At 65.3% G+C, this 55,086-nt stretch carries 63 protein-coding genes (2 of these 63 only partly in view); 32 read left to right on the top strand and 31 right to left on the bottom strand.

The window, feature by feature from the left end:
* Positions 1–1,067, bottom strand: partial view of a flavin-containing monooxygenase gene (locus ACOQPH_RS12795; RefSeq protein ID WP_420621768.1) — the 5' portion only. It extends 649 nt beyond the left edge of the window; the window shows 1,067 of its 1,716 coding nt (coding positions 1–1,067); it begins with the start codon at positions 1,065–1,067; its stop codon lies off the left edge, out of view.
* Between the two features lie 192 nt (positions 1,068–1,259).
* Between ACOQPH_RS12795 and ACOQPH_RS12790 the strand changes: the two genes are divergently transcribed.
* Positions 1,260–2,288 carry an LLM class flavin-dependent oxidoreductase gene (locus tag ACOQPH_RS12790; protein ID WP_420621767.1) on the top strand — a complete coding sequence of 343 codons (1,029 nt, stop codon included), beginning with the start codon at positions 1,260–1,262 and terminating at the stop codon, positions 2,286–2,288.
* Here the strand turns inward: ACOQPH_RS12790 and ACOQPH_RS12785 are convergent.
* Entirely contained in the window at positions 2,245–3,831 is a 1,587-nt protein-coding gene (locus ACOQPH_RS12785) for an acyltransferase family protein (RefSeq protein WP_420621766.1), read from the bottom strand. The genes ACOQPH_RS12790 and ACOQPH_RS12785 overlap by 44 nt on opposite strands.
* A 16-nt stretch (positions 3,832–3,847) precedes the next feature.
* Positions 3,848–4,615, bottom strand: a complete 768-nt coding sequence (locus ACOQPH_RS12780; protein ID WP_420621765.1) for a gamma-glutamyl-gamma-aminobutyrate hydrolase family protein — start codon at positions 4,613–4,615, stop codon at positions 3,848–3,850.
* 143 nt (positions 4,616–4,758) lie between these two features.
* Here ACOQPH_RS12780 and ACOQPH_RS12775 point away from each other — a divergent pair, with 143 nt between their 5' ends.
* Entirely contained in the window at positions 4,759–6,486 is a 1,728-nt protein-coding gene (locus ACOQPH_RS12775) for a hypothetical protein (protein ID WP_420621764.1), read from the top strand.
* Between the two features lie 32 nt (positions 6,487–6,518).
* Here ACOQPH_RS12775 and ACOQPH_RS12770 read toward each other — a convergent pair whose 3' ends face one another.
* Positions 6,519–7,064, bottom strand: coding sequence for a DUF488 family protein (locus ACOQPH_RS12770; RefSeq protein WP_420621763.1), 546 nt, complete (start codon positions 7,062–7,064; stop codon positions 6,519–6,521).
* A gap of 104 nt (positions 7,065–7,168) precedes the next feature.
* On the opposite strand from ACOQPH_RS12770, the gene ACOQPH_RS12765 reads away from it, so the two are divergent.
* Together ACOQPH_RS12765 and ACOQPH_RS12760 are read left to right on the top strand one after the other, a co-directional pair.
* Positions 7,169–7,426, top strand: a complete 258-nt coding sequence (locus ACOQPH_RS12765; RefSeq protein ID WP_420621762.1) for a hypothetical protein — start codon at positions 7,169–7,171, stop codon at positions 7,424–7,426.
* Between the two features lie 3 nt (positions 7,427–7,429).
* Complete coding sequence (locus tag ACOQPH_RS12760; RefSeq protein ID WP_420621761.1) at positions 7,430–7,675, top strand: helix-turn-helix transcriptional regulator; 246 nt, start codon at positions 7,430–7,432, stop codon at positions 7,673–7,675.
* 96 nt (positions 7,676–7,771) lie between these two features.
* Here ACOQPH_RS12760 and ACOQPH_RS12755 read toward each other — a convergent pair whose 3' ends face one another.
* Both ACOQPH_RS12755 and ACOQPH_RS12750 read right to left on the bottom strand, forming a co-directional pair.
* Positions 7,772–8,191 (bottom strand): putative toxin-antitoxin system toxin component, PIN family, encoded by a 420-nt coding sequence (locus ACOQPH_RS12755; protein WP_420621760.1) that lies wholly within the window; start codon positions 8,189–8,191, stop codon positions 7,772–7,774.
* Positions 8,192–8,206: 15 nt separating this feature from the next.
* The gene (locus ACOQPH_RS12750) at positions 8,207–8,521 is read right to left on the bottom strand and encodes a hypothetical protein (protein ID WP_420621759.1); all 315 of its coding nucleotides are present in this window, start codon (positions 8,519–8,521) and stop codon (positions 8,207–8,209) included.
* 294 nt (positions 8,522–8,815) lie between these two features.
* On the opposite strand from ACOQPH_RS12750, the gene ACOQPH_RS12745 reads away from it, so the two are divergent.
* The 3 genes from ACOQPH_RS12745 (at position 8,816) to ACOQPH_RS12735 (ending at position 10,098) form a co-directional block, all read left to right on the top strand.
* A complete protein-coding gene (locus ACOQPH_RS12745) occupies positions 8,816–9,100 on the top strand; it encodes a type II toxin-antitoxin system Phd/YefM family antitoxin (RefSeq protein ID WP_420621758.1) in 285 nt (94 codons plus the stop codon).
* Positions 9,097–9,522: a type II toxin-antitoxin system VapC family toxin gene (locus ACOQPH_RS12740; RefSeq protein WP_420621757.1), complete on the top strand. Its 426-nt coding sequence runs from the start codon at positions 9,097–9,099 to the stop codon at positions 9,520–9,522. Before ACOQPH_RS12745 ends, ACOQPH_RS12740 begins: the two co-directional genes overlap by 4 nt.
* A 138-nt stretch (positions 9,523–9,660) precedes the next feature.
* Positions 9,661–10,098 (top strand): GFA family protein, encoded by a 438-nt coding sequence (locus ACOQPH_RS12735; RefSeq protein WP_420621756.1) that lies wholly within the window; start codon positions 9,661–9,663, stop codon positions 10,096–10,098.
* Positions 10,099–10,120: 22 nt separating this feature from the next.
* Here ACOQPH_RS12735 and ACOQPH_RS12730 read toward each other — a convergent pair whose 3' ends face one another.
* From ACOQPH_RS12730 to ACOQPH_RS12700, 7 genes are all read right to left on the bottom strand, one after another.
* Positions 10,121–10,531, bottom strand: a complete 411-nt coding sequence (locus ACOQPH_RS12730; RefSeq protein WP_420621755.1) for a type II toxin-antitoxin system VapC family toxin — start codon at positions 10,529–10,531, stop codon at positions 10,121–10,123.
* Positions 10,528–10,758, bottom strand: coding sequence for a CopG family transcriptional regulator (locus ACOQPH_RS12725; protein ID WP_420621754.1), 231 nt, complete (start codon positions 10,756–10,758; stop codon positions 10,528–10,530). Before ACOQPH_RS12725 ends, ACOQPH_RS12730 begins: the two co-directional genes overlap by 4 nt.
* Before the next feature lie 64 nt (positions 10,759–10,822).
* Positions 10,823–11,197, bottom strand: a complete 375-nt coding sequence (locus tag ACOQPH_RS12720) for a hypothetical protein (RefSeq protein ID WP_420621753.1) — start codon at positions 11,195–11,197, stop codon at positions 10,823–10,825.
* A complete protein-coding gene (locus ACOQPH_RS12715) occupies positions 11,187–11,405 on the bottom strand; it encodes a FitA-like ribbon-helix-helix domain-containing protein (RefSeq protein WP_420621752.1) in 219 nt (72 codons plus the stop codon). The genes ACOQPH_RS12720 and ACOQPH_RS12715 overlap by 11 nt, the downstream gene beginning before the upstream one ends.
* A 67-nt stretch (positions 11,406–11,472) precedes the next feature.
* Entirely contained in the window at positions 11,473–12,159 is a 687-nt protein-coding gene (locus ACOQPH_RS12710; protein WP_420621751.1) for a pyridoxamine 5'-phosphate oxidase family protein, read from the bottom strand.
* Between the two features lie 178 nt (positions 12,160–12,337).
* Complete coding sequence (locus ACOQPH_RS12705) at positions 12,338–13,255, bottom strand: HalD/BesD family halogenase (RefSeq protein ID WP_420621750.1); 918 nt, start codon at positions 13,253–13,255, stop codon at positions 12,338–12,340.
* Between the two features lie 3 nt (positions 13,256–13,258).
* A complete protein-coding gene (locus tag ACOQPH_RS12700; RefSeq protein WP_420621749.1) occupies positions 13,259–14,206 on the bottom strand; it encodes an NAD(P)-dependent oxidoreductase in 948 nt (315 codons plus the stop codon).
* Positions 14,207–14,312: 106 nt separating this feature from the next.
* Between ACOQPH_RS12700 and ACOQPH_RS12695 the strand changes: the two genes are divergently transcribed.
* From ACOQPH_RS12695 to ACOQPH_RS12665, 7 genes are all read left to right on the top strand, one after another.
* On the top strand, positions 14,313–15,548 hold the full coding sequence (locus ACOQPH_RS12695) for an LLM class flavin-dependent oxidoreductase (RefSeq protein ID WP_420621748.1): 1,236 nt from the start codon (positions 14,313–14,315) through the stop codon (positions 15,546–15,548).
* A 161-nt stretch (positions 15,549–15,709) separates the two neighbouring features.
* Positions 15,710–15,832 (top strand): hypothetical protein, encoded by a 123-nt coding sequence (locus ACOQPH_RS12690; protein ID WP_420621747.1) that lies wholly within the window; start codon positions 15,710–15,712, stop codon positions 15,830–15,832.
* 139 nt (positions 15,833–15,971) lie between these two features.
* On the top strand, positions 15,972–18,233 hold the full coding sequence (locus ACOQPH_RS12685) for a 3'-5' exonuclease (protein ID WP_420621746.1): 2,262 nt from the start codon (positions 15,972–15,974) through the stop codon (positions 18,231–18,233).
* A 144-nt stretch (positions 18,234–18,377) separates the two neighbouring features.
* Positions 18,378–18,605 carry a PolC-type DNA polymerase III gene (locus tag ACOQPH_RS12680; RefSeq protein ID WP_420621745.1) on the top strand — a complete coding sequence of 76 codons (228 nt, stop codon included), beginning with the start codon at positions 18,378–18,380 and terminating at the stop codon, positions 18,603–18,605.
* Between the two features lie 85 nt (positions 18,606–18,690).
* Entirely contained in the window at positions 18,691–19,038 is a 348-nt protein-coding gene (locus ACOQPH_RS12675) for a hypothetical protein (protein WP_420621744.1), read from the top strand.
* Between the two features lie 150 nt (positions 19,039–19,188).
* Positions 19,189–20,235: a hypothetical protein gene (locus tag ACOQPH_RS12670; protein WP_420621743.1), complete on the top strand. Its 1,047-nt coding sequence runs from the start codon at positions 19,189–19,191 to the stop codon at positions 20,233–20,235.
* 88 nt (positions 20,236–20,323) lie between these two features.
* Positions 20,324–20,992: a hypothetical protein gene (locus ACOQPH_RS12665; protein WP_420621742.1), complete on the top strand. Its 669-nt coding sequence runs from the start codon at positions 20,324–20,326 to the stop codon at positions 20,990–20,992.
* Between the two features lie 81 nt (positions 20,993–21,073).
* Here the strand turns inward: ACOQPH_RS12665 and ACOQPH_RS12660 are convergent, their stop codons facing one another.
* Together ACOQPH_RS12660 and ACOQPH_RS12655 are read right to left on the bottom strand one after the other, a co-directional pair.
* A complete protein-coding gene (locus ACOQPH_RS12660) occupies positions 21,074–21,952 on the bottom strand; it encodes a haloalkane dehalogenase (protein ID WP_420621741.1) in 879 nt (292 codons plus the stop codon).
* 102 nt (positions 21,953–22,054) lie between these two features.
* Positions 22,055–22,939 (bottom strand): YceI family protein, encoded by an 885-nt coding sequence (locus ACOQPH_RS12655; protein WP_420621740.1) that lies wholly within the window; start codon positions 22,937–22,939, stop codon positions 22,055–22,057.
* A 28-nt stretch (positions 22,940–22,967) separates the two neighbouring features.
* Between ACOQPH_RS12655 and guaB the strand changes: the two genes are divergently transcribed.
* From guaB to ACOQPH_RS12640, 3 genes are read left to right on the top strand one after another with little or no spacing between them, the layout of a single operon-like run.
* The gene (gene guaB / locus ACOQPH_RS12650; RefSeq protein ID WP_420621739.1) at positions 22,968–24,047 is read left to right on the top strand and encodes an IMP dehydrogenase; all 1,080 of its coding nucleotides are present in this window, start codon (positions 22,968–22,970) and stop codon (positions 24,045–24,047) included.
* 35 nt (positions 24,048–24,082) lie between these two features.
* The gene (gene queF, locus ACOQPH_RS12645) at positions 24,083–24,451 is read left to right on the top strand and encodes a preQ(1) synthase (protein ID WP_419554409.1); all 369 of its coding nucleotides are present in this window, start codon (positions 24,083–24,085) and stop codon (positions 24,449–24,451) included.
* A gap of 52 nt (positions 24,452–24,503) precedes the next feature.
* A complete protein-coding gene (locus ACOQPH_RS12640; protein WP_420621738.1) occupies positions 24,504–26,495 on the top strand; it encodes a putative glycoside hydrolase in 1,992 nt (663 codons plus the stop codon).
* Positions 26,496–26,522: 27 nt separating this feature from the next.
* Here the strand turns inward: ACOQPH_RS12640 and ACOQPH_RS12635 are convergent, their stop codons facing one another.
* Both ACOQPH_RS12635 and ACOQPH_RS12630 read right to left on the bottom strand, forming a co-directional pair.
* Positions 26,523–28,205 (bottom strand): AMP-binding protein, encoded by a 1,683-nt coding sequence (locus ACOQPH_RS12635; RefSeq protein ID WP_420621737.1) that lies wholly within the window; start codon positions 28,203–28,205, stop codon positions 26,523–26,525.
* A 33-nt stretch (positions 28,206–28,238) separates the two neighbouring features.
* Positions 28,239–29,171 carry an LLM class flavin-dependent oxidoreductase gene (locus ACOQPH_RS12630; protein ID WP_420621736.1) on the bottom strand — a complete coding sequence of 311 codons (933 nt, stop codon included), beginning with the start codon at positions 29,169–29,171 and terminating at the stop codon, positions 28,239–28,241.
* A gap of 99 nt (positions 29,172–29,270) precedes the next feature.
* Between ACOQPH_RS12630 and ACOQPH_RS12625 the strand changes: the two genes are divergently transcribed.
* The gene (locus tag ACOQPH_RS12625) at positions 29,271–30,410 is read left to right on the top strand and encodes a serine hydrolase domain-containing protein (protein ID WP_420621735.1); all 1,140 of its coding nucleotides are present in this window, start codon (positions 29,271–29,273) and stop codon (positions 30,408–30,410) included.
* Positions 30,411–30,465: 55 nt separating this feature from the next.
* Positions 30,466–31,191, top strand: coding sequence for a type 1 glutamine amidotransferase (locus tag ACOQPH_RS12620; RefSeq protein ID WP_420621734.1), 726 nt, complete (start codon positions 30,466–30,468; stop codon positions 31,189–31,191).
* A 67-nt stretch (positions 31,192–31,258) separates the two neighbouring features.
* On the opposite strand, the gene ACOQPH_RS12615 is transcribed toward ACOQPH_RS12620, so the two are convergent.
* Together ACOQPH_RS12615 and ACOQPH_RS12610 are read right to left on the bottom strand one after the other, a co-directional pair.
* Positions 31,259–31,891, bottom strand: a complete 633-nt coding sequence (locus tag ACOQPH_RS12615; RefSeq protein WP_420621733.1) for an alpha-ketoglutarate-dependent dioxygenase AlkB — start codon at positions 31,889–31,891, stop codon at positions 31,259–31,261.
* The gene (locus tag ACOQPH_RS12610) at positions 31,888–32,679 is read right to left on the bottom strand and encodes a hypothetical protein (protein WP_420621732.1); all 792 of its coding nucleotides are present in this window, start codon (positions 32,677–32,679) and stop codon (positions 31,888–31,890) included. Before ACOQPH_RS12610 ends, ACOQPH_RS12615 begins: the two co-directional genes overlap by 4 nt.
* A gap of 232 nt (positions 32,680–32,911) precedes the next feature.
* On the opposite strand from ACOQPH_RS12610, the gene ACOQPH_RS12605 reads away from it, so the two are divergent.
* Positions 32,912–35,413 carry a CoA transferase gene (locus tag ACOQPH_RS12605; RefSeq protein WP_420621731.1) on the top strand — a complete coding sequence of 834 codons (2,502 nt, stop codon included), beginning with the start codon at positions 32,912–32,914 and terminating at the stop codon, positions 35,411–35,413.
* Between the two features lie 28 nt (positions 35,414–35,441).
* Here the strand turns inward: ACOQPH_RS12605 and ACOQPH_RS12600 are convergent, their stop codons facing one another.
* Both ACOQPH_RS12600 and ACOQPH_RS12595 read right to left on the bottom strand, forming a co-directional pair.
* Positions 35,442–35,942, bottom strand: a complete 501-nt coding sequence (locus ACOQPH_RS12600) for a hypothetical protein (protein WP_420621730.1) — start codon at positions 35,940–35,942, stop codon at positions 35,442–35,444.
* Positions 35,939–36,550, bottom strand: a complete 612-nt coding sequence (locus ACOQPH_RS12595) for an NAD(P)-dependent oxidoreductase (protein WP_420621729.1) — start codon at positions 36,548–36,550, stop codon at positions 35,939–35,941. Before ACOQPH_RS12595 ends, ACOQPH_RS12600 begins: the two co-directional genes overlap by 4 nt.
* 242 nt (positions 36,551–36,792) lie before the next feature.
* Between ACOQPH_RS12595 and ACOQPH_RS12590 the strand changes: the two genes are divergently transcribed.
* Together ACOQPH_RS12590 and ACOQPH_RS12585 are read left to right on the top strand one after the other, a co-directional pair.
* Positions 36,793–38,448, top strand: coding sequence for an Eco57I restriction-modification methylase domain-containing protein (locus ACOQPH_RS12590; protein WP_420621728.1), 1,656 nt, complete (start codon positions 36,793–36,795; stop codon positions 38,446–38,448).
* Entirely contained in the window at positions 38,436–39,356 is a 921-nt protein-coding gene (locus ACOQPH_RS12585) for a XamI family restriction endonuclease (RefSeq protein ID WP_420621727.1), read from the top strand. The genes ACOQPH_RS12590 and ACOQPH_RS12585 overlap by 13 nt, the downstream gene beginning before the upstream one ends.
* 182 nt (positions 39,357–39,538) lie before the next feature.
* Here ACOQPH_RS12585 and ACOQPH_RS12580 read toward each other — a convergent pair whose 3' ends face one another.
* Entirely contained in the window at positions 39,539–40,597 is a 1,059-nt protein-coding gene (locus ACOQPH_RS12580) for a transposase (RefSeq protein WP_420621726.1), read from the bottom strand.
* A 39-nt stretch (positions 40,598–40,636) separates the two neighbouring features.
* A complete protein-coding gene (locus ACOQPH_RS12575) occupies positions 40,637–40,765 on the bottom strand; it encodes a hypothetical protein (RefSeq protein ID WP_420621725.1) in 129 nt (42 codons plus the stop codon).
* A 272-nt stretch (positions 40,766–41,037) separates the two neighbouring features.
* Between ACOQPH_RS12575 and ACOQPH_RS12570 the strand changes: the two genes are divergently transcribed.
* Complete coding sequence (locus ACOQPH_RS12570) at positions 41,038–41,394, top strand: hypothetical protein (RefSeq protein ID WP_420621724.1); 357 nt, start codon at positions 41,038–41,040, stop codon at positions 41,392–41,394.
* A 154-nt stretch (positions 41,395–41,548) separates the two neighbouring features.
* Here the strand turns inward: ACOQPH_RS12570 and ACOQPH_RS12565 are convergent, their stop codons facing one another.
* Positions 41,549–41,953 carry an HNH endonuclease gene (locus ACOQPH_RS12565; protein WP_420621723.1) on the bottom strand — a complete coding sequence of 135 codons (405 nt, stop codon included), beginning with the start codon at positions 41,951–41,953 and terminating at the stop codon, positions 41,549–41,551.
* A 144-nt stretch (positions 41,954–42,097) separates the two neighbouring features.
* Positions 42,098–44,557, bottom strand: coding sequence for a CoA transferase (locus ACOQPH_RS12560; RefSeq protein ID WP_420621722.1), 2,460 nt, complete (start codon positions 44,555–44,557; stop codon positions 42,098–42,100).
* Positions 44,558–44,653: 96 nt separating this feature from the next.
* On the opposite strand from ACOQPH_RS12560, the gene ACOQPH_RS12555 reads away from it, so the two are divergent.
* Both ACOQPH_RS12555 and ACOQPH_RS12550 read left to right on the top strand, forming a co-directional pair.
* Positions 44,654–45,820: a thiolase domain-containing protein gene (locus ACOQPH_RS12555; RefSeq protein ID WP_420621721.1), complete on the top strand. Its 1,167-nt coding sequence runs from the start codon at positions 44,654–44,656 to the stop codon at positions 45,818–45,820.
* Positions 45,821–45,860: 40 nt separating this feature from the next.
* The gene (locus ACOQPH_RS12550) at positions 45,861–46,280 is read left to right on the top strand and encodes a Zn-ribbon domain-containing OB-fold protein (protein ID WP_420621720.1); all 420 of its coding nucleotides are present in this window, start codon (positions 45,861–45,863) and stop codon (positions 46,278–46,280) included.
* A gap of 18 nt (positions 46,281–46,298) precedes the next feature.
* Here the strand turns inward: ACOQPH_RS12550 and ACOQPH_RS12545 are convergent, their stop codons facing one another.
* The gene (locus ACOQPH_RS12545; RefSeq protein ID WP_420621719.1) at positions 46,299–47,354 is read right to left on the bottom strand and encodes a hypothetical protein; all 1,056 of its coding nucleotides are present in this window, start codon (positions 47,352–47,354) and stop codon (positions 46,299–46,301) included.
* Positions 47,351–47,656 carry a hypothetical protein gene (locus ACOQPH_RS12540; RefSeq protein ID WP_420621718.1) on the bottom strand — a complete coding sequence of 102 codons (306 nt, stop codon included), beginning with the start codon at positions 47,654–47,656 and terminating at the stop codon, positions 47,351–47,353. The genes ACOQPH_RS12545 and ACOQPH_RS12540 overlap by 4 nt, the downstream gene beginning before the upstream one ends.
* Before the next feature lie 370 nt (positions 47,657–48,026).
* Here ACOQPH_RS12540 and ACOQPH_RS12535 point away from each other — a divergent pair, with 370 nt between their 5' ends.
* Complete coding sequence (locus ACOQPH_RS12535; protein WP_420621717.1) at positions 48,027–48,224, top strand: hypothetical protein; 198 nt, start codon at positions 48,027–48,029, stop codon at positions 48,222–48,224.
* A gap of 337 nt (positions 48,225–48,561) precedes the next feature.
* On the opposite strand, the gene dtd is transcribed toward ACOQPH_RS12535, so the two are convergent.
* Positions 48,562–48,999 (bottom strand): D-aminoacyl-tRNA deacylase, encoded by a 438-nt coding sequence (gene dtd, locus ACOQPH_RS12530; protein ID WP_420621716.1) that lies wholly within the window; start codon positions 48,997–48,999, stop codon positions 48,562–48,564.
* Between the two features lie 231 nt (positions 49,000–49,230).
* On the opposite strand from dtd, the gene ACOQPH_RS12525 reads away from it, so the two are divergent.
* Entirely contained in the window at positions 49,231–49,680 is a 450-nt protein-coding gene (locus ACOQPH_RS12525; protein WP_420621714.1) for a VOC family protein, read from the top strand.
* Between the two features lie 54 nt (positions 49,681–49,734).
* Here the strand turns inward: ACOQPH_RS12525 and ACOQPH_RS12520 are convergent, their stop codons facing one another.
* Positions 49,735–50,145 carry a RidA family protein gene (locus ACOQPH_RS12520; protein WP_420621713.1) on the bottom strand — a complete coding sequence of 137 codons (411 nt, stop codon included), beginning with the start codon at positions 50,143–50,145 and terminating at the stop codon, positions 49,735–49,737.
* 41 nt (positions 50,146–50,186) lie between these two features.
* Positions 50,187–52,688, bottom strand: a complete 2,502-nt coding sequence (locus ACOQPH_RS12515) for a CoA transferase (RefSeq protein ID WP_420621712.1) — start codon at positions 52,686–52,688, stop codon at positions 50,187–50,189.
* A gap of 493 nt (positions 52,689–53,181) precedes the next feature.
* On the opposite strand from ACOQPH_RS12515, the gene ACOQPH_RS12510 reads away from it, so the two are divergent.
* The 5 genes from ACOQPH_RS12510 (at position 53,182) to ACOQPH_RS12490 (ending at position 54,588) form a co-directional block, all read left to right on the top strand.
* Positions 53,182–53,703 (top strand): ABC transporter substrate-binding protein, encoded by a 522-nt coding sequence (locus tag ACOQPH_RS12510; RefSeq protein WP_420621711.1) that lies wholly within the window; start codon positions 53,182–53,184, stop codon positions 53,701–53,703.
* Positions 53,603–53,890: an ABC transporter permease subunit gene (locus ACOQPH_RS12505; protein ID WP_420621710.1), complete on the top strand. Its 288-nt coding sequence runs from the start codon at positions 53,603–53,605 to the stop codon at positions 53,888–53,890. Before ACOQPH_RS12510 ends, ACOQPH_RS12505 begins: the two co-directional genes overlap by 101 nt.
* Positions 53,809–54,048: an ABC transporter permease subunit gene (locus tag ACOQPH_RS12500; protein WP_420621709.1), complete on the top strand. Its 240-nt coding sequence runs from the start codon at positions 53,809–53,811 to the stop codon at positions 54,046–54,048. The genes ACOQPH_RS12505 and ACOQPH_RS12500 overlap by 82 nt, the downstream gene beginning before the upstream one ends.
* Positions 54,048–54,197 (top strand): hypothetical protein, encoded by a 150-nt coding sequence (locus ACOQPH_RS12495; RefSeq protein ID WP_420621707.1) that lies wholly within the window; start codon positions 54,048–54,050, stop codon positions 54,195–54,197. Before ACOQPH_RS12500 ends, ACOQPH_RS12495 begins: the two co-directional genes overlap by 1 nt.
* Before the next feature lie 109 nt (positions 54,198–54,306).
* Entirely contained in the window at positions 54,307–54,588 is a 282-nt protein-coding gene (locus tag ACOQPH_RS12490; protein WP_420621706.1) for an HU family DNA-binding protein, read from the top strand.
* Positions 54,589–54,596: 8 nt separating this feature from the next.
* Here the strand turns inward: ACOQPH_RS12490 and ACOQPH_RS12485 are convergent, their stop codons facing one another.
* Positions 54,597–55,086: the final stretch of an MFS transporter gene (locus ACOQPH_RS12485; RefSeq protein ID WP_420621705.1), read on the bottom strand. Its footprint extends 824 nt past the window's final position; 490 of the gene's 1,314 nt are visible here — the last part of the coding sequence; its start codon lies beyond the right edge, outside the window; its stop codon occupies positions 54,597–54,599.

Here is a 55,086-nt window from a genome sequence, read left to right as displayed (position 1 = left end):
TCGAGCGGGACCCGCTGCACGCCGAAGCCGTGGTCGGAGGGGACGAGCTTCTCGGCGATGACCGGATCGTCGACCCGCTCGCGGATCTTGTCGCCAATGAACGCCGATAGCTCCGCGTTGGCCTTTTCGTCAAAGAAGATCTCGCGGAAGTTGGCCATCCAGATGCCGAATCCCGGCTCCCCGTACAGCTTCTCCCACATCGCCCGGCGCTCTTCGGGCGGCACGTTCCAGAAGCCGCGGCGGTCTGGCTCATGTTCGAAACCGCCCGGGGTGCGGGCGCACTTGTCGAAGATCTCGTCGTAGCGGGCTCGGATGCCTGCCATCTCCTCCTCGGAGATCTCGCTGTTGTGCAGCGGTGCACACCAGTTCGGACGCCGCTGGAAGACCGTCAGGTGCTCGGCCTGCTCGCCGATGGCGGCGATGGCCTGCACACCGGTGGCGCCGGTGCCGATCACGGCGACCCGCTTGCCCTCGATCTCGACCGGTTCGGCCGGCCAGTGGTAGGTGTGGAACGACGGGCCACGGAACACATCAGTGCCGTCGGCGTCGACGCCCTCGATGCGTGGATAGGTGGGTGCCGACAGCAGGCCCAGTGCGGTGAGCAGGAAGCGGGAGGACAGGTCGCGACCGTCGGCAAGGTGCAGCCGCCACATGTTGTGGGTGTCGTCGAAGTGCGCCCATTCCACAGTGCAGTCGAACTGCATGTACTTGCGCAGGTCGAACTTGTCGGCGACGTAGTTCAGGTAGCGGAGGTTCTCGGACTGGCCCGAGAAGCGCTCTTGCCAGTGCCATTCGTCGAGCAGCTCGTCGGAGAACGAGTAGCCGTAGGTGTAGCTCTCGGAGTCGAACCGGCAGCCGGGGTAGCGGTTCCAGAACCACGTGCCGCCCAGGTCGCTGCCCATCTCGAGCACGGTCGCATGGACGCCGCGCTCGGCCAGTCGGTACATCTGGTAGATGCCGGCGACGCCGGCGCCGATGATGATGACCTCGTAGTCGGGCATGCCATCGGAGGGCGAGGACGAGACCTGCGAACCGTTGGTGGTGCCGTTCGTCGTTCCCTGCGCCATGAGCTGTTCCCCTTCGCGATCGTGATCGGGTCGCCACGCCCGGCTGCGCCCTGCCGAGCGGGCCGTGGCCAGTCGTTGCGCGTTCGGGGTGACCCCGCCTTTCCACGGTAGTCGAATCGCCTCCCAACAGCCCTGGGACGGTGCGGTGCGTTACCTCTGCCCGGGTGATCGGCTCGGTCGTAGTCTCCGGGGATGCCTCCACCCCTGCGATTCGGTGTCGTCCACGATCTGCGCAGCCCACCGGGCAGCGAGGTGCCGCTGCGTGAGATGTACGCCCAGGCACTCGACCAGATCGAGATGGCCGACGAGCTCGGCTTCGATCTGGCGTGGTTCACCGAGCATCACTTCCTCGATGACGGCCATCTCCCCAACTTCGTACCGGTAGCGGGGGCTGTTGCCGCTCGCACGTCGAACATCCGCATGTCGACCGACATCCTGCTGGCGCCGTTCGCCCATCCGATCCGGCTGGCCGAAGACCTGGCGATTCTCGACAACATCTCCAACGGGCGCATCGAGCTGGGCATCGGGATGGGATATGCGGCCCACGAGTTCCGAGGCTTCGGGATCCCGCAGTCTCGCCGGGTGTCGCTGACTGAGGAGCTGGTGCAGATCCTGCGTTTGGCGTGGAAGGGCGAGCCGTTCAGCTTCCACGGCAAGCGCTACCAGTTCGACGATCTGCTGGTGACGCCTGCGCCGGTGCAGCCCGGCGGACCGCCGCTGTGGATCGCGGGCATGAGTACCAAAGCGGCTGTGCGGGCTGCCCGGTTCGACACGCACCTGTTGCCCCAGGGTGCCCCCGATGTGGTGATGGAGCCGTGGAAGGCGGAGCTGCGGGCGACCGGACGTAACCCTGACGACTACCGCGTGGGCATCATCCGCTCGGTCTTCGTGACCGACGACGCCGAGCGTGAGTGGAACCCGATCAAGCCAGCGGAGCGTTACCGGCTCGGGGTGTACGCCAAGTTCTTCGCCGAGACGCCCGACACGTTCACTGCGTTTGATCTGACGAAGGGTGCGATTCCTCAGAATTGGATAGTCGGCGACGAGGACCATTGCGTCGCCGAACTGGTCGACTTCATCACGCGCTACGGACTTACCGACGTGTGCACCTGGGGTGCCTCGCCCGGCATGGCCCCGTCGCTGTTCAACGCCTCGCTCGAACGGCTCGCCCGAAATGTCATCCCGCGGGTGCGCGCCGCCGTCGAGGGCGGCGGCCGTTGAGCAGCCAGCCGATGGGGGTGTGGCGAACGGCGATGGCGTAGCTCGCCAGCAGGACCGCAGTTGCGCCCGCGACGATGGCGGTGAATTCGATTCCCCGGGCCAGGTCGGTGGTGCGCGCCCATGCCTGCAACACGATCACCAGCGGCAGGTGCGCGAGGTAGAGCCAGTACGACGAGTCGGACAGGTAGCGGACCCAGCGGCGCTCGCGGCCCAGGATCACGCTGAACAGCCCGATCAGGCCCAGCGACATGCCCCAGGCGTAGGCGGCCTGGAATGCAGCGGCGACCGGCCATGGTCCGTCTTCGAAGGTGAGCCCGAGCCCGATGGGCAGCACCACCAAGAACGTGACGGGCAGGACCCAGCGCCAGTGACGGCCCAGCCGGTCTGACATCAGCTCGCCGACGGGTGTTCGACGCCCGTAGATCAGGGCCCCGAAAGCGAAGAACAGCGCGTAGTAGGCCAGGACATGCGGGACGGGAGCGAGGCCTGCTGAGGTGTCAGGACCGAACACCGGCCATTGACCGCCATCGCCCATTGCCAGTTGCGGCAGCAACGTCAGCGGGACCGTCAGCCAGATCAGCGCGGAACGCAGCCTGCTGTGCGGGCGGTCCGATTGCGTCCGGCGTCGCGTGGCGATGTCGATGAGCCAGGCGACGACGGCGAATGCCGCCATGTACCAGCACAGGAACCAGAGGAACCACAGGTGATGGAAGCTGGTCACCCAGCTGGAGAGGCCGATGTCATCCTCGCCGGACTCTCCGTTGCCGACACGCTGGTGGAAGGGCGAGTCGGCGGCGCCGTCGCCCCAGAAGCCGATCTTGTCCCAGTCGCCGCCGGGCTGGCGGTAGTCGATGTGGCCTCCTTCAACGATCACCTTGGCCACCTCGGGATGCGCGAGGTAGACGGCAATATCGAGCGGCGTGGCCCAGTCGGCGTTGCGGGCGTTGAAGTTTGCGCCACGTTCCAGCAGCAGTTCAGCCATCTCGGCGTCGTTGGTGACCGCTGCCAGGTGCAGTGCCGTGTTCTTGTTTGGATCTGCGGGGTTGACGGCGTTGACGTCGAAGCCGCCGTCGAGAATCACCTCGGCTGCGAGCACATCGCCGAAGTAGGCGGCGGCAAAGAGATCGCTGTCGTCGTCGATGCCGGAGGTGTAGGCCCACTGCGTGGTGGCGTCCATCAGGGGGACGATCGTGAACACGCCAATCAGCAGCGGCAAGCCGATGCGGCGGGCCCGGTGGGAGACCAGCCTGGCCACGCCCCGCCGGCGCCACAGCATTGCGGTGAAGTAGCCGCTGAGCAGGAAGAAGACCGGCATCCGGAAGCCATGGATGACCCACAGGATTTCGTCGAACGGCCCGGCGAGGCTGGCGCGTCCGTCGGTGACCGGCCAGAACGAGGGAAAGAACGCCAGCGTGACGTGCAGGACGATGCCCAGCATCATGGCGAAGCCGCGGAGCGCGTCGAGGTCGTGGCGGCGCGGGTCGCGTGCGGGCGTGCCGGACGTTCCAGTCGGTGGGGCAGTGTCGGCGTCGAGCTGGGTCACCGGAGCCGCACGGAGGTCAGCGGCTGGCGTTGTCGACCAGCCAGCGGAAGCAGGGGTCGGCCAGCGCCTCGGTCATCAACTCGGGATGCCATTGCACGGCGATGATCGGGAACTCGGCGTGCTCCATGCCTTCGATGATCCCGTCGGGGGAGTGAGCGGTGGCGATGTAGCCGTCGCCAAGCTGATCGGCGGCTTGGTGATGCAGTGAGTTCACGGCAACCTCCGGTCCGTACAGGCGCCGCAATTCGCTGTCCTCGGTGGTGGTCACGACGTGCGGCGTGGCGTCGGGCGGCCCGTCGACAAATGCGTGGGTGGGCAGGTCCGGGTGCAGCGTGCCGCCGGCCGCGACCGTGAGCAGTTGGATGCCGCGGCAGATTCCCAACACCGGCACGTCGGCGGTCACGGCGGCGTCGAGCAACTCGAGCTCGAAGGCGTCGCGCAACGGAATCTGACCGTCTGGCACGACGGCGTCGTCCGGCGTGTCGAAGGCGCTCGAGGCGCTGGCACCGGACCCGTCCCCGGCTTCGGTGACCAGCCGCTCGGCGTACAGGCTTGCGGCCACGTCCTCGCCGCCGGTGAGCAGTAGTCCGTCGAGTCGGGGGGCAATGTCTGTGGGGTCCGCGTCGAGCGGCAGGTAGACCGCAATGCCGCCCGCCGCGTTCACGGCCTGGGCGTAGTGGGCGATGTACAGGTCAACGTCGACATCGGTGAACACCGGTGGGAAGCCACCGATTCGTGATCCTTTGCGTCGGCGTCCGACAAGCCCGATCAGCGGTTTCGGCACCCGTCCACCCTAGATCGGTCGTTTCGAGCCCCCTCTGACATCTCGCTTACCGGCGCACGCAAGTACGGTCGGGCCCATGGTGGTGCTTGGCCCGAGCTGCCGTAGCGATCAGGGCTGGGGAAGCTGCCAGGAGGCGTCCGGAAGTGCCCGCTGAGCCAGAAGACCCGGTGGTGTTGGTGCCGCTGGAGCCGGCCGACGGCGGTTCTGCGACGGTCGAAATGCAGCAGGGCACTGATGGGCCGCGAAAGCGTTGGTGGCTGGCAGCGACGATTGTCGCCGTTCTGCTCGTCGCCGCTGTTGCCGTCAATTCGCAGCTTGGAACAGACCGTGTCGCCGACGCCGACGCCGACGCCGACGCCGACGCCGACGCCGCCGAGGCGGCAGAAGATGTGAGTGACGAGAGCGCGGACGGGTCCCCGCCCGATGATCCAGCGGCGCCCGAGGCGACGACGGCCGAATCGGAGACGCCGGCGCAGCCGGAGCCGGACCCCTCAGGCGACGAGCGAGCAGGTGCCGACGACGATCCTGGGGCGGAGTCGTTGCAGGTCTTCGGCGAACCAGAGCACCCGGTCTCAGGCGTGGAGCCGTACATCCCGAGCCGGGTACGGTCCGATGAGCCTGGTCCGCCCGCGCAATTCTGTGACGGCAGCTTTTCGGCGACCCGATTCCAGCTTCCACTGCGGTTTGCCAGCACGAAACCGGGGGGCGTTGACTACCTGTCGTGGGCGACGGACTGCCGGAGAATGGTGTTCCGGGTTGGGAGCACGCTGTGGGTGGCGGATGCCGATGGCACGAGCGATCTGCCGTTTCTCACCGCTCAGCATGGTCTGAGTGCGCCGGCGTGGTCACCCGATGGCCGATGGATCGCTTTCTCGCAGGGCGCGATTGTCGACGGGGATCGAGCGAGCCACATCTACATCGTCCAGCCCGATGCCCTCGGTCTCGCGCAAGTCACGGACGGTCTGGTCTTGGACCAAGATCCAGCCTGGTCTCCCGACGGGACGCGGATCGCCTTCTCACGTCGAGCACGGGCCAGCGAGGAGTCTGTCACGGGCCAATTCGACCAGTACATCGTGGTGGTGGATGTCGACACCGGCATTGAGCAAGAGTTGACTGCCGGCGGTGAGCACGAGTCCGCGCCGTCTTGGTCTCCTGATGGCGAATCGGTCAGCTATCGCTCGGGCGGTTCGCTGATGCAGTTGCGACTGAATGACGCCGTTGAGTTCGAGCGGCTCGCAGGCGTAGTTGGGCGCGGTGCATCGTGGTCCCCAAATGGTTCGCGAGTCGCAGTATTCCGGGACTGGTTCGACGGCAGAACGACGATCGTGGTCAGTGACCTGCCGGGGCTGTATCCCGGGGATCAGCATGTGATTGCGGTGGAGAGTCTCGAGCAGGCTTCGCCCAGCGTGGTGCCGACGCTGCAGTGGAACGCTGACGGCCAGCGCCTCTTATTCCACGGCTCCGATACGCCTGCCATCCACTGGGCGTACTCGATCGTGGTTCCCGCACCGACGCGTTCGCCGGAATACTGGGCGATGCTGGATGTTGTCGAGGCGGTCCTGCGGGAGGCCCGGTACGACGTGGTCGCCGTCCTGCATTCGGTTGAGGTCGAAGCTGAGTTCTCGGTCCGGGGCCGGGCCGGTGGAACGATGATCGAGGCCTGGATCGCACTCGAGCGCAGCGAGCCGCGTCGTTTCTTCGACGCCGTCGAGAACCCGCATTCGGAATTGCCGGGAATCCGCCGCAGTCCCGAACGGATCGGCGTGTGGTTCCAGTGCGACGGTCGCTACGGCGAGGTACTCGCTGCTTCGCAGGTCGTCGCCGATGCTCTCGCTGCAGACGTGATGTCAGCCATCTGCGAGGACAACTGACCCACCGCACACCTTGGCGCAGCCACGCAAACTCACTGGGCTGAGGCAGACGGCGTCTCGAAGAACGTGAGCTGTTCGCTCTCGTCCGCTTCATTGTGGCCGCCTTCGGCCTCGGCGACGAGGCGTCCGTCCCCTCGGATGTGTGTGACCGTCGGTGGGGCACTCCGCTCGAGCAGCGCTTGGGTGATGAGCAGCCGACGGTGGCAGCGCGTCGGGTCTTCTTCACTGCACATCATCACCACTCGCTGTGTCGCTGTACCGGCGAGCAGGCGTCGCAAACCTTCGGCGAATCGTTCGGTGCGAGCGACTCGGTCGTAGAGCACATTGCCAGCGTCGTCGTACAGATCTGGCTCAGGGGGCCGGCCGCCCAGCTCGCGGCCCAAGAACACATAGCCGAGACCGGCCTCGGCCAGCAGTTGCCGCAGTGCCGTCTGCCTGAAGTGAGGCGAGAACCGGCTGTACGGCTGTGAACGGACGTCAGCGACTGCTTCGATTCGGTGCTGACGGAGAAGCCCAACGAAGCGCTCCGGCGCGTGATTGGAATGGCCGATCGACCACAATTCGACAGGATTGCTCACTCTGGCACCCTCTCTGGTCGCTGCGTTAGCGTGGCACGCCGTTCGACTTGCGTTGTTGTCGGCGCTGAGGTTGCGCTGTGACTGCCGCATGCGACAATGAGCACGTGGGAACCCGATTGGTGCTTCGCCTCGCGGGGGAGCAAGCAAGCCTCGGTCAGGCGGACGCGGTCGACCTCATCGAGATCTTGCGAGCGGACCAGCTTGAGCTCAGTTTGTCCGCCGGCGACTTCTGGGACACGAAGTCGGTCGCTGAGCTAGCTGAGGCACAGGGCGTAGACCCGATCTACAGCGTCGAGGTATTGCGGGACGACGACATTACCGCAGCAGAGGCCGAGACCTTCATGGCTGCACTTGGTTTGTGACGAGTGACATCAGAGGCGTTGCTCGACGACACATGGGAAGAGGACCGCATGGGCACCAGAGCCGATACGCACTACGCCTACGAACCCGATGTCGTCTACTCGCCTGGCGAGACCTTGAGAGAGTGGCTTGACGAACACGACATGACCCAAGCCGAGCTTGCGGCTCGCACTGAGTTGTCGACCAAGCACATCGACGAGCTCGCTGCGGGTATTGAGCCGATCACCGACGAGACGGCGCTCAGCCTTTAACGGGTGACTGGCGTGCCTGCCAGCCTCTGGAGCCGGCTTGAGGCTTCGTACCGCAGGTAGCGGCGTCCCCGGCACCGGCGCACGCCCCACCTCGCGTCAACCCGTGCTGGTGAGCATTGCCTCAAAGGCTGCGGGCGTGACCACGGGTGGTGATTGTTCTTCCCACTCGAGCAGATCGCGATCGCCTGACACGATGACATCTGCGTCGTGGAGACGTGCCAGTGCCACGAGGTAGTCGTCGTTGGGGTCACGGGTGAAGCGCTCGAAATCCGCAGGGTCGGGCATGGTCTCCGCGTCGGCGATCAGAGCGTCAAGATGTGACCGCGCAGCTGCCGGCGAGATCAAACGGCGCATTCTTGGCCGTTCGAGGAGGACGGCCGTAACTTCCTCAAGGAGTCGCGGGCACGCAATCAACTCGAACGAGCGAGATGTTCGCCACAGATGAAGCACGCGCCGAGGGGGCCCGAATCCGATGGCCGCCGAAATGAGCACATTGGCGTCCAGCACCGCTCGCATTGTCCGGCGATCGACTTAGCGATTGGCACGCTGGCGTCGGACCGCCTTCGACTCGGACACCGCGAGCGCCATCACCTCTTCGTCGCCGAGACTGCCTGCCGCACTTGCAGGCGAGACGGATGCAGCGGGAGATGACCGGACGAAACGATTGCGAGCTTGCGCTCCCGTCAGGCCGACGGCGTCGCCGATCAGATCCCAGGACGCGCCGGACAATCGGGCAGCGCGCATCAGTTCCCGGCATGACTCCGGCAACGGAGCGTCACATCGATCCGCCTTGCGGAGCGCATCAAGCACGGCCGCCGGGTGCCCGAATTCGACGCTCGCGTCCATGCCGGTCAGCGTAAGCGCCACTTGGGTCGCGAGCCAACGGTTTTGTGTCGGGCCTTGGCACAGGGCAGCGTCGTTTCGACAGACGTCGTCGTTCAGCATCGGTCCCGCGAAGCCTCAGACGCAGAACACGCCGATGCGGCACAGCAAGGTTGAGTTGTGACTAGCGCATGCGACAATGAGCGCGTGGGAACTCGGTTGGTCCTTCGTCTTCGAGCTGACGTGGCCGCATCACCGCAGTCTCCGCTGTCGTTGTCGCGGCCTATCAGGTCATTTAATCCTGACTAAACTAGTCATATGAGTTCCGGTACCGTGTCTGTTTCCGAACTGAAGGCGAACCTGTCCCGCTACCTGCGTGAGGTGCGGCGAGGCGGTGAGCTACAGGTGACCGATCGCGGCACGCCGGTTGCGAGGCTTGTGCCGCCCGCGGAGCCCGAGGATGAGCATCTCAGCCGATTGATCAAGTTGGGTGTGCTTCGAGCGGGGCAGGGAGATGCTGCGGCCGTGCTCGACGAACCTCCCTTGCAGATCCCGACCAGTCTCGCGGAGGCGTTGGCCGAAGAGAGAGAGGATCGTGCGTGAGGTACTGGGATACCTCGGCGCTCGTACCGCTCTTCGTTGCCGAACCGACAACTGACGCAGCGCGGTCGTGGCTGGAAGACGACGGCGTCATCGCTACCTGGGCATGGACGCGAGTAGAGATCACCAGCGCCGTAGAGCGGCGTACGCGCGATGGCGATCTGTCACGGGAGCAGCGCCGCAGCCTCATGAGTCGCCTGGACGGATTCAGCGCGACATGGCACGAAGTGGTCGAGATGCTGGCCGTGCGCTCGCGTTCGATGTCGGTGCTGGCACGGCATCCGCTTCGGGCGGCCGACGCCGCCCAGCTCGGCGCGGCATTGCATGTCCAAGAACAGCTCGGTGCCCCTTTGCAATTCGTAACTCTGGACCGACGTCTCGCCGAAGCAGCCGAGCGCGAAGGACTTGCCGTCGTCACCCACTGAGCAACGGCTGGCCTATCCGAGTGACTTGCTTGCTGAGCAGGACCGGGGAGATCTCCATGAGCGTCATCTAGGGAACAGGCGTGCCATGAGACAATCGCAGCCTTACCGACTTAGCGGCGGGATCTTGGAGGGATTGCCATGAGCGAATCGGCCCAGCCTCGGTCGGAGCCCGCTGCTTCGGGCCACTGCCTGTGCGGTGGCGTGAGCTACGAGGTGCATGGCCCTATCCGTCAAGTGTGGAACTGTCACTGCTGGCGCTGCCGTCGGTGGACGGGTCACCACATGGCCGCGACGGGATGCAGGCGCTCTGATCTTCGGCTCTTGTCTGACACCACCTTGGCTTGGCACCACCCGGCCGATGACCCCAACGTGGCCTATGGCTTCTGCCGGGAGTGCGGCGGGTCGCTCTTCTGGAAGGTGATGGAAGGCTCGCCCGATCAGATTGACGACATCGCGATCTGCGCGGGCACGCTCGACCTTCCGTCAGGCCTGCACACCGAGCGGGCCATATTCGTCGACGATGCCGCCGACTATCACACCCTCGACCCAGTGGTCCCCACCGGGGACCGCAAATAAACCGATCATTCCGGGACTCTGATCATGGGAGTACGTGGACGAAGCCGGCCGCGGCGAAGTCACCGTCGAATGCAAGGGCTTCGCGCAGTCGCCGCTGGCGCATCACTTCGAAGCTCGTGGCGTCCACGAACGAATAGCTTCGTTCGTCGCGCGTCCGCAGCCAGCGCATTGCGCGTTGTTCCAGGTCCTCGGTGACGTGCGTCACGACGAGTCCGTGCCCCGACCGGAGGGTTTCGATGCGATCCAAGTAGGCGGTGCCGTAGGCATGTCCGGCGCGGCGTCGCAGGAACGTCCATGTCTCGCCGACGACGTGATTCGTTGTGAGCATCTGCTCCGTCCGGCCGAGACGAGCGAGCATCGCCAGTGCATCAGCGTGCCGAGAGTCCGATGGCAACGCCCAGGCCACCCACCAACCCGTGTCGGCAAACTTCACGAGCCGTAGAGCACGTCGTCGATCTCGCCCGGCTCGACGCTCAATCCCTTCGGCCCGAAGCCTGCCAATGCTGTCCAAGGATCGTCGGGGTGTGCGGGCTCGTTGTTTTGCAGCATATGAAACAGACCTCGGCGAATCAGCTCAGACTTGGAGATGCCACGCCGCTTTGCTTCAAGTCGCGCGGCATCGTCGAGATGCTCGTCGATGGTGATCGAAATCGTCTTCACACATCAAATTATATATATCAAACGTGACATGCATCCCATATGTCCACGATGGCTTCGCGCAACGTCACCAAGGCCGGCGGATATCGACGATGTCGCTGGTGACCTCGTCAGAGGCTGTGAACAGCGGTACTCGCAGGTGCTCGGCCAAGACGAGCGCTGACCATGAATCCAGCGTGTCGACTGCCTGAAGACCTGCACGCGACACCGTCGAAGCGACGAGCGACCGCACTGGAAACCACTCATCGACGACCGAGGTTGCTAGGCCGATTTCCGCTTCGACTGCAGCCGCGCGCCCGAAGCTACGGGCAGCGAGAAAGCGGCCGACAGTCACCGAGCTCCAATCGAGTGCCAGCAATTCAGCGTTCTCAGGCGCGTCGCCTTCGAGCATTCCTGCTGCGACGAGCATGCCGCCGGCGTCGCAAACGACGCTACGCAGCATCGATGTCGCGGAGCTTGCGGCGTATGGCCTCGAATTCCGAACGGCTCATGGTGTGGGCTCCGGGCGCCAACTCTTCGGGGGATGGCCGCGATGCGACGCGCGTCAACTGGTTGCGAAGGTATTGCTGCATGGACAGTCCCGCCGCGGCCGCCTGCTGCCGGAGCCGCTCGCCGACGTCGTCATCGAGATCCTTGATGTTGAGGTCCATAGACATGATTCTACCAAAATGGTATAAGTCGATTGAGCGCCATCCTGGATCCGTTGCTGTTCATGCTTTAGCTGACGCGGCGGGCGTCGGGAGTTCGGTTGGCGAGGCTGGCGACGGCGGTAGGGGTCGGGATTCCTTCGGTGAGGTCGGCTGCGGGGGTGGGCAACTCGAAGTGGGTCGTGAGTGGAACCACGCCGGCCCACCAGTTGCCGGCCATGTCCTCGGCGTCGTCAACCGGGTCACCCGAGCGGACCTTGGCCGACGCCTCAGCCAGCGGTAGCTCGAGCACAAGCGTCGCCCGCAGGTCCGCCTCGCTTGGCGGTCGGGAAGTGTCCCAGATGGCGACAATGTGATCGGTCACGAGCTTCAGGGCACGTTCTTTGGCTGCCGCGTCGTCGATGCGCCGGGCGAGGCCTCGCACCACCACGCAGCGGTAGTTCATCGAGTTGTGGAACGGCGTACGAGCCATCACCAAGCCGTCGAGGTGCGTCACTGTCACGCAGATCTCGGCATCCCCGCCGGAGTTCAGCAAGTGGTTCGCGAGCGCCCCGTGCAGGTACAGGTTCTCGTCATCGCGCCCGTAGGCCATCGGCAGCACCAACGGCCCGTCAGGCGTGTTGACGCCGACGTGTGCAATCAGCCCGGCGTCGAGAATCTCCACCACTTCGTCATGGCTGTAGCGGCCGCGCTCTGCCATCCGCCGCAACTTGGTGCGTGCCGAGGGAGCCTGCGCGCTGTTACTGGAATCGCTCACGCCCGCACGGTACGCGGCGCGCCAATGCCCGGCACGCCGGTTTTGTGATGACTCGTCCCGCCGAACCAGCCGGTACGTCTGGATCATGCATCCGGATTGAGAGATGCAAGAGATGCAGAGGCTTCTAGGGACGCAGGTGGCGCAACCTGATGGGGACCGATGACTGTGCCGGCCCGGGTCAGTCGAGCAGGTCGTCGTCGCGGACCCGGCGTCGCTCAGCCTCTTCATGCTCGGGCAGCACGCGGCCGAACAGCTGGCGGGTTCGTTCGACTCGCCCGATGACGCCGGATTGGTGGGTGTAGGCGAAGATCGCCGCGTGGCGAGGCTGCGAGCTTGCGGTCACCCGGGTCACCCGGTGCAGTGAGTAGCGGCCGCGGAAGATCTGCAAGTCACCGGGTCGCAGCTCCAGCGTGCGAACGCCGTCGCGCCCGCCGGCCAGCAGCGATCCGATGACCTCGAAACCCTCGTCGTCGGCAGACCGCACCCCAGGTGCGTACTCGAACAGCCCGCCCTCGTCTGCTGGCTGCACCAGCACGGTCACGGCGAAGTCGTTGGTGTCGAAGTGCCAGGGGAACTGCTGGCCGGCATCCAAGATGTTGGCCGTCAGACCCGCCAACGGGTCGTCGTAGCAATGCAGATAGTCGATCTCGAGGCAGTCGGCCAGCAGGCGACACACCTGGGGTGCTCGGAACAACATGTCCATGGCGCACACCGGCGGCCAGGCGTCGCCCGGTATGAATCCGCTCGATCGCTCGGTGAACGTGTTCACCGGGTGATCGTCGCCGAAGTCGGGATCAACGTCGGTATGGAAATACGGGTTGATGACCTGCGTGGAGAAGTGGGTCTGCGGCTTCGCGGCGACGATCTCGTCGTTGAGCAGGCGTACGGCGCTGGGGGTGACGAAGTTCTTCAGCAGGGCGCAACCGTCGGCTCGCAGGTCGGCGCGAGCCTGTTCCACCGCAACCCAATACGCGGTGTGGCTCGGCTCCGAAGCCGGCAGGTCTCGGCCGTCGAGCGGGTAGCGAGAGGTCTCGATCAACTCGCTCAGCTCAGTCAATTCGACTGGCATGGTTGAGTCCGATGTCGCGACGCCCATCGGTCATGCCTCCCAGTGCGGCACCCAGTCGCCGTCGAGTCGCAGGGACAGGTCCGCGTCGTCTTCGATACGGCGCGCCACGCTCAGCTCTGCGGCATCGAGGCCGTAGCGCTCGGCAGCCCGCTCGAACGCTGCACGCGCCGCAGCCGTCATCGGCAGGTCGGCACCGACGGCCGCCTCCAGCTCGGCCACCAACCCGAGATCCTTCACGCACAGGCCCAGCGAGAATGACGGGTCGTAGTGGCCGGCGAAGATGCTGGGTGCGTCGTGGCGGGCCACGAAGCTGTCGGCGGCGCTGTCCTTGATGGCTTCCCACAGGTCGCCGAGCTCGACACCGTTGCGAACTCCCACGGCCAGCCCTTCGGCCAGCGCGGCTGCAGCCACGAACCAGAGCTGGTTCGTCACCAGCTTTACAACGCAGCCGGTGCCCAGCGCGCCGCACTCGATCACACGCCCCAGACGTTCGAGCAGCGGGCGCACACGCTGCACGGTTGCCGCCTCACCGCCAGCGAACAGCGTGAGCGTGCCGTTGCGGGCGCCGTCCACGGCTCCGGTCACCGGCGAGTCCACCACCGCAACGCCCGCCGGCGCCTCGGTCGCCAGACGCTGAATCGACTCGGGGCGGCTCGTCGTCAAGTCCACCCAGATCGAGTTCGGCGACAGCGCCGCAAGTGCCCCAGCGTCACACATCACTGCCTCAACATGCGCGGGCGCCGGCAGCGAGGTCATCAGCACGTCGACGCCGTCCGCGGCTTCCGCAGCCGAGCCGGCGGCAGAGACTCCTGCCGCCGCTGCGGCCTCCAGCGCATCTGGGTTGAGGTCGAACGCTTGCACACGGTGGCCGGCGCGAGCCAGGCGAGCGCACATCGGCCCGCCCATCGTGCCCAACCCGACGAATCCGACTGTCTCCATCGTCGCTATGTCCTCGTCGTCACCCTTCTCACCAAACACTAATGTTCGTTCCCCTCCTGGACGAGTCCAGAAACACGTTCCCCCGGATCGCCGAAGACCCTCCCACCTAGGATGGCCGGCGCCCCGCAACCCTGGGAGGCGTGCCATGAAGTTCGGGATCTTCTACGAGCTCCAGCTGCCGAGACCGTGGAACGACGACTCCGAGTACGTCCTGTTCCAGCAAGCGCTCGACCAGATCGAGCTGGCCGACAAGCTCGGCTACGACTACGCGTGGGAAGTGGAGCACCACTTCCTGGAGGAATACAGCCACAGCTCCGCGCCCGAGGTCTTCCTGGCCGCTGCCAGCCAGCGCACCCGCAACATCCGCTTGGGGCACGGCATCGTGCAGCTGCCCACGAACCACCCCGCCCGGGTCGCCGAGCGGATCTCCACGCTCGACCTCGTCAGCGGGGGCCGGGTCGAGCTGGGCATCGGCGAGGGCTCCTCGGTCACCGAGCTACACCCCTTCGACCGCCGCTTCCGGGACAAGCGCGTGGTGTGGGAGGACGCCGTGCGCTGCCTCATGCCCATGTTCCAAGAGGTGAACCACTCTTACGACGGCGAGATCTTCAAGTTCCCCGCCCGCAACGTGGTGCCGAAGCCCTATCAGAAGCCCCACCCGCCGCTGTGGGTGGCGTGCAGCCAGCTCGACACCATCGTTATGGCAGCCCAGCGAGGCATGGGTGCGCTGGGCTTCTCGTTCGTGTCTGCCGACGCGGCGAAGGCCTGGGTGAACGCCTACTACAACAACTACGTCAACCACCTCGACCTGCTCTGCGACTACCAGACCAATCCGGGTGTGGCCGTCGTCAGCCCGTTCATGTGCGCGCCCACCGATGAGGAAGCGCAGGCCAAGGCCGAAGGCTGGACTTTCTTCCAGTTCTCGCTGGTCTTCTACAACTCCCACGGCCCGGTGGAGCCGGGCTCGGTCAACCTGTGGGACGAGTACCAGGAGTGGAAGAAGTCGCCCAAGGGGCGCAAGGCCAGCAACAACGTCGGCCTCGTGGGCTCACCCGACACGATTCGCCAGAAGCTGAAGATGTACGAAGAGGCCCACGTCGACCAGCTCATCCTGCTGAATCAGGCCGGCAAGAACACTCACGAGGACATCTGCTCGAGTCTGGAGCTGTTCGCTGCCGATGTGATGCCCGAATTCCACGAGCGCGACGCAGAGCACCAGGACTGGAAGTCAGCCGTGCTGGCCGGCGATGTGCTCCTCGAAGACATCGACACCGACATCTACCAGCTGATCACCAACCAGACGCCGGTCGAAAAGCGCACCGAGATCGAGCGCAAGCAGCGCGAGGCCCGAGCCCGCCAGGCTGTCGGATTGGCAACCTGAGCCAGCACGGGCAGTGCGGCAGATCTTCGATCTCGAAACGAGGCTCGGCCGGAGAGTCAACGCCGTCGTCACGACCCTGATCGTGGCGTCCATGGTCACACTGGTGGCCGGCACTCACTACACCGCTCAGCACCGGCGGCAAAGTGCTCAACATCGTCATCGTGCTGATCGGACTGGGCGTGGTGGCGGTGCCCTCAGGCCTGCTGGCCTTGGCGCTCTACAAGTCCGATGTCGAGCAGCAGGGAAGCACCACCGACAAAGTTGACAGCCAAGCCGACGACTGAAGCCGGCAGCCAGCAGCACGGCGGCGTACAGCACGAACACCTTCCTGAGCATGATGCCTCATTGTGCTCGGACATTGAGCTGCTGGCTTGCATCAGTCCGCAGGCAGGCTGCCGCAGGGTCGCGCGAGACTCCGCGCCCATGGCGTTCGCTCTTGTCACCACCAAGTCGTACTTCGATTCTGTTGCCGCACTGGCCGGCGATGACATCTACGCCAGCGCCTTGGACAGAACACACAGCTGGCTTGAAGAACGCCCCTTCCGGCACCCCAGCCTGCACACCCACGATGTCGGCCGGGCAACGAATGGCCGCAAATTGTTCGCTTCCGATGTCGGCGGGCGCGCCAATGATCGACGCCTCGTGTGGCAGCTCTTCAACCAGACCGTTGTGCTGCTGTTGTACGGCACCCATGCGATCTTCCGACGCGCTCGCCGCATGCGCATCGACTACGACGAGGTGGGTGATCTCCGGGTCTTCGAACGCGAGGCTGAGAACTCGGCCGACGAGAACTACGACACCGTGCGCGGCCGGCGCCTCCGCAACGAAGGGCTGACCTTCAGTCCTTGGAGCCATTCCGAGCTGCGGCAGTACGGCTTTAACGATGAAGACATCGCACGGCTTCGACTTGTCAACTCGGACGATGATGTGATGGCGCTTGAGTCCACACTGTCGCCGGAACGCTTCGACGCGGCATTCAGGCTCGCGGTGTACGGGGTTCCCGACGACACCGGTGTGCGCGAGATCGACCGCGAACGCACCGAAGCGATACAGCCGGTTCCGACCGAAGAGGACCGACTCATCGAGATCGACCTGACAGGCGATGCGGGTGCTGGCAACTTCGCCGAACTGGATCCCGCGCAGCTTCGAGAGCTGCTTGGGAAACCGATCGAGGACTGGATGGTGTTCTTGCACCCGCGCCAGCGAAACCTCGTCGAGCGCGACTTCGCTGGACCTGCACGAGTCAGCGGTCCGGCTGGCTCGGGCAAGACCGTCGTCGCGCTGCATCGAGCGGCGTGGCTGGCCAGTCAGTGCGCCGAACGTCGACGACGAGCCGAAGAGCAACTTCCGCTGCGAGCGTCAAGCGGCGACGGCGGTGCAGACGAGCTGCCGATCCTGTTCAGCACGTACATCAGGTCGCTGCCTGAAGTATTCGCAGCGTTGTATGGACGCATCGCCGACGCCCAACGGGATCAGATCGAGTTCGTGAATGTCGACCGTTTGGCTCGACGGACTTGTGAACGTCACGGCATCAGTGTGACGACGGATCCCCAAGCCATCGAGAGCGCCTACCAGGCCGCCGCTTCCGCCGTGCTCAGAAGGGAATCGCCGTCTGGTTTGGCAACCGCGTTCACCGACCGTTACCTGAAGGATGAGATCGAACGCGTCATCAAGGGCCGCGCGATCAGCACACTCGACGACTACCTGGCGGCGGAGCGAACGGGCCGCCGTGTGCGGATGACGGAGGCGCAACGTCGCCGAGTGTGGGAGCTGCGCGAAGCATGGGACGCCGAGCTCGCGGCCCGCGGCACCATGAGCTTTGCTGATGTGCTGCTACGCGCACTCGGTGTGGCGGACGCTGCGCCGCAGCGCCGGTACTTGGCGGCGGTAGTGGACGAGGTGCAGGATCTCACCATGACCGGCCTGATGCTGATCCGAGCGCTGGTCAACGGCGGAAGCAGCGATCCGCGCAACGGCTTGTTCATGGTCGGCGACGCGGCGCAGCGGATCTACCCGGGCGGATGGACGGTTAGTCAGGCTGGGCTGGACATTCGCGGACGTTCGGCAGTCTTGGGCGTCAACTGGCGCACAACCGCGGAGATCGCGACCGCTGCACGGGCTGTTGCCTCTGGTCTGCAAGTCGAAGATCTCGACGAACGCTACGACCGGTCCGAGCAGACTACGGCCGAACTGCGTCACGGACCGCTGCCGTGTCTGGTGAGCTGCCGCAGCCGAGACGCCGAACTCGGGGAAGTGGCGGCGCGGGTCCGATCAATACTTGAGTCTCCTGATGCTGCGCCCGGTGATGTGGCCGTACTCACGAGCACCCGCAGCGAAGCGCGTCAGGTCGCGACTCGCCTGCGTGCGGAAGGAGTGCTGGTCACCGAACTTGAGTCTTACGACGGACAGAGCGGGCGAGGCGTCAACGTCGGCACTCACTTTCGGTCGAAGGGTCTCGAATTCAAGCGTGTGCTGCTGCCCGGTCTCGGCGCTGACTTTCCGTCCATCCCCTCGAACTGCCGCGATGAAGAAGAGATCGCTGAGCATGTCGCGATGCGCATGTCGGAGCTGTATGTCGCCATGACTCGCGCTCGGGACGAACTCGTGGTCCTCCACACCGGTCGGGTGCCGACGCGGGCGATTGCGGTCAACTTGGAAGGGTTTGAACGGGAGACCCGCTCGTGACAGCAATCCAACGGCCACGTTGCGCGATACAGCCAAGTCCACGAGGCATGAGGCCCAGCACGCCGAGCACAGGATGAGAGAACCAATGACGGTGAACATCGGCAGCCGAGAACAGGACGGCGAAAGCAGGATGAGGAGGTTGCGGTGAACCAGCACCGAATCGTCGCGATCGACTGTGAGACGACGGGCTTCTCCAAGCACGACCGCATTGTGGAGATTGCTGCGGTGGAGATCGACGTGGCTCGGGGCGAAATCACCGATGAGTTCGACTCGCTCGTCAACCCGATGCGCGACATCGGCGCCGTGGGTGTTCATGGCATCACGCCGTCGATGGTTCAAGCCGCCCCCAACGTTCGAGGAGCTTGCCTTTGAGTTGGGTATCAGCGAGGCCCAGGCGTGACGCGCGCATCGCGCATACTTCGAGTCCATCGCGACGGCGGTCGTGCGGGACCATGTCGTGACGCCGGAAGAGCACGAGTTGCTGATCCGCATCGCAGCTGCGCTCAACGTGGGCGACGTTGAGATTCCCGACGTCACCGCGCTGCCTAGCGCCAGAGATCTCGGCGCTGGCCTGCGCGTCTGCTTCACCGGCACGGCCACCATTGACGGATCATCAGTGACGCGTGAGTTGCTGGAGGAAGCTGCCGCTCTCGCAGGCCTGGTGCCCGTCCTTACCGTCACCAAGAAGAACTGCGATCTGCTGGTAGCGGCAGACCCTGCCAGCAGTTCCGGCAAGGCCACGAAGGCTCGCAACTATGGCATTCCGATCATGTCGGTTGCGGAGTTCCTGGAGCAGCTTCGCTGAAGCCGGCGTTCGGTGCCGCTCCCCGCACACATCTTCACTGTTCTGTATCGACGCGCAGGCGGTGCACGCCGCAGCCTGAGGCACCTTCGGCACAGTCATGCGTTCTGTGTTCTCGCATACAAGAACACGGAACGCATGTAGGCTCGTATTGTGCCGAGACGGATAGTCGCAGCGTTGGAGGATGATGCACTGGCGGCGCTGATCGAGACGCTGGCGCGTCTTGGTGTCGTTGCCAAGGTGTTGTCGAGAGTGTCTTGGGGCGATGATCGTTCAGTTGACGCTGTCGTCGAAATTGCTGGTCAGCGATTCGATGTCGAGGTCAAGTCGATGATCACCGCGGAGCACGGACAGCGATTGGCTGGAGGCGTCAGGCGGAGAGCGCCCGTGCTCGTCATTGCCGATCGCATTGCTGCCGAAGCCAAGCGGACTCTGCGTGAAGCGGGAGTGAACTACCTCGACCGGCGCGGAGAAATGCGGATCATGGCCCCACCTCTGATCGTCGACACGGTCGTAGAGTCCACGCTCCCCGAGAAGGGCGGGTTCGGTAAGTCACTCGACAGCCAGGTCGCCAAGGAAGTAGCAATCTACTGTTTGTTGACTCCCGACGAACCCCACGGAGTCCGCCAGACAGCGCGGCTCATTGACCGTGCGCCGAGCGCTGTTTCCGGCGCCATGACCGGACTGAGAGACGACGGCCTGCTCACCGCGGCAGGTGAGCCGCTCATCCCAGACCTTTTCCATGAGTTGACGACGGTCTGGAAGCGGCGAGCAATTGCATTGGCGGCACTCCCCCCTACACGTGCCCAGGCCTCGCAGCGGCTGGAACTCGGACTCGACGAGCCTGAGCACACGCTTGGCTGGGCGCTCACCGACTCTCGAGCTGCTGCGTCGTGGGGCATGCCAATTCTTGCGCGGGGGGATTACCCACCAGATTTCTATGTGCAGTCCGACTCAGTTCTGCGCGCCGCCCGATTGCTCCTCGGTGATGCCGACGATCCCGCTGTCAGGGCGTGCACCGTCGCGGTGGCACCGGTGCGGCTGGTTTGCCTGCGCCGTCTCGACCACTCCCAGACATCCAAAGAGCGGTGGCCCGTGGCTAACCACATCGTCGTCGCCCTGGACATCGCCCAGGACAAAGCTCGCGGCCTCGAAGCCATTCAGCAGTGGAAACCTGAACGGATCGTGCGTGCCTGGTGATCCCGTTGTCCTCGTCGGTGATCGGGGTGGCCGAATTCGGTCATTCGTATCCGCGCTCTCTCGTTTCCCTGCTGAGCCTGCCTGGGCAGTGATCGGCGGTTTCGCCGTCAACGTGCGTATCACTCGCCTCCACCGCCTCACCAACGACATCGACGCCGTGAGCCGCGATCAGACCAAGCTCGTGGAGGTACTCGTCGCCGCGCCGAACGCTGGCCGGCTCGCTGCCGCGAAGCTCCAACTCGAACATGACGGCACCTCTGTCATCGTCGATGTCATGGCCGACACGTCCGATACACCGCTGCCAGCGGAGGCCAGTGAGCGCGCTTTCGCTCTCGCTCGGCGAATGGCTATGGCCACCAGTGAGCCGACCGATCTGGTTGTCGTCGAAGACAGCGACATCATCGCCACGGCAACTGCTCCGATGGCGACCACGTCGTCGCTCATCGCCCTCAAGGCCGTCGCTATTGCTCGGCGCCCGCAGGGTGGCAGCCCTGCGAAGATTGGCTCGGACATACATGATCTCGTCCGTCTCGTCCACAGTTGCAACTTCGACGTCGTCGCCGAGTCGATCGTCGGAGGTGGACAAGAGCTATGTAGCTGGGTCAGAGCGACGTTGGTGAAGCACTTCTCGCCTGAGCAGGACCTCCGGTACACCTTCGCTCGACTCCGCCGTTTGGCCCGATCTGTCGACGCGGAGGCACTCACCGAAGGAGATCTTGCTGTCGTTGCCGATCTAGGTCACGCGCTGCCGTCGTAGCGCTCAGCACATCGGTCTGCGTGCGACATTGCTGACTTGCGGGCCAGCGGGGTCAGCGACTGTGCGGAACTAACCGCTGGATCAGCGGTTTCCCAGCCAGTCAGCGATGGCTTGGCCGATCTCGTCGGGGCTGTCCTCCTGGCAGAAGTGGTTGCCCACCACGGTCACCTCGGTCTGGTTCGGCCACGTGCGGCAGTACTCGAGCTGCGGGCCGTTGAGGATCGCACCCGGATCTGCGTTGACCAGCAGCTTCGGCACATCCGAGCCCGACAGCCACTCGCCGTAGTCGGTGACGATCTGGGTCACGTCGGCCGGCTCGCCTTCGATCGGGATCTGGCGGGGCCACGTCAGCGTCGGACGCCGATGCTCAGGCTCGACGAACGGGCGGCGGTACTCGTTCATCTCCTCGTCGCTCAGCTTGCGCTGGATCGAGCCGGGCAGCACCGCCTCGACGAACAGGTTCTTGGTGATGACCATCTCCTCGCCGGCGGGCGAGCGGAAGCCCTGGAAGATGCGGGCGGCAGCCTCGGGCCACTCGGCCCAGGTCATCGGCCGCACGATGGCCTCCATGTAGACGAGACCGGCCACCCGGTCGCGGTTCCGGTTGGCCCAATCGAAACCGAGCGCTGAGCCCCAGTCGTGGATCACAAACGTGATGTTGTCGCCCAGGTCGAGCTGACCGAGCAGCCCGTCGAGGTACTCGCGGTGCTCCACGAACCGGTACGAATCGGGGCCGGTGTCGTCGAGCTTGTCCGAATCGCCCTGACCGATCAGGTCCGGCACGATGACGCGGGCATGCGGTCGCACGTGAGGCACGATGTTGCGCCACAGGTACGACGACGTCGGGTTGCCGTGGAGGAACACGACCGCATCGCCGGATCCGGACTCGTGGAATGCCATCCGCTTGCCATTGACGGTCGCGTAGGTCTTGGAAAGCGGTTCCGCAGAGAGGGTTGCCATGGGTGCTCCTTCGTTCGGCCGGATCGGCGCCACATCATGCCCGCGCTGGCTGCACACTGCACGTTTGCTCAAGAGCGCCGCTGTGTCTGATGGTTCCGGCGCCTAACGGCGCCGGAACAGCAACTGGAACTCCATGATGCCGTGGTCTTCGGCGGAGAGGACGACCGGCACCTGCGGCACGGTCACGTCGAAATCGGCGAACGTGACCTCGACAGAACCCACTACGGCGATCACGCTGCCCACCAGCTGCGCTTGGATGTCGACGACAACGGGTCGCGTGATGCCGTTCACGGTCAGGTCGCCTGGCGCCGGCAGCATGATTGCTGTCCCTGAGACCGCAGCGCCTTCGATGTGCAGGTCCTCGGTGAGCGAAAAAGCGGCGGTTGGATGCCGGGAGGCGCCCAGAGCCCGTTGAACTGCTCCGTCCCGACGCCTGTCGTCGGTCTGCAGCGTGGTGAGGTCGACCTCGATCTCCACTGACGTCACGTGCTCTGAGACGATCTCCATCGTGCCGCTGACGGCACCGGTGCGCCCCACCGCGGTGAATGCGCCGATGCTCGCCAGCTCCTCGTCGACGCGGAAACCGGCGAACGAGCCGGTGGCGTCTTCTAAGGTGAACGAGCCAGTCTCGGCGTCGACGGCCCAGCTGCCGTTGATGTCATCGATCGTGACAACGTCGTCTGAAGGAGAGGCTGCATCGGCGTCGCTGCCTTCCGGGATGACCACGACGTATTCCTGGTCTCTGTCATGGTCGCTGGCGCCGCCCTCGGGTGCTGCATCACTGCTCTCATCATCTGCGGCAGCCACCGTGGTCGTCGCACCCGGTGTGGCATCTTCTTGCACGAGCTCGGCGTCAGCGACCGCTTCGGCCAGGCTGACCTCTTCCGGCGAGGAGCCGAGCACCCGCCAGACGCCGACCGCCGCCGCCGCGGCGACGATCACCAGCAGCACAACGACCGTCACGACAGTTCTGCGCCGGGGCCTCATGGCGGGTCACGGTAGCTTGGGGCCGCTCATGAAACTGCGCGACCTGAGAACCGGACTGACCTTCGACGACGTGCTGATCGTGCCGCAGCGCTCGTCGATCCGCAGCCGCAGTCACGTATCGGTGCGCACCCGCCTGTCACGCAACATCGAGATTGAACTGCCGGTGATCGCAGCCAACATGGACACGGTCTGCGAGCACGAGATGGCCATCGCCATGGCCCGTCTCGGCGGTGCAGGCATCGTCCACCGGTTTATGCCGATCGACACGCAGGCGAGCCAGATTGCTGTGGTGAAGCGGGTCGACGGCGGGGCACTGGTGGTCGGCGGCGCGGTGGGCACCGACCACGACATGGGCGACCGGGCCAAGGCCCTGGTTGCGGCAGGTGCAGACGTGCTCGTCCTCGACATCGCGCACGGTCACGCCGATCACGCCCTCGACGGCGTGCGCCGCCTGAAAGAGCACTTCGGCGAGGTCGACGTCATCGCCGGCAATGTCGCCACGATCGACGGTGCAATCGACATGGCAGAAGCTGGCGCCGATGCCATCAAGGTTGGCGTCGGACCTGGCGGCGTCTGCACGACACGACTCGTCGCGGGAGTCGGCGTGCCGCAGCTGACTGCGACCGACAACGTGATCAACGGCTTGGCCGATGCCGGGCTCGACGTCCCCGTCATCGCCGACGGCGGTATACGAAACTCGGGCGACATCGCCAAGGCACTTGCCGTCGGCGCGGAAACCGTGATGATCGGCAGCATGCTGGCCGGCACCAAGGAGAGCCCCGGCGAGGTCGAGCAGGGGCCGTACGGGCTGCGCAAGCGCATCCGGGGAATGGCCAGCTTCGAGGCCATCGAGGCGCGAGCCGAGCGACACGGCGAGGAAATCGACGACGAGTACTTCGAGCAGCGGGCACCTGAAGGCGTCGAGGGCACGGTTCCGTACCGGGGCGAGGCCGGCAAGCTGATCGGCGAACTCATGGCCGGCCTCCGCAGCGCCATGAGCTACACCAACGCCCGCAACTTGGCCGAATTCACCGAGCGCGCAGAATTCGTTGCCGTGACACCGCTCGGGTTGGCGGAGAACACACCGCACGCCACCCTGTCCTACTGACCGGTAGCGGCACCTGCCAGTCGAGGAGATCCGCAATGGCAAGCGAACCGTCCAAGGACCTCATCGCGCTCGACGATCCCTACCCGGACCGCGACTACGAGGTACGCTGCACGACGCCCGAGCTCACGTGCGTCTGCCCCGTGACCGGGCAGCCCGACTACGCCACCGTCGAGATCGCCTACATCCCGGATCGCCGCATCGTGGAGCTGAAGTCGCTGAAGCTCTACCTGTGGAGCTACCGAGACGAGCCCGTCCATCACGAGGCCATCACCAACCGCATCCTCGACGACTTGGTTGCTGCCGTCGCACCGAAACAAGCAACGGTCGAGACGCGTTGGCTGGTCCGGGGTGGCATCACAACCACCGTCACTGCCCGCCACCCCGCGCAGGCGTCACTGGGCTGAATCGTCGGCGCCTGACTAAAGGGTGCTCAGCAGCCTCAATACACTCGATCCGATGCCGTTGTTGGCGCCTGCCGACAGGCGCATACTGCGTGAGCTGCTCGTCCGTGGGGGTACGGCCGAGATCGGCGAGATCAGCGCGGCTGCAGCTCTGGACAACCAGGTCGTGCAGGCGTCGCTGGGCACATTGCAGCGATCGGGCATCGTGGCGCCGGTGGGCTCGGTACCGGGGCTGCGAGGCGCTCGCTGGTCGCTGACCCAGCACGGCTTCGAAGTCGGGCCGTCGCTGGTCGGCAATGACCTCGGCGGCCGCGTCGATAGCCAGACTGCTCCCCAGGCGGTCGACCCGGCGGAAGGCTGGGGGTTTCCGTGGAGGCCGTCGAAGTCCGAGGCACCGCTGTATGCAACGGGGTTGAGTCGTCGTGCCCGCCGGGTGGCTGATCGTGCTGTCATCAGCACTGCGGGACGGCCCCACCAGCGCCGCCGTGGCGGCCGCTTGATTGCAGTGATCCTGCTCGCCGCGGCGACGATCGGGGTCGGAGTCGTGGCGGTCGGGGCGCTGCGCGTCACCGAGATCACCATCGGCGGCATCCATGAGGGTGCCATGTTGCAGCCCGGCCACCTCGAGGGAGCCGTCCTGGAATTCAGCGTGAGGGGTGGTGACGTCGAATCGGCCCAAATGCTGCTCGACGGATTGCCCGTGAGCGGCGTTCAGCGTTACGACAACCGGATCGTGTGGCCGGTACCCGGGTTGACTGAGGGCCTGCACATCGTCACCCTGGACGTGAACCGGCGCTTCTTCGGCACGTCTCAGGCAGCGGTGACGTTCACGGTCGACGGGACACCTCCGGCAATCGACCTGCCGAGAGTTCACGACCCGGTGCCGCTGGGCGAGCCGGTGGTCTTGGCCGGGTCTATCGAGGCGGGCGTGTCCCTGCAGATCGGCGATCAACAACTCGACACGTCGTCTGGTTCATTCAGCCTCACCCTGTCGAGCCCGCCCGGCGGCCCGCTTCCGGTGATCGCGACCGATGCCGCAGGCAACAGCACTTCGTTCGACCTCATCGTGCCCATCGGCTATCCCCACACCACCGGTGTGCATGTCAGCGCCGCCGCATGGGATCACGACGGGCTCCGTTCGGGCATCGTGGAGCTCATCGAACAGGGCCGGATCAATACGGTCCAGCTCGACCTCAAGGACGAGGATGGCTACATCGGCCATTCGACATCGATTCCGTTGGCGCGCCAGGTTGGCTCCTCGAAGGACCTATTCGACCTACGAAGTGCTATTGACGAGTTGCACGACATGGGCGTGCGCGTGATCGGCCGCATCGTGGCGTTCAACGACCCGGTGCTCACTCGCTACGCAGCTTCGACCGGCAACCTCGACTGGGTATTGCAGACCCCGGACGGCCGGCCGCTGCTGTCCACCTATGGCGGCTTTACCAATTTCAACCATGCGGTTGTGCGGAAGTACAACTTGGACATCGCGGCAGAAGCGGCCGCTGCAGGCATCGACGACATCCTCTGGGATTACATGCGCCGACCCGAGGGAAACCTCAGCGGCATGCGCATTCCCGGTTGGGACGGCGGCGATCCCTCGCCGGTCATCGTGAGCTTCCTCGCGGAAGCGGGAACGATGCTGCGGGAGGCCGAGGTGTTCCACGGCGTGTCGGTGTTCGGCATCGCCGCAGACCGTGGCGAGTGGATTGCGCAGGATGTCGGCGCGATGTCAAGTCATGTTGACTATGTGGCGCCGATGGTGTATCCGTCGCACTGGGGCCGGGGCGAATATGGCGTCTCGCACCCCGAAGCACAGCCTTACGACATCACGCGGGCTTCGCTTGCCGAATTCCAGAATGTGCTGGCCGGCACCAACACGGCGATCGTGCCCTGGCTGCAGGACTTCTCGTTGAGTGTCGACTACGGACCCGCTGAGGTGCGTGCTCAGATAGATGCCGCTCACGACCTTGGCATCAGCGACTGGCTGCTGTGGGACCCGAGGGTGACCTACACGACCGCGGGCATCCCCGTTTCGTACCCCTAGCGGGCGCCGGGCTTAGTCGAGACCGGCTCAGTCGAGACTGTCGCGCAGACGGTATTTCTGGATCTTGCCGCTGGGCGTCATCGGGAACTCGTCCACGATGACTAGGTCTTCGGGCCAGAACTGGCGAGTCACGTTCCGAGCGTCCAGAAATTCCGTGAGATCGGCGAGTGTGGGCGGATCGCCGACGGGCTGCACGAACGCGCAGCCGATCTCGCCGAGGCGCTCGTGGGGCTTGGCAACGATCGCCACCACGCCCACGGCGGGATGCCGCAGCAGCGCGTCCTCGATTTCCCTGACCGGGACGTTCTCACCGCCACGAATCACGAGGTCTTTGCTGCGACCCGCGATGCTGATGTAACCGTCGGCATCCATGATCGCCCGGTCGCCGGTGTCGAACCATCCGTCGGGCCAGTGCTGGGCGGTGAACTCGCGCCCGGCCATGTAGCCGGCAAACAACGCCGTTCCCCGGCACTGCAAGTCGCCTTCGATGTCCAGCACAGGCTCGCCGGCCTCGTCGACGACGCGCACTTCGTTGTCGCGCACTGCTCGCCCATCGGTGAGGCGGCGCTCCAGCGGATCATCGGGCATGCCCACCGTCAGCAGGCCGCACTCGGTCATGCCCCAGCCCGGCATGACCGTGCAGTCCGGCAGCAGCTCAATGGCACGCTCGAGCACGGGACGGGGGATCGCGGCGCCTGCGCACAGGAAGCGTTGCCACGAGGACAGGTCGTGATCGGCCAAGCTCTCAACGCCGAGTACATCGGCCAGAAACGGTGTGGCGCCCATCGAGAGCTGGATCCGGTGCTTCTCGATGAGACCCACGAACTCGACCGGATCCCACACGTCCTGCATGACGACGTGACCGCCGACATGCAACGGCAGACGCATCCCGTAGAGGTAGCCGGTCTGGTGGCCGAGGGTGGAGGCCATATGGCTGACATACGCCTGCGGCGCCCCTGCACCGGGATGCGGCACAAGCCCTTCGCACACGGTGTCCAAGAACGCGTCGACGGCCACCTCCAGGATGTTGTGGGTGTGCATGACGCCCTTGGGCAACCCGGTGGTACCTGAGGTGAACATCATTTCGCAGACGTCGTTCGGCCCCGGACGGCACAGGTCAACGGCGGCGCGGTCGTAGGACGAGAACCGGCCCTCCTCGATCAGGTCCTCCCAGGTCATCGCGTCAGCGGGCAGCCACGATTCGTCCTCAATCGAGGTTGACGGGCTCGGCACCACCACAAGTTCGGCCACCCATTCACAGCGTTCCCGGAGTTCGGCGTGCATCTGCGCCAATCCGAAGCCTCGGTAGCTGTCGGCGGTGATGACGACCATCGGCCGGCCGAGCTCGCTCATGACGGTGACTTCGTTGTGCCGGAAGATCGGGGCAACCGGATTGGCCACGGCACCAATGCGATCGCAGGCCACCGCAGCCACGACGAAGTGGCGCCAATTCGGCAGTTGGAGCTGGACGATCACGCCTGGACGGACGCCGATCTCCAGCAAACCCTTGCTGGCGGCGTCCACCTCGGCACCGAACTCGCCCCAGGTCATCGTGCCGAAACGGTCGGTGATGACCGGTGCGCTGGACCGCTCAGCGGTCCACTTGGTGATCTGATCGTCAAGCAGCCGGTTCGGCCACCCCCCTGACGCGCTCAGATCGTCGATGCGACCCGCTTCGAGCGTGGTCTCGAAGAACCGTTTTGCTGTCATGCGATCTTCACCCCTGCGCCTTGGTGAGGCTGGTTACTGGCCGCGGATCCTCCGAAGCACTTCAGCGGCCATGAAGCGCTCGCTCTCCTCTATGTAGTGCATCGGGGAGGCTGCGCTGAGCACGACGGTGCGGGCCCCAGCGTCGATGTACTCGCGCAGGCGTGCAACGCAGCGGTCCGGGTCGCCGGCGATGGCGAACTTGTGCACCAGTAGGGAGAAATCCTGGGCGTACTGCTTGGACAGCCGTTCGGCGGCGTACTCGACGGCGGTGTCGTTGTCCTCATGGCAGCAGAAGAACACGAACATGCCGGACTCGACCGGTGTCGCATTGCCCTCGTCCTCGCGGTACCCCGCAATTGCTTCGATCGATTGCGCCAGGCGTTCGGGCGTGTACATGTACGGCAGCCAGCCGTCGCCGTAGCGAGCCGCTCGCTTCCACGCAGCGTCTTGGCGGCCCGACACCCAGATCGGCGGCGGTGAGGCGGGCTTGGGCGCGAGCGTCACGCCCGACAGCGTGTTGAAGCGCCCCTCGAAGGTCACATTGTCCTCTGTCCACAGCCGCTGGATGATCTCGAGCGCCTCGTTGGTGCGGGCGCCGCGCTCACGCACCGGTACGCCGCAGGCTTCGAACTCGGACGGCATCTCGCCGCCGACCCCCACGCCGAGGTGAAATCGCCCTCCCGACGCCACATCCAGCGATGCCGCCAACTTGGCGCACAGCGCAGCCGGGTACAGCGGGATGAGCGTGATGGACGACATCAGCTTGAGCGTCGTGGTGGCACCTGCCGCGACTGCGAGCGAGATGAAGGCATTGGACGTCGGCACATGGAAGAACACGTGCTCACCGGTGGTGGCGTAGTCGTACCCAAGCGCCTCGATCTCGCGTGCCTGGCCGGCGATGTCGTCGCTGCGGCGAATTGCCAGCCCGAACTCGATCGTCTCGTTGGTTGCTGGGCCGTCTGTCATTGGGTCGTCTCTCATTGGGTCGTTGCTCATTGCGTCCCGCTTGTGCGCCGCGACTCAGGAATCGTGCGAGACGGTAGCCGCGGGTGCTAGGCCAAGGCCGTGAGCACTGCAACCCACACGTCAACCACCATCCAGCAATCCCGCATCGAGACCCTTTTCTATCGCTGCGGTCGCGAGATCGAATCGGGACTCCTGCCGAGCTGCCAGGTCGCTGTCGGCTTCGAGGGCGAGATTGTGGCGCAGGCCACCTACGGCGACGCCACCGACGACACTCGCTACTGCATCTTCTCGGCAACCAAGCCATATGTGGCTTCGACGATGTGGCAGCTCATCAGCGAGGGAACGGTGGAGCTCGGCAACACTGCGGCCAGCTATGTGCCGCCCTTCGGCGAGAACGGCAAGGACCAGATCACCGTCGAACAGGTGATGCTGCACATGTCGGGCTTCCCACATGCGCCACTCAAGCCGTCGCAGTGGGATACGTCCGAATCGCGGCTCGAGGTCATGGCGAACTGGCGACTCAATTGGGAGCCCGGCACCAGGTATGAGTACCACCCCACCTCCGCACACTGGGTCCTCGCTGAGATCATCAACGCGGTCACCGGCAACGACTTCCGTGACGAGGTGCACTACCGGGTCACCGGGCCGCTGGGCTTGCCTCGCATGCTGGGTCTGGCGCCCGAGGACCAGGACGGCATCGCCGAGTTGATCCTCGTGGGCGAGCCGGCCACGCCCGACGAGCTCGAGGCGACCTTCGGTGTTCGCGAGCTGCCGATGACCGAGGTCACCAACGAGGCGATCTTGCGTTTCAACGAGCCGTCCGTGCGCGAAGTCGGCGTGCCTGGCGGCGGGGCTTTCGGCACCGCGGTCGACGTGGCACTCTTCTACCAGGGCCTGCTGGGTAACCCGGATGGACTGTGGGACCCCGAGATGCTGGCCATTGGCACCGGCGAGGTGCGCAACACCCTGCCCGACCCGATGGGCATGCCCGCCAATCGCTCGATCGGGCTCTTTCTGGCAGGCGATGACGGGATGTCGAACATGCGCGGGCTGGGCCGCACGGTGTCACCGATGGCCTTCGGGCACAACGGCGCGGGCGGGCAGCTGGCCTGGGCCGATCCGGCGACCGGCCTGTCGTTCGGCTACACCACCAACGGCTACGACGAGCACGAGGTGCGCCAGCCGCGTCGTGATACGGCGATTGGCAGTCTCGCCGGTCTTTGCACTACACCGGAATGATCTGAGGCTCATCAAGGGCGTAGCCAGCCACCCCCGGCGTGGTAGCAACGGGGCGGTGCAACTCCTCGTTCTCCAGCACATCGACTGCGAGCATCCCGGCAGGCTGCGCGACTTCCTGCGGGCCGACGGCGTCGAGTGGACTGCGGTGGAACTCGACGAGGGCGAGCCCATCCCGTCGTTGGACGACTTCGACGCCATGTGGGTGATGGGCGGCCCGATGGACGTGTGGGACGTGGAGGAATGCCCGTGGCTGGTGCCTGAGAAACGGGCTATACGTCGCTGGGTGCGAGAGCTGCAGCGTCCCTTCCTCGGGCTGTGCTTGGGGCACCAGTTGCTGGCCGACGCTCTCGGGGGAACCTGCGGACCGCAACGCCCGCCCGAGATCGGAGTGCTGGCCGTGGATCTCACCTCAGAAGGCCGGGCTGACCCGATCTTCGACCAGATGGGCGATCGCCAGCACGCCCTGCAGTGGCATTCGGTGCAGGTGGCCCAGCCTCCCGACGATGCCGTTGTGCTGGCTGGCTCGCCGGAGTGCCGGGTGCAGGCCATGCGGGTCGGGCAATGGGCGTGGTCGATGCAGTACCACGTGGAGGTGGAGGACGACACGGTGCGCAACTGGGGCGAGATCGAGATCTACCGCAATGCGCTGGAGTCGACGCTTGGCCCCGGCTCGCTCGATGCCCTCGCTGCCGACGCGGACCGCTCCATGGACGGATTCGCCGCCGACGCCGAGCAGCTGTACCGCAATTTCATGGCCGCAACGAGCTGTCAATCGAGTTAACGGCGGGCGCCTGCGCTCTCACCGGCACTCCGTCCCGAGCTCCCACTTCCGCAGTTCGTCCGTGGCGTCAGGTCTGCGCAGGTATCAGATCGGCGATAGTGCGAAACGTGATGGAGACGCGCCGCTTGCGCTCCAATATCTGACCGTGCCACTTGTCGTTGCGTCGCTTGGCGATCCCATGGCGCCAAGCGACGCGCGCATCGCCATGCAGTAGAAGCAGGCTGCGTGGTTCTAGCCGCAAGACGTGATTCTCAACCTTCGCGCCACGCACGAAATCCATGTTGATCCCCGATCTCAAGCTCACCGTCGCAACGACGGGACCGAAGCAGTCCCTGTCGATGTGCGGTGCAATGCCCTGTCCCGGCAGATACTCGTTGACGATCGCCTGTTCGAAGGGCCGCTGTGGGTCGAGAAGCAGCTTCACATCTGCGGACACTGCTTGATGAATCTTGTGCGTGAGGCACGCTAGCCACTCAGGGAGCGGCCCGATGTGGGCCGTCTCGTCAAGCATGCGGTCTGAGTAGTCGTACTTGAATCCGAAGTGCAGAACGCGTCTGGAGAGGTCGGTAAGCCACTCGGAGGCGTAGATCTGTGCGAGCAGGTCTCGTTCTTCCCCCGCTGTCAAGAACTGCTCGTGGTACTCGAGCCCGGCGGGCACCGCAGCAGCTTCCTCAGGCAGCAACGACAATTGCATGTTCATGCTCTCAGGGTCCAGCGTTCTGCCTGTACCTGCCACTGCGGGTTCCTCCATCGCCAGCGTACGCGACCGTCGCGGCCACCCGTCTCTGGGTATCGCTGCTTCAGGTGAACGCTGAGGGGTTCGACAGTTCGCCTCAGCCCGGCCTGATCAAGTTTCTCACCGAGCATCGGAAGCTTGGGCTCGATGCTGTGGATGTTGCTGGCCGTCGTGTACATCAGTTCGACAGCGCGGCCAACCTCTTGAATTCCGCGCTTGATGAGGGAGGCCCACCGGTCGACGTCGGCCAGCGTGACGGCTTGCTGATGAGACACATAGCTAAACGAAAAGAGCAGCCGGTCGCCCTTATGGAAGTCGGTTTCTTCGAGTGATTCGATGTACATGCCTGATCCGAAGCCGGCATCTAGGTGCTCGAGTACTTGCTCGCCAAGGCTTCGCATACTGGGATTCGGGTCGAAGGCCACGTAGTCGATCCGCCTGCGTTTATCGCGGCCGAGAGCCTCCCCGAGGGCAACGGCGACGGTGGCCGCTCCAGCTCCGACGTCAACTACGCGCAGACGCTCGCCCTTCTTGGGCGGATGGTGACGGGACACCCGATACGCATCGCGGAACACATCCGCGTGGCCGCGCTGGTAGTGGAACGTGTCGTGCAGAGCCCACTCGTTAGGCGCATCGGGGGACAGCTGTCCTTGGCGCTTCGGCTGATCTGCGTCGATCTGCCGCATCTTGGAAACAGCCAACCATGGCCGCTGTATGCACTCTTCGAATGAATCGTCGTATTCGACCGCCACGCGAGGTCCTCTCACACAATCCACACAAACCCGCTGCGCATCAGCCGGATGCGTCGCAAACTTGGCTGAGATTGTCTCATGCACAGCGTCGATGCGGATGGGGCGTTTCTGTCTCCTTAGGCAAGCTTGAATTCCGTCGAGTCGCTGTGGTCGGGTGGGCACCAATGGCAAGGCCGCAGAACGTCTGCGGTCCAAGGTCCATTGAGGCTTGGGGGACTAGCTTCGGGCCGTCATGAACCAGCCCGTCAGCCCTCAGAGCCGGGACCCGTCGGCGGCTCAGGGAGCACTGTCGGGACTGCGCGTCGTCGACCTGACCGGCGATCCGGGCCGCTTCGCGACGAAGCTGCTGACCGAACTGGGCGCCGACGTAGTGCGGGTCGGCACCGGTTCGCCGGGCTTGCCGTTGGCTGATCGGGCTGCGGCCGCGCACGGTGGCGTGGCCGATTGGTGGTACGACGGCGGCAAGCGCCGCTGCCGGTTGGACGTGAGCACTGCCGAGGATCGCGACGCATACCGGCGGCTGACGGCGGCAGCCGATCTGGTGATCGAAACGGAACGCCCCGGGCGATTGGCTGAACTGGGCATCGATTACGCGGATGCGGCCGTTGAGAACCCTGCGCTGGTGCAGGTGTCGATCACGCCGTTCGGGCGCACGGGCCCGCGGGCACAGTGGCTGGGCTCCGATCTGGTGTCGGCCGCCATGGGCGGGATGATGGCGCTCACGGGACTGGCTGACCGCCCGCTCAACGTGTGGGGCCGCCAGGCCTACAACTACGCGGGGTTCGTGGCGGCGACCTCGGGTGTCGCGGCAGCGTTGTCGGCACGCTTGACGGGGCGCGGGGCGCATGTGGACATCTCGATCCACGAGACGGTCACCGGTTCGATCGAGAACCTGTTCATGCAGTACTTCTTCGACGACGTGCTGCCCCTGCCCAAGGTGGCTCCCCGGCAGGGCGCCCTGCACTGGCTCGGTGCCTACGACCTCGCTGAGTGCCGGGGCGGCGAGGGCGGCTACGTCATGATCACGCTGACACCGACACCCGATCGGCTATTCGAATGGATGGTCGAGACCGGCTTTGACGAGGTTGCGCGGTGGGTCGGCGTGGACCCAGCGGACGTGCTGCTGGACGTGACCGAGGTCATGGACGCCGTCCGGCGCTGGATTGCTCCCCGCGATGCCCGCGAGGTGTGGTGGGAAGCGCAGGAACGCCATGTCGCTTTCGGTGGCGTGCTGGACATCGCTGAGGTGTCCGCAAACCCGCAGTTCGCACACCGGGGGTTCTTCGCCGAGGTAGCGGCGCCGGGGAGGACTGCTGCTAACGGCTCGCATGTGCCCGCAGGGGCAGCGACAGGCGGAGCAGGTCCGGTGCGCGTGCCGGGCCGTCTAGTGCGCTGGAGCGACGCCGGCAGGTCCGGTTCGATCCCGCCTTGTCCTCCGGCCGCCCTCGACACGCCCCTCGATGAGATCTTGGCGTCATGGGCGGCGCCGGCGAGTGAAGCCCGAAATGGGGCCAGCCGCAGCCCGGTCGGTGCGTTGTTGAGCGAGGGCGCCGATGACCGGCGACCACTTGACGGGATACGGATCGCCGATTTCACCTGGGTGCTCGCCGGACCGTCTGCCACGAAACTGCTCGGCGATCTGGGTGCCGACGTGATTCGCATTCAGAGCGAGGAGCGGTCCACGCTCGTCAACTCCCCCGACTTCCCCTACTACTTCGTGTGGAACCGCTCCAAGCGCAGCGCGACGCTCGACATGAAGCATCCTGAGGCGCTGGCTGCGGCCCGACGGCTGATCGAGACCTGCGACGTGCTCATCGAGAACTTCAGCGCCGGAGTGCTGGATGCGTGGGGTCTCGACTGGGAAACCGTCCACGAATGGAACCCGCGCCTCGTCTACGTGACGATGTCGGGCTGCGGCCACGACGGACCGTGGCGGCACGTCATCTCGTACGCACCGACCGTGCATGCGGTGTGCGGCATCACGCACCTGACGAACTTCGCCGACCGCGGCGATGTCGGTCCGGGCTTCTCGCTCAGTGACCACCTGGCGGGATTCGCCGCAGCGGTTTCGACGGTCGGTGCGCTGTATGCCCGCGAGCGCACCGGTGAGGGGCAGCGCATCGACATGGCGCAGCTCGAAGTAGGCACCTACGCGATCGGAGCGGCGATCATCCGCCAGTCGGCCGGCGTGTCGCCGCCCCGGCCCGAAGGCAACCGCGACAGCATTGCCGACCACGTTCCCAACGAGGTCTACGCGTGCAGTGACGGCTTCGTGGCGGTGACCGTGACCGAGCCGGCGCAGTGGTTCGGGCTCTCGGGGCTGTTGGCCGACGCCCGACTCGACGATCCGACGCTCGCCACCGAGCATGGCCGTCGCGATCGCCGCACGGTCATCGACCATGTGCTCGGCGAATGGTCAGCGGAGCGCACTGCTGTCGAGGCGGCGGAGGCCTTGCAGGCAGCAGGTGTTCCTGCGGGACCGGTGCAGGACTCTCATCAGTTGTTCGCCGACGATCCCCAGCACGCGGCTCGTGGCTTCTGGCAACCGGTGGATCACTCAGTCTTCGGCGAGCGCACCGTCGACGCCTTTGCCGGACTGTGGAACGGTCAGCGTTGGTTCCCGCGCCATCTCAGCCCCGCTTACCTGGGCGAGCACAACTTCGACGTATGGACGGATGCCGGCTACGCGCCCGACGAGGTCGCCGAAGGCATCGGCGACGGCCTGTTCCGGTAAGCCGCCAGCAGGGTCGGGCGCTGGTCGTTCAGCCGGTCGCGATCTCAGCGATGAGCTCGAGTAGGGCGTCTGAGGTCTCGCGGTCCTGTGCGACGCGATCGTCGGTCCCGTAGGTGATCTTGCGGGCGATGCGTGTGCCCGAATCGGAAACAGTGGCGATGTGCGCCCGGTCTTCGCCGCGCCGCGGCGGATCGGTCACCAGCGCCGCGGTGCACGAGATACCGGCGAGCGGCCAGGGCTCGGTGCCCGGCTTGGGCGTCGAGATGAGGTACTGCGCCCGGGCCAGACAGCCGTCCGCCATTGCCAGCGCCGCCTCATCAGATACGTGCGGCTCCAGCTCCGAGCCCATCAGCTCGTACAACGACTTCACCGAGTAGGGCACGGTGGCCTCGAGAATCGTGCGGGAGCCGCCCGGCACCGTGAGCAGGTCGCTCACGGCCAGCATCCCGCCGCCCGTCACCGACAGCACGATCCGCAACGGCGAGTCATGGATCGCCCGGATCGTCGCCAACCGCTCGTCAGGTGTCATGAGGTCACCGTGATGGCTTGGCGGCTGTAGGCACTGTCGCCGAGTTGATCGACGAGGAAACCGGCTAGGGCAGCACGGTGGATGCGACTCGTCTTGTCCGTGTTGGAAGCGCTCACGGCACGGGGCTCGTGCTTGTCAGACAGCACAGCGGATCGGACAACGGTCCAGTTCGCTGCGCTCTCGCGTACGACTTCCTCTTGAGCTTGGTGGTCGGCGAAGAGGTTCCGCAGCATGGTCTTGAACATCAGCTTCGAGCTCCACGGAATCTGAGCCCAGCTCTCACCGACGCCGGCTGCGGATACCACCACAAGCCGACCGACGCCATGACGGTCGACGGCATTGACGATGTGCTCAGTGCCCCGCGTCAGCGTCGTGCGGTCCTTGAGACTCGTGCTGCCGAGGCACACGATGGCGGCATCGTGACCTGCGACGGCATCGCTGACAACCTCAGCGTCGAAGACGTCGCCACGTGTCAGCGTCAGCGCGGACTCAGCGCTGAGCCTGTCCACGGAACGCCCGAATGCCGTCGTCGTATGGCTTCCGTCGAGCGCGCAGCGGACCGCGTGCTGCCCGGTCTTGCCGGTCGCCCCGAAGATGATGACGCGCATGTTGGTTCCCCAGTCGGCACTGCGGCGCGAACCGCCAGAACTGCGATCGCAGTCGATCACGCTACTGGCGAGCCCGGCGGCATATCGGGCGCGACTCGCGCGAGGCCGTCCGCGGCGTTCGGTTTCGTGAGGGCGGGACATTGGGCGAATGCGTGCTGTCACACCTCGCGTCGAAGATGGACGAACGGACCGGATCGTGTCGTCCGCGGGCTTGGAGGTGCCGTATGCGAACATGCCAGCAGATGGCCTTGACCTTGAACAGCGTGCCGGGTGCGGGCTTCGCGCATGGCGCAATTCTCGACGAGCGATCGCTGTGCGCGATGGCTTGGGCACTCGTGCGGGATGGACGCCTCGCCGAAGTGAGTGGTGCCGAAGCGCGACTCGTGGATGTGTCGGCTCAGCCGCCCTCGCCCGAAGTGCTTGGTGCCGTCGCAGCAGCCATCAGGGCAGGTGAGGATCCGTTGGGCGCCGCATTCGCCTCCCTCCGTTCTGCGCCGCAGCGGCGCAAGATGGGCGCGACCTACACGCCGCCGTCGCTGGTCGGACCCATGTCCGAATGGCTTGCCAACTACAAGGTCGCCTCTCGTGTCGTAGACCCTGGCGCTGGCTCGGCGAGGTTTCTCTGCGCTGCTGGTCGCTATCTGCCCGAAGCGCAACTCGTCGCCGTCGAGATCGATCCGCTCGCTGCGTTGACTGCGCGCGCCAGCTTGACGGTCCTAGGTTTCGACGAGCGGTCGCAAGTGGAAACGACCGATTACCGCTCGCTCGACCTGCCGTCAGTGCCCGGCCCCACGGCGTTCATCGGGAACCCCCCGTACGTGCGTCACCACGACATCGCTCCAGAGTGGAAAACGTGGCTGCGAGAACGCTCTGGGGAACTGGGTTTGAAAGCGTCAGCGCTCGCGGGCTTGCATGTTCACTTCCTGCTCGCAACGGCACATCTCGCGCGAGCGGGTGACTACGGCGTTTTCGTCACGTCATCCGAATGGCTCGACGTGGGGTACGGCCAACTTGCTCGCGAGCTGATCGCCGGTGCGCTTGGCGGTCTCTCGATTCACATCCTCGATGCACGAACTCAGGCATTCGCAGACGCGACGACCACGGCGACCGTGACGGCGTTCGAAGTGGGCACGACTGAGCGTCCTGTCCGCGTGAGCAAGATCAAGGGGACGGAGGACCTGCGAGGCTTGCGGGGGGGCACGCCGTTTGGGCGCGACGAGTTACGCGAAGTTCGGCGTTGGTCTTCGCTCTTGGAACCCAGAGTTTCTGTGCCGAACGAATTCGTCCCGCTGGGTGAGTTCTGCCGTGTGCACCGGGGAGCTGTCACCGGAGCGAACGCGACGTGGGTAACCAAGCAGGGCGATCCATGTTTGCCGACGACGGTGCTCTTTCCCGCCGTGACGAAGGCGTCCGAATTATTCGGTCTGGAATCCGCCGTCTTGGAGGACGGTCGCGACCTCAGGGCCGTGATCGATCTGCCAGAGGACTTGGACGTCCTTGACGAAAGCGATCGAGCTCTCGTGGAACGGTTCTTGAAGGCAGCCCGGCGCGCGGGTGCTGCGAACGGCTACATCGCTCGCCACAGGAAACCTTGGTGGTCTGTCAGGTTGCGGGAATCGGCGCCGATCCTGGCCACCTACATGGCCCGGCGCCCGCCGACGTTCGTGCGCAATCTTGCTGCAGCGGGGAACCTCAACACGGTGCACGGCATCTATCCGGTCGAACCGATGTCAGAAGCAGCGTTGTCTGCTTTGACCATGGTGTTGCGCGAGCGAGCCACCCTCACTGGTGGTCGTACGTACGCAGGCGGTCTGACCAAATTCGAGCCGTCCGAGATGGAGCAGATCAAGGTTCCGCCTCCGAGCTGGCTCGAGATGGGAGAACCATGGCGCTCGTAAACCCGCCACGCTGGACCGACGGGGAACTTGAGCAGGAACGACGTAGGGCGATTGAGCTCTTTCGCGAGGAGCGCCTGACCGAGCCGGTCGGGCGATATCTCCAAGCGTTCGACGACTACGCGGCCAGCGTCGATCGACTCATGCGCGAGAGCCAGGATCTCCGGTCGTTGCGAGATGTTGCCCAATCCGTGCTCACTGACGCGGATTTGCTTGAAGCATTCCGTTACCTGGCAGGGCCGCCGGTTTCAACCGATGATCTGATGGAACTGGCGGAAACGAATCTGACGGCGAGCCGACTGCGGGACGACGCGGATGCCACCCAACGGGTGATCGAAACGATCTTGGCCATGCTCGACAGTCGTCGATTCACCTGGGTAGCCGAGGGACGACAACCCTCAGACGAAGAACGTTCGGCGGCGGCCATGGCCTCCGCATCGCTCATGGCGAGTCAGAGGGTGCGAACGAACCGTGCAAACGAGGCCAAGACCGGTCAGGAGGAGGCAGTCCGCAACCACCTGGCCGTCTCAGGACTGACCGAAGTCGAGACACGCGAAGTATCGACACCGGCGGATGCACCTGGACGAGGCGAGTTCTGCGCCGAGTGTTCCGTAGCTGGCCGCAAGGCTGATGTGGTCGTCGGATTGCATGACGGTCGGGTAATGCCGATCGAGTGCAAGGTCTCCAACTCTTCAACCAACTCGGTCAAGCGGTTGAACAACGACGCTGCGGCGAAGGCGGCTGAGTGGGTCCGGGCGTTCGGCCACCAGGGCATCGTGCCGACGGCCGTGTTGTCGGGCGTCTTCAAGACCCACAACCTTGTCCAGGCGCAAGAAAGCGGCCTCACGATCTTCTGGGCTCACGGGTTGCAGCCGCTGACGGACTTTGTAGCTGCTACGTCAGATCCCTGATCGATGCGGCGATCACCCGGCGCGGTTGGTCGAGCGTTTCGATTGCCCAAGCCCGATACTCGATCCAGCGACTGCGATTCGCTGGATCAACGGACTTGAGGTCGGCAGCGATCCGTGATGCCCGTACGTTCTGGGGACCATCGGGCTGTTTCCCCACAATTTGGTGATGCTCCTATGGTTTGTCAAGCGGCGGGTTGGAGTGTGTTGAGCCAGTCGCGGTAGGCGGGCACGAGGTGGTGGTGGGGTAGTTTGCCTCGTTCGATCATGGAGACGGTTGCGGGCCAGGTGTTGAGCTGGTGGGCGGCGTGGGCGAGGCTGAGGCCGGCGGCTTGTCGTCGGTGTCGGAGCTGGCCGGGGTCGCTGGTGTGGGTGGCCTGGTGGGGGTCGGCGAGCAGTGCGAAGACTTCTCGGGCGATGTAGCGCTTGAGGCATCGGATGATCTCTCGGCGTGATTTGCCTTCTGTTTGGCGTCTTTGGGCGTAGGCGCGTGTTCGGGGGCAGGTGGCGAGGCGGACCATGGCGATGCGCCACAGGGCGTGGTTGGCCTGGCGGTTCCCGCCGGGGTTGAGGCGGTGGCGGATGGTCTTGCCTGATGACGCCTCGACGGGTGACGCGCCGCACAGAGCTGCGAACGACGCTTCGGTGGTGAGCCGGGCGGGGTTGTCGCCGGCTGCGATCAGCAGGATCGACGCCGTGTCGGCGCCGATGCCTTTGGCGGCTCGCAGCGCCGGGTTGGCGGTGCTGGTGAGCTCATCGAGATGGCGGCGCAGCTCGACGAGGTCGGCGTCGAGGGTCTCGTATTGGCGGGCCAGGGTGCGCAACGCGATCTTTGCCGCCTCGGCGGGCTGGGCGGGGTCGCCGGGACGGAACCGGGCGCAGCGAGCCGCCCGCTGGGCGGTGGTGAGCGGCTCGAGGGCGCTGCGCAGCCGGTCGGGAGCGGTGACGATGAGATCGCGGATCTGATTGGAGATGCGGGTGCGATGGGCACGCGTCGAGCACAGCACGACCCGGATCGCCCGGATCGCCTCGATGATCCCGTCGTTGCCCTTGGGAGCGGTGGCCGCGTCGCCGCTGAGCGCGGCGCGTGCCGCGGCCTCGGCATCGACGACATCGGACTTGCCGCGGCGGCGGCGCATCTGACGGTTCGGCCGGTTCACCTCCACCACCTCGACGCCCGAGCCCACCAGATGACGCGTCAGCCCCACCCCATAGGAGCCCGTCCCCTCCACGCCGACGCGCACCAGCGGCCCGAACGACCCCAGCCACTCTGCGAGCCGGCTCTACCCCGCCGGGTCCGCGCCGAACGACTCCGCGCCGAGCACCCGGCCCGCCTGGTCGACCGCCGCAGCGACATGGACCTCCTTGTGAGTGTCCACGCCCCCATAGACACCGACTGGCTGATCAGCCATGATGAACCCCTGCCTTTCTCCTAACTGGGTAAGCGAGGCACCACCGGCCGGGACGGCGGACAGTACAGCCACGGTGCATAGCCAAGGCTCCTATCAAGTCACGTCCGCCCGACCGGCCGGTGCCCGCCAGCAGCCAGGACACCGAGCCGACAGATCACGAAAAAGGCACAAAGCCCGTAACACCCTGGGTCAGACCCGGGCCCGACTGCTGACCCCAACATCATGGCTGTAACACCCCTCAGATAGAAGGGGTGAGGACAAAGGATGACAGCATGATTGGTCACGACTTTTGGTGCGATGTGCCGCCGTTGGACGCCGACGCGTATCTGACGCATATCACGCTGGACAGCGTTGTATCCGAGAGTACGAGCGCAAGGGATTGTGAAGTTGAGCTTCTCTGCCTGTGGCTCAAAATGGCTACCGGCTACAACCCGTTCCCCAGCCGCCTGAATGCCCGGCGCAACGTGCTTGGGGATTGGTCGGATGACAACGGCCCTTTCACCGATGCCGAAGTGAATCGGTTTCGCGAGACGGCGCTCGGTATGTTCCGATCCGATCCGATGCGGGCATCGGCGGAAGCGGATCTCCGGGGCGTCAAGGCGCTCGGCAGATGGCTGGTGGGCCGTTAGTTGCTGTGACACCCGCTGGGTTCCGGGCATGGAAGCGTCGCGGAGTGTGAGCCTTGGGCAGGGGATGCAAGAAGAACGCAAGAAGCGATGAGCTACCTCGGTGAATGACGTCAAACGGCCTCGCTGGGGCAACGGTGGCAATTCACGGTCGTCGTCAGTGATCTGTTCGCCGTCGATGTGTACCCCCGGACATGGTGCCGGATGATCTGACAGGGCACGGATTGGTCACAGGCGACGCTGTGAGCTCCGGCTGGTTGCTGCGCTTGCGCCGTTTCCTGCGAGATTTCGTCTTGGGCTCGTTCCTCGCCTTCACCCGCGCTTGGTCCTCGCGGCGTGTCTTGCGCGTGTGGCAGTCGCGGCAGAGTAGCTGCAAGTTGTCCTCGGCATCGGTACCGCCGTCGCCCAGAGGTTTGATGTGGTCAAGCTCCAAGTCCTCCAAGCGCCACTTCTTCTTCGGTTTCAAGCAGTAACGGTTGTTGCAATTGCCGTTCTGGATGTAGTGCAGGTCTTCCCTGAGATGCTGTTTGGAAGCACCGTGCAGTCTGCGCCGTGTTGCCATGCCCCGAACCTACGCAGGGGGCGTCACACCGAACCCTGCGGGGAAACAGCCCGATAGTCCCCTTGTTCTCGACAGTCTCAGCAATTCCGTTGCCTGTTCAGCATCCCGCAATAGGAACACTTGCTCCGTCCACGTTCGGTTTGCTCAGCCAATCGCACCGGCGACGGCGAGTTCGACGATGCGGTCGTCGTCGTAGCCGAGGATGTCCCGCAAGACCAGGTCGTTGTGCTCTCCAAGGCTGGGGCCCGACCGGGAAATGCTGTGGGGTGTAGCGCTCAGCTGCAAGCGGGGTGCCTCGACGATCATGCGGTCGTGCACTGGATGGGCCACGTCCATCCAGTGGCCTCGGTGGATGAGCTGCGGATCGGCGAAGCAGCCCAGACCGTTCTGGTTGGCATGCGCCGGGACACCGACGGCCTGCAACGCAGCTTCGGCGTCAGCAGGTGTACGTTGCGCAGCCCAGGCGGCGATGGCGCCGTCGACTTCTGCGCTGCGTGCGAGGCGACCTGCTGCGTCGAGGCCGGCGAGCTCGGGCGGCACCGGCTGGCCGTCGCTCTCAAGCAAGCGGCACAGCGATTCCCACTGGTGCTCTGTCTCGCACACGACTGCAATCCAAGGGTCCAGCGCTTCGAGCGGGTTGCCCGGGTCTGCGTCACCGGGGTCGCACGGGTACATCGCATGGGGGCACATGAACGCATCCGCGTTGCCGATCCGAGTCGCGGCGGCGCCGTTGACCGTGTGCTCGAGCACTTCCGTCGCCAGGAAGTGGATTGCAGCTTCGGCTTGTGCGAAGTCGAGATGCTGGCCGCGGCCTTCGGGATCGGCATCACGAGCATCGAGCGCTGCCATCAACAACGGAACCATGTATTGCGGGGTGACGTAGTCGGTGTAGGCGAGGAACGGCCCCGCTGGTGCCCGATCGGGCCATCCGGTCATCTCGTAGAAGCCGGTGATGGCGCCGGCCAGGTTGCCGAAACCGGCGAACGTGGCAAGCGGTCCGGTCTGGCCCATCAGGCTGGTGCTCAGCAGAATCAGACTCGGGTTGCGCTCCGACAGCGTCTCCCACCCGATGCCCCAGTCGTCCAGCGTGCCGGGCGTGTACGACTCCACGAAGATGTCCGCCCACTCGGTGAGATCGCAGAAGGCGTCGCGGCCTTCCGGGACATTCAGGTCGAGGGTCACGCCAAGCTTGCCGGCGTTCAGCGTTCCGTACTGGATCGACGCGTCAGGCCCCATGTCGCCCCGCAGTCCGCCGCCGCTGCCCCGGGCGGCATCGAAGCGAGCCGGCCCTTCCACCTTGATGACCGTCGCGCCGAAATCGGCGAGCACCCGCGTGGTGAACGGCCCGGCATACACCCAGCTGGTGTCGAGCACCTTGATGCCGTCGAGCGGCCGCGGCGCCGCGGGATCGCTGTTCGCATTACGCAGTGCCTGCGCGGCGTCCAGCAGCGCCGAACGCGGCGTCGTTCTCACCGCTTCGGTGTGGGCGCCGAGTTCGGGCGGTCCACCGAGCGAGCGCAGGGGCATCCGGCTGGGCTTGCACCACGCACCGGGGGTGACGACGCTGCCCCAGGCCGGGTCGTCGACCGTGTCCCAGTAGCCGCGTTCGTTGAAATGCTGGATTCCGGTCAGCTCCGCCGGGCTGTACACGGGCGCGAGCAGTAGTTCACGCTTCTGTGCCTCCGCGAACAGCTCGGCTCGGGTTCGTGAGCTGGTCAGGCGGGTGATCGCGGCCTTGGTCTGCTCGAGCTGCGCCGGCGCGCTGTCGGGCTCGGTGAACAGGCGCATGCCGAAATCGACCCAGTCAAGGTTGGCCAACTCGTCGTCGCAGCAGCCAAGCTCGGCTACCCAGTCCATCAGCCGAGCTGTGAAGCGGCCGATCGTGTCACCGAAGAGCAGCGTGATCGAGACGTAGCCGTCCTGCGCCGGGTACACGAACTGCAGATGAAAATTGAGCATCAGGATGCCGCCCGAGGTCCGCCTCGCCGACGGGTACTCGTTCGGCGCGTGGACATGTCCAGGAAACGCGATCTGCGTCAGCGCCTGCTGCGCCGAGATGTCGACGTGCTGGCCATAGCCGCTGCGGTCCCGCTGGCGCAGCGCGAGCGTGGTGCCAACCGCGGCATGCGATCCGGCGTGCAGCCAGCTCTGCGGTGCCGTGATGCGCAGTGGCGCCCGGTCGGTGTCGCCGGTGATGGCAGCGCTGCACGCCGAGGCGGCAATGGTGAGATCTGACGCTGCCCATCCGGCCTTCGGGCCGGTGCTGCCGAAGGCGGTCACGGTGGTGTGCACGAGGCCCGGGTTGACGGCGCGCAGCTCGTCGTAGTCGAGACCGAGGCCGGGGTCGGGTGATTCGATCAGCGCGTCGGCGCCCGCCGCCAGCTCCAGCAACTCGTCGCGGTCGTCGATGACGCAACTCTGCGCACCGCGCCGCAGGTTCCACCAGCTCAGCGAGGTGCCGTCGGGCCCCTGCTGGCGATGGTCTCGGCCACGGCCGTCGGTGCCTTCGACGAGGATCACCTCGGCGCCCAGCGAGCCGAGGATCGAGGTGCACATCGCGCCCCGGTGATCGGTGAGGTCCAGCACTCGATATGGCTTCAGCATCGCCGTGAAGCTAACGCCCTCTCTGGTCTCAGGCCGAGGTTCTCGTGCGGGTCGCGATCGGGCATCGCTTCGCAGGGGGCGGCTAGCGTGCCGCCGGTGACAATTCGAGGGAAGGCATTCATCGCCGGGGTGTACGAGCATCCCGGGCGCGAGTTGCCCGATCGCACGCTGCCGCAGATCCACGCCGAGGTGGCTGCTGGGGCGCTGGCCGACGCGGGACTCACGCCGGGCAATGTCGACGCCTACTACTCCGCAGGCGATGCCCCTGGCTTCGGTGCGCTGTCGATGGTGGAGTACTTGGGGCTCGACTGCACATACGTCGACGACACCGAGACCGGCGGCTCCGCCTACCTCGTGCACGTTCAGCATGCTGCGGCCGCCATTGCCGCAGGTCACGTCAACGTGGCCCTCATCACGCTGGCCGGTAAGCCCCGCACCGGCGGTGCAGGACCGGGCGGCAGTGCCCGTTTCAGCTCTGCGCCAGAGGCGTCGTTTGAGAATCAGTTCGGCATGTCGGTGCCCGGCGGGTACGCGCTGGCCGCGGCACGTCACATGCACGAGTTCGGCACGACCTCCGAACAGCTTGCCGAAGTGAAGGTTGCGGCGTCCACGCACGCCCAGCACAACCCGAATGCGTTCCTTCAGGACGTTGTCACGGTGGACGAAGTGGTCTCATCGCCGATGATCTCCGATCCGCTGCGCCGGCTGGACTGCTGCGTCATCACCGACGGCGGGGGAGCGCTGGTGCTGGTTTCCGAAGCTGTCGCGGCATCGCTTGATCGCCACTGCGTCCCGGTGCTGGGCACGGACACGTCGGTCAAGCACACCTCGGGTGGGCGTATCGACCTCACCCACACCGGCGCGTCGCGCTCGGGTCCGCTGGCGTTCGCCGAGGCCGGCATCACACCTGCGGACATCGACTACGTGTCGATCTACGACAGCTTCACGATCACCGTGCTGGTCACGCTCGAAGACCTGGGCTTCGCCAAGAAGGGGGACGGCGGGAGCTTCGTGTCCGACGGCGCTCTGCAGTCACCGGGCGGCGTGCTGCCGTTCAACACTGACGGCGGCGGGCTGTGCAACAACCATCCGGCCAATCGCGGCGGCATGACCAAGGTGGTCGAAGCCGTGCGGCAGCTACGTGGCGAGGCACATGGGGCAGTTCAGGTGCCTGACTGCGAGCTGGCCTTGGCACACGGCACCGGCGGCAGCCTGGCGACACGCATGGGCAGCGCCACGCTCGTCATGGGCCGATCGACATGAGCCAGGTCGAAGTGAGCCAGATCGAAATGAGGTGGCTGCGGTGAGCGAATTGGGGCCGTCGGGCCTGCCGGTGCCGCCGCCGAGCGCGAACCTCGAAACGCAGCGATTCTGGGACGCGACGGCCGAGGGCCGCTTGGAGCTGCCCCGCTGCGATGACTGCGACCACGTCGTGTGGTACCCGCGCGAGCGTTGCGACCAGTGCGGCTCGACGTCAGTGACCTGGTTCGAGGCCTCGGGGCACGGCACCGTCTACAGCTGCACGGTCACCCGGCGGATCCCCGGCTCGTGGCGCAAGGCGGCCCCGTTCGTGTTGGCCTACGTCGAGCTCGAAGAAGGCCCCCGCGTGGTCACCAACATCGTCGGCTGCAACCCCGACACGGTCCGCATCGGCCAGGCCGTGCAGGCAGTCTTCGACCCCACTCCAGACGGCCCCGCACTGCTCCGTTTCACCCCCACCTGAGCCGCGCAACAGTTCGAGTCAAACAGTTGCTGGCGAGACCTCGAGGTTGAGCAGCAGGTCGAGTTCTGGATCGACGAGGCGCAAGGCGCCATCTACATGGTGTTGAAGGTTTGAAACGAGCCGAGCGATGCTGTTGCCGCAGCTGCCGTCGAAGAGTTGCACTCGCATGAATTCTGGTTGAGCTTCGATTCTCATGCAGCCGCCGACATGCAAGTCGACGGCATCGCACTCTCCGAAGCTGTCGTGAACCTCGTACATGCCCCAGAGCCGGAACGGTTCTCCCGAGGAGAGCAACTCGTCGAATAGGACCTGCAGGTTGCTGAGCGGGCGAGAGAACTGAATTTCGATTGGTGTTCCGACGATGGTGCCACCGCCCGGCTCGCCCAACGAGGCGAACCGAATCGTGCGTTCCTCCACAGCTTCGACAAACAACCGATAACGGCCCACAACGTCAGCGACTACCTGCTGATGCAGTGGAAATGAGTCGCCGCGGGCTACGAAGTGCGCCCGCCGGTTGACGGCCTGCTCGATGCGTCCGAGATCAGGATCGAAGATCGGGACGGTGAGACGTTCGATCGAGAACACATGGCCGTGGCCATTCTGGTGTTCGAAGACCTCGAGGAGTTGCGCGGCGTCATGACCTCGTACGGAAAGCGAGAGATCGTGAATTGCCTCCTCCGGGAGCGCTGCCACACCGGTGAAATCGGCCTTGACGAACGAAGCTCGCGATCCAGGGCGGATTCCGCGTAAGTGTTGCGTAGGCAGCCAGAGGTAATCGAGGTCACGACGCTTGGACACCACTGTCCGGATGGCTCGCAGTACAGATTGAGTCGCGCTGGCTGAGTGAAATGACCAAAAGCGGCCATCAAGATCGTCGACAGTGAGTTTCACGCCATCGTCGAGCGTGAGTTCGTGGAGGTGGGCATCATCGGTCGACCGCACGCGCGCCTCACCAAATACGTCGGCGAGGTATTCGTGCGGTGTCACGGCGCCTGGATGCGCTTCGAGTACGAGCGTCTTCCAAGGGGTCTCGCCGGGCGTCGAGAATTGCGTCTCGAGGGCGCGCCTAGTCATCCCTCACCCTCCTCGGGTCCGTACTGGTCGTCCTCAGGCCCGTCGGCTGCCGGCTCTTCCAGTTCGGCACCCAGATCGAGACTATCGAAGAGCCTCTGCTGGATGGCGCCAGCGGGTTGCCTCGAGGCGACTCCGCCCAAGCGCCGTCTGATGGCTTGGTAGCTCTGTGTACGCCCGCGCGGATCTGCCTGTTCGGGGCTCTCGACAATCTCAACGATCGAGTAGTCGCGGCTCGCAGTGCGACCCCGGAAGCGGAAGTTGGCTGGCGACTGCGCACTCAGGCGCTCCAGCGACTGCTCCACTCGTGTTATGGGGCGATTTCGGTATCCGGCGCCATAGATGTGCAGGTGTAGAATCGCGCGGCCGGCCAGATCGCGACTGCCTTACCTTCTCGGTTCCTCGACTTGCCTCGGCCACCAACTGCTGACTGGTAATTCGATCGAAATCGGTGTGGTCGGATTCAATATCCACACTGATGATGCTTGGTGGCGGCCATGGCACCTGGAGCGGGTTTGGCAATGCTGACGCGATTTCGGGCTCGTCGGACCGAAGTGCTGTCGTGTCTAGCGAAATCGTATTGACGCCGACAGCAAGTATCGGGTACGAGCACGACGCGATATCCAGGCCGCGCTGAATGCGCTGCACATTCTCGTCGAGGCACACGTACAGCGGTTGAACGGCTGGTTCATCGGATCGAGCGAGGTCGACGCCGGTCATTCGAACGGCATCGCGCGCGTCAATACGGCCATATCGCTGTGCCTGCTCGATGTCGACGTTGGAACCGGATTTCGACTCGACGACGAGGAACTGATTCGCTGCAGTACTGAATGCAACCGCATCTGCGACTACTCGCTGATCGGTTGGGCCTAGCGGAACTTCCAGCCCGACCAATTCGTACCCAATGTCGTGCAAGGAGGCAGGCCACGAGGTTGACCTCGGCCGTAGAAGCGTGATGACTGCGTTCAGTGGGACGAGCCGCTGGTCCACATTTCCCGCCTCTCCAGACGCTGGCACGATATCGGCCCCAGGTTTTCTGGCCCCAATTGGCCGCAGGTTGTGTCGTGCGGTTACCAACAGCTTCGGCTGCGACCCCGACACGGTCCGCATCGGCCAGGCCGTGCAGGCAGTCTTCGACCCCACTCCAGACGGCCCCGCACTGCTCCGTTTCACCCCCACCTGAACCTGCCCAGCGCCTCAGCGCTTCGGCTCAGACTTCGAGCATCAGCGTCACGGGACCGTCGTTCGTCAACTCGACTGCCATGTGTGTCCCGAACGAACCGGTTGCAACCGTGGCGCCCAGGCGGCGCAGCTCGGCGACCAGCTCGTCGATCAGCTCAGCGGCGAGGTCGGGAGCGGCCGCTGCGACGAACGACGGCCGTCGGCCTTTGCGGGTGTCGCCATAGAGCGTGAACTGGCTGACCACCAGCACTTCGCCGCTGGTGTCGGCCACTGACCGGTTCATCTGGCCGTTCTCGTCGGCGAAGATGCGCAGGTTCCAGATCTTGCCGGCAAGCTTGCGCGCCGACTCCCGGCTGTCGTCGTGCGTTGCTCCCACCAGGCAGCACAGCCCGCCGCCGATCTCGCCGATGACCTCACCGTCGACGTGCACGCAGGCTTCAGAAGCCCGTTGAACCAGAGCACGCACCCGCTCAGCGTAGGTCTCGACTGATCGCAGTCAGAGGCGCTCGATAGGCAACGCCGTCGAGGGCATCGGCTCCCGTCGTCACAGCCAATTTGCGCAATGCAGTGCCTATACTCACCACGGCCAAAGGCTCAGCATCGCAAACGCCCCCAATGGCGGCGGCGAGCACTCCCGAATCTGACGCCGGCCAAGCGCTCTGAGCGGCGGAGCCGCCAGCAACGAAAGGAGAGTGCAATGCTGACACTCGGACTGGACCACGTGGCGGTCATCACTGGAGATTCGGACGCCTTGCAGCGGTTCTACATCGACATGTTCGGGGCCACGATCGAGTTTGACGGCGAGGAATACCCCGGCGGGCCCCGCATGACCGTGATCAACATCGGACCCAGTACCGAGCTCAACGTGTTCGAGATCGAAGGCAACGACCAAGCCGAGCATCAGACGCCGATGTTCGGTCGCGGCCGACTTGATCACATCGGTCTTCGTGCCGCCGATCTTGACCAATTCGGCCACGTCAGGCGGCGGCTGATGGACGCTGGCGCCACCGACGGCACCGTCACGGACTTCGGACGCAAACTCAGCCTGTTCTTCCGGGACCCTGATGCCATGGAGTGCGAAGTGCTCGTCCCCAACCCCCAGCCCGGTCGTCACCCTGTCGGCTCGCGTTCTGACCTGTTTGAGTAGTCGGACTCATCCCTCGCGCCGCAACGGGGCGTCGGCGAACGTCTGCCGCAAGCGTCAGGAAATGATCGCGTCGACTTCGATCTCGATGACCAGGTCGGGATGAATCAGCGCCGACACCTCGACGAGGGTCGAAGCGGGTCGGATGTCGCTGAAGACCTCGCCGTGCGCACGGACGAAATCCTCAGTCATGGCGATGTCGGTCACGAACGACCGTGTCCGCACGACGTCGCTCATCTGGGCACCGGCTTCGTTGAGCACACCCTCGATGAGCTCGAAGATCGCCTTCGCCTGCCGGTAGCAGTCGCCTGGGTGTGCCACGCCATCGGGTCCGAGCGTTGTGCTTCCCGACACGGCGACATGGTTGCCCAGGCGTACCCCTCGTGAATAGCCGGCGACGGCTTCAAGCGGCCCGCCGCTCGAGATGTTCTGCCTGTCGGCGCCTGAAGTGCTGCTGTCGTTGTTCATGACGACATTGTGGGGCGCGGCAGGCACGCTGTGCTGCGCTGTCAGGTAATGGCACCGGCGATGACGAGTTCGGCGACCTTGTCGGCGTTGTAGCCGAGGATGCCTTCGAGCACCTCCATGTTGTGCTCGCCGAACATTGGACCGCCCCACAGCGGCCGTCCGGGCGTGCGCGACAGATCGAAATTGCTGTCTTCCACCCAGGTGTGGCCGTGCTTGGCGTGCGGTACCGACAGGAAGTGTTCGCGGGCGACGATCTGCGGGTCGGCCATGAGATCGACAGCGTCGTTCACCCGGTGAGTTGGCACACCGCACTGCTGCAGCGTCGCCTCGATAGCGGCTGCTTCTTCGGGCTCGGTCCACGCGGTGATCGCAGCGTCGATGGCGTCGCTGCGGGCTCGGCGCCCTGCAACGTCCAGGTCCGCAAGGTCAGCGTCTGCGCCAATGGCCGACAGAGCGTGCCCCAGATCACTGTTATCGCTGGCGGCCTCCACGAGCAGTCCCGCCAACGCGCCCCACTGTGCATCGGTCTCGCAGGCGATCGCGACCCAGCGGTCGTCGCCAGCCGTGGGATAGACGCTGTGAGGGCACATGTGGCGGTCAGCGTTGCCGTTGCGACCGGCAGTGCGCCCATTGATCTCCTCGTCGGCGAACTCGGTGGCCAGGAAGTGCAGCGCACCTTCCATCTGGGCGAAGTCGATGTGCTGGCCGTGCCCGGTGCGGTCGCGCTCGGCCAGCGCCGACAGGATCAGCATCACGCCCAGCTTCGGCGAGATGTAGTCGGTGTAGGCAGTGAACGGGCCGGCCGGAATGCGATCGGGCCAGCCCGTCACCGGGTAGAAGCCGGCGATGGCGGCCGCCATCGTGCCGAAGCCCGCGTACATGCGCAGCGGCCCGGTCTGGCCCATCAGGCAGCTCGAGAACATCACGAGCTCCGGGTTCACCTCGCGCAGCACGTCGTAGGTGAGGCCCCAGTTCGCCATCGCCTTCGGCGAGAACGATTCGGTGAGGACATCGCACCATGCGACGAGGTCCAGGATCACGTCGCGGGCTACAGGCAGCGACAGGTCGAGCGTCAGATCCAGCTTCCCGGCGTTGATGGAGTGGAATTGCAGCGCGTTCTCCTGCCCGCCTTCTTCGCCGATGAACGGGTGGACGCCGCGCAGCACGTCGGGCTTCAGCTCGCTCTCGACCTTGACGACCGTGGCGCCGTAGTCAGCCAGCGTCCGGGTGGCTCCGGGACCCGCCAGCGCCCACATGAAGTCCAGGATCTTGACGTCTTCGAGCGGGCGTTCCATCGAGCGTCCGGTGGGGGCGAGCTCCGGCCGGGGGCGAGACGTGATCGCCGGCCCAGCCCTGCCGTCGGTTGTCAGGTACTGCCCGGTGTGCGCGCCCAGGCGAGGTGTGGCCGGCAAATCCGCCAGCGGATTGCCGGTCGTCTTGGCCATCGCGCCGCACAGTCGCACCGGTTCAGGTCCGCCGGACCGGGGCATCTCGACGGGCTGCCAGTAGTCGCGCACGCCCAGGTGATCGAGAGCAAGCACGTCGGCCGTCGTCGTGACGGGCGCGATGAGCAGGTTGTCCGACAGCGCACGCTCCAGCAGCTCTGACTTCGTCTTGGTTGCCACGAACGCTGTCAGGCACTTGATGGCGTGATCGAAGGTGTCCATCGATTCGCGGCCTTCCACGATGGCCATGCCGAAGTCGACCCAGTTGTTGTCTCTCAGCTCGGCATCGCAGCAGCCCTCCTCGCAGACCCACGTCCGGAGCCGGCTCGTGAAGGGTGCGATCATCGGGCCGAACAGGAACGTGACGGTCACGTAGCCGTCAGCGCACTCGTACACCCAAGGGATGAGGAAGCCGCCCAGGTTGACAGCGCCCGGGAGCCGCACCGGCACCTCGCCGCCGGTGAGCACGGCCATCATCTGGAATTGCGTGCAGTCGACGAAGGACTGCTGGGCCGAAGTGTCCACGTGCTGGCCCAGACCCGATGTCTGGCGCTCGTGCAGCGCCATGAGGATCGCACCGGCGGTGTCGACCGCCGCGTTGTGCCAGGTCTGGGGCGAGCCGATGCGGACGGGCGCCCTGTCGCGGTCGCCGGTCAGCGACATCGTGCCGCTCGAAGCGGCGATCGTGAGGTCGGTGGCCGCCCAGTCAGTCTTGGGTCCTGTCTCTCCGAACGGCGTGATGGACCCGGTTACGAGCTGCGGGTTGTCAGTACGCAAGGCATCGAGGTCTACGTTGAACGCGCCGCACGCGATCACGGCGTCGCAGTGCACCGCGAGCTCGGCGATCTGCGTCGGATCCTCGATCATCACCGAGTGCTTGCCCCGGTTGTACACGAGGTACTCGATCGACCGCTCGGGATCTGCAACGTCATCGACGTAGGGCCCATGGTGACGGGTGCGGTGCCCAACCGGCGGCTCGCAGAGCACCACCTCGGCGCCGAGCTGCGCCAGCAGCAATCCGGCGAGGTGCCCCCGGTCGTCGGTCAGATCCAGAATCCGGTAACCGTCCAGCACCTCGATGCGCTCCCGTGTCGCCATTTGGCCGACATGCCCGGCCGAATCCCGCAAACTCTGCCAGACGCGTCCTGCAGGTGCTCAGAGGTCGAGCGGCACCGCAGCGGTGCCTGTCAGCCCGGTTCGCCTCGACTCTGTGCAAAATGCCGCCACAGACGGCAAAATTGCGCAGAGAAGGCGGGAAGGGCGCTGCGCCAGCCTTGACCGATGCCCAGCGGCCGCCCACGGCCGTCAGTACAGCGCATTTTTCTGCCATGACAGCAACGTTTGCTGATGATCGGCCAACACGCGACGTGAGGCGTGCCAAGGCTGCGATGCCGCGACAAGCAATGCGACGGCGCTGGGCTGCCGCAGCCTTCGCGACCACGCTGATGCTCACCGCATGCAACGGCACATCGGTCGACGAGTCTGGGCCCCCAGCCACCGACGGCGGGACGGCCGCAGGCAGCGCCGCGGACAGCGCCGATGACAGCCCAGGCGGCGGCACGCTCGTGCTGGCGGTAGAGCAGTGGCCCGAGTGCCTGAACCCGGTGACGTCGTGCAGGAACGCCACGTGGACGCTGTGGTCGACGCTGATCCACGTGCTGCCTCGGCTGATGGAGCTGGACACGAAGAACACGTATGTGGCCTCGTCACGGCCGACGACGGCACCTTCACGCTCACATTCCAGCTGAACTCCGCGGCGACGTGGAGTGACGGCACGCCGATCACCAGCAGCGACGTGCGGTTCACCTGGCGCGCTGCGCTCGACACCACCGGCACGCTCAGCACCCCAGGCTACGACCTCATCACCGACACCGACCATTCCGATCCGCACACCGCAGTGATCACGTTCAGCGAGCCCCATGCGCCATGGCAGACGCTGTTCGACCTGGTCCTGCCAGCACACGAACTTGAACCCGACACCGACATCGCCGACCAGTGGAATCTTGATCCCGGTGACGACACAGGCTGCCCTCGACATCGGTTTGTTGATCGGCGGTCTCATCGTGACCGAGCAGGTGTTCCAGTACCCGGGAATGGGCCTGCTGTTCCTTGACACCCTGCACGCGGGGGACTACGCAGTACTGCTGCCTGCGGTAATGGCCGTGGCAGTCGCCGTGTTCTCTATGGCGGCCGCATCTCGCTGCTGGTCGGTGTGTCGGTGGCGATCCTGGCATCGGTCTTCGGCACCCGCGTCGGCCTCGTTGCCGGGTACCGCGTTGGGTTCGTCGACGCCGCACTGATGCGGATCACCGACACGCTGCTTGCACTGCCCAGCCTGATGGTGTTGATCTTGCTGGCCCGGATCCTTGGCGGCAGCGTGCTCGACGTGGTGCCGGTGCTGTCGCTGCTCGGATGGATGCCCCAGGTGGCGCCATGCTCGGCGGCAATGAGGGGCTGATGACGACTGCGCCTTGGCTCGTGTGGGCCCCCGGTTTGGCCATTGTGATCACCGTCCTGTCGGTCAACTACGTCGGCGACGGCCTGCGAGACGCCTTCGATGTCAAGGTGGAAGTGCGTCATCAAACGCCCGCCGATCCCCAGGCGTGAGGTGCGTCGGAGCCCTCATACCGGTAGACAGCGGGCCGCAATTCCACCACTTCGGCCTGTTTGTGTGCTGAGGTGATACCCCGAATCCCTTTGTGAGAGGAACTGGACCGTGGCCAACAAGGCAGAGACCATTAAGGCGGTAGCCGCTCAAGCCGGTGTAACTGCGGGCGACGCAGAGCGGACGCTGTCAGCGTTCTTCGATCTCGTCGCGGCGGAGGTGAAGGCCGGTGGCAAGATCACCTGGCCAGGATTCGGCACCTTTTCCATGTCCGAACGTGGCGCCCGGATGGGACGCAACCCCCAGACCGGCGAGTCCATCGAGATTGGCCCGAGCCGCTCGTTGAAGCTGGCAACCGCGGCTGCCATGAAGAAGCAGCTGATGGAGGGCTGAGCCAGCGCTCAGCCAGTCGGCGCCTGCTGCGGCGCCGTACTTCGAGAACGGCGCATCGTCGCCATGCAGAGGCATGACGTGAGGGCCATCACCGCGATGACTCCGTAGGTCGCGTCGAAATTGCCTGTCCTGTCAGCGAGCCAACCGCTCGCCGCTGGACCGATGACGGACACCGGGCCATAGAACATTGTCATCGTGCCGAGCACAGCCGCAAACGTGCGGTCGGCAACGTGATCGCTCACAAACGTGGCGGTAAGCGATGGGTAGGCGAACGATGCGCCGCCGAACACGACCACGGCGGCGACGATGATTGCTGCATTGGGAACGCGCGCCGCCAGCACGACACCGGTGCATGCGCTGATGGCCATCACGGTCGCCATCGTGGCGGGACGGCCCATGCGATCGCTGAGACGGCCGAAGGCCAAAGCGCCGACCATCGAACCCGCCCCCATGCCGGAGAACACCAGCGTGGCGGCCAAGCGGTCGAAGCCGTGGTCG

It is taken from the genome of Candidatus Poriferisodalis sp. (assembly GCF_965221945.1).
Classification (GTDB): domain Bacteria; phylum Actinomycetota; class Acidimicrobiia; order Acidimicrobiales; family Poriferisodalaceae; genus Poriferisodalis.
Note: the sequence above shows the minus strand (reverse complement) of the source record. Positions and strands in the feature narration are given on the sequence as shown.

Coding starts and splice junctions, on each gene's coding strand:
- ACOQPH_RS12790 (WP_420621767.1), top strand. CDS start 1,260: ATGCCTCCACCCCTGCGATTCGGTGTCGTCCACGATCTGCGCAGCCCA.
- ACOQPH_RS12755 (WP_420621760.1), bottom strand. CDS start 8,191: ATGCGAGCGGTGCTGGACGCCAATGTGCTCATTTCGGCGGCCATCGGA.
- ACOQPH_RS12750 (WP_420621759.1), bottom strand. CDS start 8,521: ATGGACGCGAGCGTCGAATTCGGGCACCCGGCGGCCGTGCTTGATGCG.
- ACOQPH_RS12745 (WP_420621758.1), top strand. CDS start 8,816: ATGAGTTCCGGTACCGTGTCTGTTTCCGAACTGAAGGCGAACCTGTCC.
- ACOQPH_RS12735 (WP_420621756.1), top strand. CDS start 9,661: ATGAGCGAATCGGCCCAGCCTCGGTCGGAGCCCGCTGCTTCGGGCCAC.
- ACOQPH_RS12720 (WP_420621753.1), bottom strand. CDS start 11,197: ATGCTGCGTAGCGTCGTTTGCGACGCCGGCGGCATGCTCGTCGCAGCA.
- ACOQPH_RS12715 (WP_420621752.1), bottom strand. CDS start 11,405: ATGGACCTCAACATCAAGGATCTCGATGACGACGTCGGCGAGCGGCTC.
- ACOQPH_RS12705 (WP_420621750.1), bottom strand. CDS start 13,255: ATGGGCGTCGCGACATCGGACTCAACCATGCCAGTCGAATTGACTGAG.
- ACOQPH_RS12695 (WP_420621748.1), top strand. CDS start 14,313: ATGAAGTTCGGGATCTTCTACGAGCTCCAGCTGCCGAGACCGTGGAAC.
- ACOQPH_RS12685 (WP_420621746.1), top strand. CDS start 15,972: ATGGCGTTCGCTCTTGTCACCACCAAGTCGTACTTCGATTCTGTTGCC.
- ACOQPH_RS12660 (WP_420621741.1), bottom strand. CDS start 21,952: ATGGCAACCCTCTCTGCGGAACCGCTTTCCAAGACCTACGCGACCGTC.
- ACOQPH_RS12655 (WP_420621740.1), bottom strand. CDS start 22,939: ATGAGGCCCCGGCGCAGAACTGTCGTGACGGTCGTTGTGCTGCTGGTG.
- guaB (WP_420621739.1), top strand. CDS start 22,968: ATGAAACTGCGCGACCTGAGAACCGGACTGACCTTCGACGACGTGCTG.
- queF (WP_419554409.1), top strand. CDS start 24,083: ATGGCAAGCGAACCGTCCAAGGACCTCATCGCGCTCGACGATCCCTAC.
- ACOQPH_RS12640 (WP_420621738.1), top strand. CDS start 24,504: ATGCCGTTGTTGGCGCCTGCCGACAGGCGCATACTGCGTGAGCTGCTC.
- ACOQPH_RS12635 (WP_420621737.1), bottom strand. CDS start 28,205: ATGACAGCAAAACGGTTCTTCGAGACCACGCTCGAAGCGGGTCGCATC.
- ACOQPH_RS12630 (WP_420621736.1), bottom strand. CDS start 29,171: ATGACAGACGGCCCAGCAACCAACGAGACGATCGAGTTCGGGCTGGCA.
- ACOQPH_RS12615 (WP_420621733.1), bottom strand. CDS start 31,891: ATGAACATGCAATTGTCGTTGCTGCCTGAGGAAGCTGCTGCGGTGCCC.
- ACOQPH_RS12605 (WP_420621731.1), top strand. CDS start 32,912: ATGAACCAGCCCGTCAGCCCTCAGAGCCGGGACCCGTCGGCGGCTCAG.
- ACOQPH_RS12600 (WP_420621730.1), bottom strand. CDS start 35,942: ATGACACCTGACGAGCGGTTGGCGACGATCCGGGCGATCCATGACTCG.
- ACOQPH_RS12595 (WP_420621729.1), bottom strand. CDS start 36,550: ATGCGCGTCATCATCTTCGGGGCGACCGGCAAGACCGGGCAGCACGCG.
- ACOQPH_RS12590 (WP_420621728.1), top strand. CDS start 36,793: ATGGCCTTGACCTTGAACAGCGTGCCGGGTGCGGGCTTCGCGCATGGC.
- ACOQPH_RS12585 (WP_420621727.1), top strand. CDS start 38,436: ATGGCGCTCGTAAACCCGCCACGCTGGACCGACGGGGAACTTGAGCAG.
- ACOQPH_RS12575 (WP_420621725.1), bottom strand. CDS start 40,765: ATGGCTGATCAGCCAGTCGGTGTCTATGGGGGCGTGGACACTCACAAG.
- ACOQPH_RS12570 (WP_420621724.1), top strand. CDS start 41,038: ATGATTGGTCACGACTTTTGGTGCGATGTGCCGCCGTTGGACGCCGAC.
- ACOQPH_RS12565 (WP_420621723.1), bottom strand. CDS start 41,953: ATGGCAACACGGCGCAGACTGCACGGTGCTTCCAAACAGCATCTCAGG.
- ACOQPH_RS12560 (WP_420621722.1), bottom strand. CDS start 44,557: ATGCTGAAGCCATATCGAGTGCTGGACCTCACCGATCACCGGGGCGCG.
- ACOQPH_RS12545 (WP_420621719.1), bottom strand. CDS start 47,354: ATGACTAGGCGCGCCCTCGAGACGCAATTCTCGACGCCCGGCGAGACC.
- ACOQPH_RS12525 (WP_420621714.1), top strand. CDS start 49,231: ATGCTGACACTCGGACTGGACCACGTGGCGGTCATCACTGGAGATTCG.
- ACOQPH_RS12520 (WP_420621713.1), bottom strand. CDS start 50,145: ATGAACAACGACAGCAGCACTTCAGGCGCCGACAGGCAGAACATCTCG.
- ACOQPH_RS12515 (WP_420621712.1), bottom strand. CDS start 52,688: ATGGCGACACGGGAGCGCATCGAGGTGCTGGACGGTTACCGGATTCTG.
- ACOQPH_RS12495 (WP_420621707.1), top strand. CDS start 54,048: ATGACGACTGCGCCTTGGCTCGTGTGGGCCCCCGGTTTGGCCATTGTG.